The organism is Streptomyces sp. NPDC029139, from assembly GCF_055564335.1.
Genome location: NZ_JBVHWN010000004.1, coordinates 1 through 57671, shown reverse-complemented (window position 1 = coordinate 57671; position 57671 = coordinate 1). Strand labels below are relative to the sequence as shown.

Genomic DNA, 57671 nt, shown 5'->3' with positions numbered 1-57671 from the left:
CGTCTCGCTCGGTGGCCCGCACAAGGGACATCCGGCCACGCGGGCTACCCTGGCTGGCGTGAAGGTCCTCGTCATCGGCGGCGGCGCCCGCGAACACGCCCTGTGCCGCTCTCTCTCCCTCGATCCCGACGTCACCGCTCTGCACTGCGCGCCCGGCAACGCCGGAATCGCGGAGGTCGCCGAGCTGCATCCCGTCGACCAGCTGGACGGCGACGCCGTCGCACGGCTCGCCACCGGCCTGGAGGCCGACCTGGTGGTCGTCGGCCCGGAGGCCCCGCTCGTCGCGGGCGTCGCCGACGCCGTCCGCGCGGCCGGCATCCCCTGCTTCGGCCCGTCCGAGCAGGCGGCGCAGCTGGAGGGCTCCAAGGCGTTCGCCAAGGACGTCATGGCCGGGGCCAGCGTCCCGACCGCCCGCAGCTACGTCTGCACCACCCCCGAGGAGATCGACGAGGCGCTCGACGCCTTCGGCGCTCCGTACGTCGTCAAGGACGACGGTCTGGCGGCCGGCAAGGGCGTCGTGGTCACCTCCGACCTGGAGGAGGCCAGGGCCCACGCGCTCTCATGCGACCGGGTCGTCATCGAGGAGTTCCTGGACGGCCCCGAGGTCTCCCTCTTCGCGATCACCGACGGCACCACCGTCCTCCCGCTCACCCCCGCGCAGGACTTCAAGCGCGCGCTCGACGGCGACGAGGGCCCGAACACCGGCGGCATGGGCGCTTACTCCCCGCTGCCCTGGGCCGACCCCAAGCTGGTCGACGAGGTCATGGACACCGTCCTGCAGCCGACCGTCGACGAGCTGCGCCGCCGTGGCACGCCGTTCCAGGGCCTGCTGTACGCGGGTCTGGCGATCACCAGCCGCGGCGTACGGGTCATCGAGTTCAACGCCCGCTTCGGCGACCCGGAGACCCAGGTCGTCCTGGCCCGCCTGAGGACTCCGCTGGCGGGCGTCCTGCTGAACGCGGCCAACGGCACCCTCGACAACGAGCCGCCGCTGAACTGGCGCGAGGACGCGGCCGTCACCGTCGTCATCGCCTCGCACAACTACCCCGGCACCCCGCGCACGGGCGACCCGATCCACGGCCTCGGCGAGGTCGCGGAGCAGGATGCCCCGCACGCGTACGTCCTGCACGCCGGGACGAAGCGGGACGGCGACGCGGTCGTGAGCGCCGGCGGCCGCGTGCTATCGGTCACGGCGACCGGCGAGGACCTGGCGCAGGCCCGTGAGCGGGCGTACGCGGCGGTCGGCCGGATCCGGCTGGACGGCTCGCAGCACCGAACGGACATCGCTCGCAAGGCCGCCGGGGAGTGACCCCTCCGCGTGCCGGGGGAGTGAACCCCTCGGCACGCCCGACCGTCATCACCTTTACCCAAAGCCATTCCATCGAGTGACGACTGGGCCATCCGGATGACGCCCGCCGCACCCCCAACTAGGGTGCGGCGCAGGCGTTCCGGCACTTGGCCCACCGGCATTGCGATGTCAGTGGCGGGTGCCACAGTGGGGGAGTGACCAACACCGCCACGGGCAGTCCCGACGAGGACAGGAGGGGGTGATGTACGGCGTGTCCGGTACCGGTTCCGTTGTCGGCGAGGAGATGGGTGCGCGCGCCGCGCGCTCCAGGGCCCTCGCGGTCCTCCGGGTCCGCGGCAGGGCGCTGGCCGTCGCGCTGCTCCCGGCCGCCGCGGCCGTGATCCTGTACGCGGGAGGGGTCACCGGCCATTTCACTGGGCCCGGCTGGGACGCCGCCCGCTGGGTGACCACGGTGTTCGCGCTGGTCGTCCTGCTCGCCACGGCGGCCGTCGCGCTGGTGATCGCCCGCTCCCGGCCCGCCGTCACCCCGACCGTGGAGCTCGCCGAGACCGCGGCCCCCGATCTCTACCGGATGGTTCGGGACCTGGCCGACCGGCTCGGCGTCCCCGCGCCCTCCGCGATAGCCCTGACGCCGGACTGCGACAGCTGGCTCGAGGACCGTACGCATCCGGCCCACGGCCCCGGGCGGACGACCGGGCTCCGGCGCTCCACCGACGCGCCCGTCCTGGTCATTGGTTCGCCCTTCCTGTGGTGGATGCGCGTCGGTGAGCTCCGGGCGGTCCTCGCCCCGGTCGTCGCCGGTACGGCTCCGGCCGCGCACCCCGACATAGCCGCGGCCCGACGCTTCGTCCAGGGACTCGACGCCGCCGTCGCCGCGCCCCGCCGCAGCGGGCTCGACCCGGTCAGCAGGCTCGGCGCCCACGGCGTCGGGCGCGTCGCCCGGGTCCTGCTGCGCCTGTGCCGCGGACACGCCGCCGAGATGGAACGGGGCGTCGCCGTGGCCGGCTCGGAGCGTGCCCAGGCGGTGGACTACGGCGTCCGGATCGTCGCCCAGGAGCAGGTGGGTCTCGCCTACGCGGGCTGGGACCGGCTCCTCACACGGGTCGCGCTGCCCGCCTGGCGGATGGGCCGCTGGCCCGCGCGCCTGGACGTGGGCGTGGTCTCCGCCCTCACCGAACTGTCCCGCCGGGACCGCCTCGCCGAGGGCTTCACCTCCCGGCTCGGTGAGCGCCCGGCCTGTGATCTGCTCGAAGAGCCCGGGGCCGTCGACGAGGCCGCCTCCCTGCTGGCCGCCCGCCTCTTCCACGGCGGCCCGGCGGAGTCCGGCCCCGACTGGTCCCCGGTGGACTGGGATCAGTACCCGGAAGAGGTCGTCGACCGTAAGTGGCGCGCCGACGCGGCCCGTCTCCACCAGGTCCTCGACGAGCTGGGTGTGCTCCCCGCGGGTGCGGGGACCGGTTCGGCGGTCGCCGACGGCCCGACCCTGACCCGGGTGATGTCCCACCTCTCGGCCCCGACGAGGGACGCGTCGACCACTCCCGACCGGCCGGAGCCCCCGACGGAGCCCGCGCCCACCGACGGCCTTCACGCCGCCGAACCCGCCACCGATCTCGAGCCGACGGAGCCGGAGCCGACGGAGCCCCAGCTCACCAAGCCCCAGCCCACCGAGCCGGAGCCGACGGAGCCCGACCCCGCCGAACCTCAGGCCACCACCGCCGACGACCTGGACGCCGCCGAACCTCAGGCCACCACCGCCGACGACCTGGACGCCGCCGAACCTCAGGCCACCACCGCCGACGACCTGGACGCCGCCGAGCCCACCGCCCGCAACCCGGCCGCCGACGCGCTCGCCGCCGTCCTCACCGCCCATGTCGCCCGCGAGGAGGCGGCCAGGCCCGCCGCCCCCGCACCGGCGCCGCACACCGCCGCCCCGGGCGCGGACACGCTCCCGCTCTTCCCGCTCCAGCCGCCGCGGACCGGACGGGACCTGCTGGCCGACCATGTGACGGCGATGGTCTGCTGTGCCGCCGTCGACACCGCCGGCGCCGCCCCCGGACTCGACTGGCTCGACGGGCCCGCGCTCCTCGTCGGCGGCGAGCGGAACACCGATCTCACAGCCCGGGTCCTCGCCCTCGTCGAGGAGGGCGACGCCGAGCCCCTCCGGTCCTGGCTCACCGAGACGGGCGTGCGCCCCGAGAAGCCCGTCCGTCTCGTGTAGAACGCCGGCACCGGAAGCCCGGCTTCCGTTCACGTCAATTCGCGACGAACGGTGACGGAGTGCGTGCGTTATGTGATGTGCTGGGGACCGGCACTGACAGCAGCACATGACAGCTCATGAACGGCAGACGACGCGCGGGGGAGTCGAGGGAGGGGTGCGGCATGGGGGCGGAGCAGATCAGGCGGTGGGAATCGGGGGCGCTCGCCCACGCCGTCTCGGACCCCTTCGGCCAAGGGCCACTGCCCTGGCTGCGCGGTTCGGAGAACTACTTCGACGACACGGGGCAGGTCGTTCCCTGGTACGCCGACGAGACGCTGGCCCGGGGTGGCGGCGGCGGCCCCCGTACCGCCGACGACGTCCGCAGCCAGATCAAGGGCTTTGCCTCCAACGGGGCCGTCGCTCCCGGTGAGGCGATCGACTTCCACATCACGGTGGACCCACCGCAGCAGTTCTCGGTCGACATCTACCGGATCGGGCACTACGCGGGCGACGGCGCCGCCAAGATCACCACCAGCCCGCGCCTCTCCGGCATCGTCCAGCCCGCTCCGCTCACCGCCGACCGGACCGTCTCCTGCCACCACTGGTGGCAGTCCTGGCGGCTGCAGGTCCCGTCGCTCTGGTCGATCGGCGCGTACGTCGCCGTGCTCACCACTGCCGACGGCTACCGCTCGCACATCCCCTTCACCGTCCGCGACAACCACCCCGCCGACCTCCTCCTCGTCCTGCCGGACGTGACCTGGCAGGCGTACAACCTCTACCCGGAGGACGGCCGCACCGGCGCGAGCCTCTACCACGCCTGGGACGAGGAGGGCCGGCTCCTCGGCGAGGAGGACGCGGCCATCACCGTCTCCTTCGACCGCCCCTACGCGGGTGCCGGCCTGCCGCTGCACGTCGGCCACGCGTACGACTTCATCCGCTGGGCCGAGCGGTACGGCTACGACCTGGCCTACGCCGAGACGCGCGATCTGCACGCCGGCCGTGTGGACCCGACGCGCTACCGCGGTCTGGTCTTCCCGGGCCACGACGAGTACTGGTCCGTCCCCATGCGCCGGACCGTCGAACTCGCCCGCGAGCAGGGCACGTCCCTGGTCTTCCTCTCCGCCAACACCCTGTACTGGCAGGTCGAGCTCGGGCCCTCCCCGTCCGGGGTCCCCGACCGTCTCCTCACCTGCCGCAAGCGCCGCGGTCCCGGCCGCCCCGCCCTCTGGCGCGAGATCGACCGCCCCGAGCAGCAACTGCTGGGCATCCAGTACGCGGGCCGGGTCCCCGAGCCACACCCCCTGGTCGTACGGAACGCGGAGCACTGGCTCTGGGAGGCGACCGGGGCCGGGGACGGGGACGAGATCCCCGGTCTGGTCGCGGGGGAGGCCGACCGCTACTTCCCGCGCACCGCGCTCCCCGAGCACGAGGGCCGCATCCTGCTCGCCCACTCGCCCTACCAGGACAGCGACGGCGCACTGCGCCACCAGGAGACCTCCCTCTACCGGGCGCCGTCCGGGGCCTGGGTCTTCGCCTCCGGAACCTTCGCCTGGTCACCCGCCCTGGACCGGCCGGGCCACGTCGATCCGAGGATCCAGCGCGCCACCGCGAATCTCCTCGACCGGATCTGTAAGAGGGACTGACCAGGACGTCCGAGGGGCCGCTCGCCGAGCGGCTCGCACGGTGCGAGAGAATCGGACCGCTCCTGGATCAACCTACGCGGAGGAACCGTGTCCGGATTCGTAGAAAAGCCCGAGCCTGTTCAGGTCCCGGGCCTGACCCACCTCCACACGGGCAAGGTGCGTGAGCTCTACCAGAACGAGGCGGGCGAGCTCGTGATGGTGGCCAGCGACCGCATGTCCGCGTACGACTGGGTGCTGCCGACCGAGATCCCCGACAAGGGGCGGGTCCTCACCAAGCTCTCCCTGTGGTGGTTCGACCGGCTCAGTGACCTGGTCCCCAACCATGTGATCTCCACCGACGTCCCGGCCGGCGCCCCCGCCGACTGGGAGGGCCGCACCCTCGTCTGCAAGTCACTGAAGATGGTGCCGGTCGAGTGCGTGGCCCGCGGCTATCTGACCGGCTCCGGTCTGGCCGAGTACAACGCGTCCCGTACCGTCTGCGGCCTCGCGCTCCCCGAGGGGCTCACCGACGGCTCCGAGCTGCCCGCGCCGATCTTCACGCCCGCCACCAAGGCCGCGGTCGGCGACCACGACGAGAACGTGAGCTACGAGCAGGTCGCCCGCCAGGTCGGCGCCGAGACCGCCGCCATGCTGCGCCAGACGACCCTCGCCGTCTACAGCCGGGCCCGGGACATCGCCCGCGAGCGCGGGATCATCCTGGCCGACACGAAGTTCGAGTTCGGCTTCGAGTCCACGGAGAGCGGCGACGCCCTCTACATCGCCGACGAGGTGCTGACCCCGGACTCCTCCCGCTTCTGGCCGGCCGCGAGCTGGGAGCCGGGCCGCGCGCAGCCCTCGTACGACAAGCAGTTCGTGCGTGACTGGCTGACCTCGCCGGCCTCCGGCTGGGACCGCACGAGCGAACAGCCCCCGCCGGCGCTTCCGCAGGAGATCGTGGACGCGACCCGCGCCAAGTACATCGAGGCGTACGAGCTGCTGACCGGCCACGCCTGGGCGTGACGCCGGGACCCGGAACACGAAGAAGCCCCCGGTCGGAGCGACCGGGGGCTTCTTCCATGGAGCGGACGACGAGATTCGAACTCGCGACCCTCACCTTGGCAAGGTGATGCTCTACCAACTGAGCCACGTCCGCGTGCGCCGTAGCGCGGAGCCAACTATACCCAACCTTTCTCCCGCGCGAGACGCACCGCGGTGTGACGGTTCTCGGCACCGAGCTTCGCGGCGGCCGAGGAGAGGTAGTTCCGGACCGTTCCCTGGGACAGCGAGGCCCGCTCGGCGATCTCCGCGACGGGCGCACCGTCGGCCGCGAGTTCCAGGACCTCGGCCTCGCGCGCGGTGAGCGGGGAGTTTCCGGCGGCGATCGCGTCGGCCGCCAACTCCGGGTCCACGTAACGGTTTCCGGCGTGGACGGAACGGATGAGCTCGGCCAGCCGCTGGGCGCTGACGGTCTTGGGCACGAAGCCCCGCACCCCGGCCGCGAGGGCCCGCTTGAGGTGCCCGGGGCGGCCGTGACTGGTCACGATCATGGTCCTGCAGTCGGGGAGTTCGTCCCGCAGGGCTGTGGCGACCCTCACACCGTCGAGGCCGGGCATCTGCAGATCGAGGACGGCGACATCGGGCCGGTGGGCGCGGGCCATGGCGAGCGCCTCGGGACCGGTGGCGGCCTGGGCGACGACGGCGAGGTCGTCCTCCAGGGCCAGGAGCGCGGCGAGGGCGCCCCGGATCAGGTGCTCGTCGTCGGCGAGCAGGACGCGGACGGTCACAGCACGCCTCCCCCGACCGGTACGCGGACGCGCGCAGTCACCAGGAAGGTGCCGCCGTCGCCCGGTCCCGCCTCCAGGGTTCCGTCCACCGCCGACAGCCGTTCGCGCAGGCCCGCGAGGCCGGAGCCGCCGACCCGGGGGCCGGGAACGTCCCGTACGCCGTCGTTCTCCACGGTCAGCAGCACCGCACCGTCCTTCTTCCGCAGTGAGATCACGCAGCGCGAGGCGTCCCCGTGCCGCAGTACGTTCGTCGTGGTCTCCCGGACGACCCAGCCGAGCGCCGACTGCACCTCAGCGGGCAGGTCGACGTCCGCCGAGTCCATGGCGCAGGTGATTCCGGCCGCGCTCAGCACGCCGCGCGCGCCCTCCAGCTCGACCCGCAGATCCGCCTCCCGGTAGCCGCGCACCACGTCGCGGACCTCCCGCTGGGACTCCTGCGCGATCCGCTGCACCTCGATCATCTGGTCGACGGCCTCCGGGCGTTCGCGCCGGGCGAGCTGGACGGCCAGTTCGCTCTTGAGCGCGATGACCGCCAGGTTGCGGCCCATGACGTCGTGGAGGTCGCGCCCGAAGCGCAGCCGCTCCTCGGCGACGGCGAGGCGGGCCTTCAGGTCCTTTGACCGCTCCAGCTCCCAGACCGTCTTCATCAGCCAGGCGGAGAACCCGCATGCGCCCACGAGCCCGCCGCCGCCGAGCAGGATGCCCACCGCGTACCCGAGGGCCTCGCCCGTCCCGACGCCCATCGCCGCGACGGCGGTGCCGGTCGCGAGGGCGGCGAGCGGTGCGGCGTACAGCATGTGCCGCACCCGGTTCAGGCACATGACCAGGCTGCCGAGGGTGAAGGTGATCGTGCCGGTGACGACGCCGGCGGCGACCGCTCCGTCGGCGAGGACGCCGGTGGCCCGCAGGGCGACGACGGTGAGCGCGCCGACGGTGGTGAGGGAGATCAGCACCGCGGCGAGCCGGACCGGCCGCTCGCGCCGGTCGAGGACCCAGTCGAGGGCGCGGGAGGAGAGGACGCCGTTCAGGACGGCATGGGTGCAGACGAAGAGGGCGAGGGCGGCCACCAGCGGCAGACCGACCGGGCTGCCGCCGTGCTGCCCGATGGGCAGGCCGCCGATGGAGGCGATCTCGACCAGCACGAAGAAGTGGAAGGTCCACCGGGTGTACAGCTCGATCTTGCCCGCCGTGCTGCGGCGGGCCCACCACCCCGTCAGCCTGGACATCCGCCCGGGCCCCCTCTCTAGCGCCGCGGTTCCCAGCGGAACCACCGACGGACAGCAAACACGGTGATCACGCCCCAGGCCAGCGTGTTGAGCACGGCGGTCAGCAGGTCCTTCGTGTCGCCGACCCCGAGCCAGCCGGCGCGGACGAGTTCCATGACCCCGCTGAGCGGAAGCAGCCGGCAGAGGTCGGCGACGAGGTCCGGCAGGAGGTCGCTGGGGATCATCAGTCCCGAGCCCATGGCGGAGACGAGGAAGAACGGGAGGGTGGTGAGGCCCGCGCTCTCGACGTTGCGGGTGATGGCCGTGGTGGCGGCGGCCAGCCCGGCGAGCAGGACGACGGCGGCGAGCAGTCCGAGCACGAGCAGGTCGGGCCGGCGCGGCGCGGGTACGTCGAGGGCGACGGCGCCGCCGACGGTCAGCACGGCGCACTGGACCAGGGCGATGGCCCCGGAGGGGAGCGCGGCGCCGGCCAGGATCTCCAGGTCCCTCGCCTCGCCGGTACGGAGCCGCTTGAGGACCAGTTCCTCGCGCCGGGCCACGAGTGCCGACACCAGCCCCATGTAGACCACGAGGACGAGGACCATGCCGGTCCCGCCGATGAGGGTGGCACCCGCCATGCCCAGGGGCAGCTCGTCCGGGCCCATCTGCGCGAGCGAGGACCGCAGCACGAAGATCATCAGCAGCGGCATCAGGAGGGCGATGAAGAGGTTGTTCTTGTTCCGCCCGAGGAGGGTGAGTTCGGCCCGCCCCAGCGAGCCCATCCGGCGTGCGGTCGCGTTCATCGGGCGGTCTCCAGCGTGTCGTCGGTACGGGGGTCGTCGGCACGGAGGTCGTCGGTACGGGAGGCGATCTCCAGGAACGCCTCCTCGAGGGAGGCCGAGCGGGCGTCGAGCCCTTCCAGCCGTACGCCGGCCTCGGCGGCCCAGGTGAGCAGTTCGCCGAGCGCGTCCTGGAGTTCGTGCGTACGGACCTCCACGCGCCGCCCGTCCGCAGCGGCCTTCAGCCCGAGCGGTAGCCGGCCGGGCGTGACGCCCTCGGGGAGGACGAAGCGGATGCGGGCGGGCCGGGCGGCGGTGACCTCGGCGGGCGTGCCCGAGAGCACGATCCGGCCCCGGTTCATGATGGCGAGCCGGTCGGCCAGGGACTCGGCCTCCTCCAGGTAGTGCGTGGTGAGGACGACGGTCGTACCGCCGTCCCGCAGGGCCCGCACCAGCGCCCAGGTGTCGCGCCGGCCCTCGGCGTCGAGTCCGGTGGTCGGCTCGTCCAGGAAGAGGACCTCGGGGCGGCCGAGGAGCGCGAGCGCGAGATCGAGGCGGCGCCGCTCGCCGCCGGAGAGCTGCTTGATCCGCACCCCGGCGCGGGAGCCGAGGCCGACCTGGTCCAGCGCCTCGGCGGTCGGCCGCGCGCCGCTGGTGCAGCCCGCCCACATGCGGACGGTCTCGGCGACGGTCAGGTCCGAGGGGAAGCCGCCCTCCTGAAGCATCACGCCGATCCGGGGCCGGACGACGGCCCGTTCCCGGTACGGGTCGTGGCCGAGGACCCGGACGCTGCCGCCGCTCGGCGCGGTGAGGCCCTCCAGGAGCTCGACGGTGGAGGTCTTGCCGGCCCCGTTGGTGCCGAGCAGGGCGAAGATCTCGCCCCGCGGGACGGCGAAGGAGATCCCGTTGACGGCTTCGAAGCCGCCGGAGTACGTCCGGCGCAGGCCCTCGGCCTCGATCACGTTGGTCATGGCTTCAGCTTCCCGGCGGACGGAGCCGGTCGGCAGTGCGCGCTGTCATCGCTGCTCATGACAAATGTCAGAACGGCCCCGGCCGGGCCGGGGGACACACGACAAAGGCCCCGGTTCCGTAGAACCGGGGCCTTCATTCTCTGAGCGGACGACGAGATTCGAACTCGCGACCCTCACCTTGGCAAGGTGATGCTCTACCAACTGAGCCACGTCCGCATTGCTCCCGACCGACTCTCATCGGGCGGTGCGAGCACCACTGTACCTGATCCTTCGGAGCGATCGGTAATGCGATGCAGAGCGGGTGACAGGAATTGCACACTGCGCCTTCCCCCTGGAAGGGGGATGTTCTACTACTGAACTACACCCGCACGCTGCGTGAGGTCCGGCCCTGCGGCCTCGCCCCTCGGCGTGATCCAGACTCTAGCGGATCAGCGGGGGTGCAGTGCAACTCGACTTCTGGCGGCGGGTCGGCCCGCCGGCTCAACTGGCCTCGCGGAAGGCTTCGTAGACCCGCTTGGGGATGCGTCCGCGGGCGGGCACGTCCATCTTGTGGGACTGCGCCCAGGCGCGGACCGCCGCCGGGTCGGGTTCCAGCGCGGTGTGCTTGTACGAAGCCACGGAGGCGGGCGACCCTCCCGCGCGGGCGGCCGCGGCCCGGCCCGTCAGCTTCCGGCCGGCCGCGAGGTAAGGAGCCAGGGCCTTGCGCAGTTTCTTTGCATTGGCGGGATTCAGGTCGATCTCGTACGTCTTCCCGTCCAGGCCGAACGCCACCGTTTCCGCCGCTTCTCCGCCGTCGATGTCGTCGGAGAGAGTGACCACCACACGCTGAGCCACGGATATCGGTCCTTTCCTGCGGTCCGCCGTGTCGTCTGGGCGCGAGTAACGCCTCTGACGTGGGGCGACACCGGCTTTACGGCTGTCCCGGGGCAATGCTTCTTTCCTGTGTATTCCTTTGTACAGCGAGGGGCGTCGCATTGTGAAGCCCAGCCAATTGCATCAGCGTGTCCCACCGCAATGGGCGGCGCAATATTTCACTTGAATTTTTCGTGAGGGTCTTTGGTGCCCTTTGTAGGGTCCTCCAGACTTCTACCCGCGTAGAATTTGGAGGCAGGTACGCTGAGGGAACCGCCCACGCAACACACCACCGGGAGTGCCAGTGGCACGCGTCGTAGTCGACGTCATGCTCAAGCCGGAGATCCTCGACCCCCAGGGGCAGGCGGTGCAGCGTGCACTGCCCCGCCTGGGATTCGCCGGAATCGCCGATGTCCGCCAGGGAAAGCGCTTCGAGCTGGAGGTGGAGGGACCGGTCGACGAGGCCGCCCTCGCCCGCATCCGTGAGATGGCCGAAACCTTCCTTGCCAACACCGTGATCGAAGACTTCACCGTGAAGGTGGAGTCGTGACCGCACGCATCGGCGTCGTCACGTTCCCCGGAACGCTCGACGACCAGGACGCGCTGCGCGCCGCCCGCCTCGCGGGGGCCGAGCCCGTCCCGCTCTGGCACCGCGACAAGGACCTGAAGCAGGTCGACGCCGTGGTCCTGGCCGGCGGCTTCTCCTACGGCGACTACCTGCGGGCCGGAGCCATCTCCCGCTTCTCGCCGGTGATGGAGACGATCATCGAGCAGGCGAAGGCGGGCATGCCCGTCCTCGGTATCTGCAACGGCTTCCAGATCCTCACCGAGGCCCATCTGCTGCCGGGCGCGATGCTGCGCAACAACCACCTGCACTTCATCTGCCGCGACCAGAAGCTGCGGGTGGAGAACGCCGGCACCGCGTGGACCGTGGACTACGAGCAGGGCCAGGAGATCCAGGTCCCGCTCAAGAACATGGACGGCCGGTACGTCGCCGACGAGCGCGTGCTCGACGAGCTGGAGGCCGAGGGCCGGGTCGCGTTCCGCTACCTGGACATGAACCCCAACGGCTCGCTCCGTGACATCGCGGGCATCACCAACGCCGCCGGCAACGTCGTCGGCCTGATGCCGCACCCCGAGCACGCCGTCGAGCCGCTGGTCGGTACGGGTCGTACCGACGGCCTCGGATTCTTCACCTCGATCCTGAAGAAGCTGGTCACCGCATGACTCTCGACACCGTCAAGCACGCGGGTGAGACGCCCGACAGCGAGCAGCCGTGGAAGGAGCTCGGCCTCAAGGAGGACGAGTACGCCCGCATCCGCGAGATCCTCGGCCGCCGTCCCACCGGCGCCGAGCTCGCCATGTACTCCGTCATGTGGTCCGAGCACTGCTCGTACAAGAGCAGCAAGGTCCACCTGAAGCAGTTCGGCGAGAAGACCCCCGAGAACGACGCCATGCTCGTCGGCATCGGCGAGAACGCGGGCGTCGTCGACGTCGGCCAGGGGTACGCGGTCACCTTCAAGGTCGAGTCGCACAACCACCCGTCGTACATCGAGCCCTACCAGGGCGCGGCCACCGGCGTCGGCGGCATCGTCCGCGACATCCTCGCCATGGGCGCCCGCCCCGTCGCGGTCGTCGACCCGCTGCGCTTCGGCGCGGCCGACCATCCCGACACCAGGCGCGTGCTCCCCGGTGTCGTCGCCGGCATCGGCGGCTACGGCAACTGCCTCGGCCTGCCGAACATCGGCGGCGAGGTCGTCTTCGACGAGTGCTACCAGGGCAACCCGCTGGTCAACGCCGGCTGCATCGGCGTGATGAAGCACGAGGACATCCACCTCGCCAAGGCCTCCGGCCCCGGCAACAAGGTGATCCTCTACGGCGCCCGTACCGGCGGCGACGGCATCGGCGGCGTCTCGGTCCTCGCGTCCGAGACCTTCGACGACACCAAGCCGACGAAGCGCCCCGCGGTCCAGGTCGGCGACCCCTTCCAGGAGAAGCTCCTCATCGAGTGCACCCTGGAGATCTTCAAGGAGAAGCTGGTCGCGGGCATCCAGGACCTGGGTGGCGCCGGACTCTCCTGCGCGACGAGCGAACTCGCGAGCGCCGGTTCCGGCGGCATGCGCGTCGAGCTCGACCGGGTCCACCTGCGTGACGCGACGCTCTCGCCCGAGGAGATCCTCATGAGCGAGTCGCAGGAGCGCATGTGCGCGATCGTGGAGCCCGAGCACGTCGACCGCTTCCTGGAGATCTGCGAGAAGTGGGACGTCATCGCCACCGTCATCGGTGAGGTGACCGACGGCGAGCGCCTGGAGATCTTCTGGCACGGCGAGCAGATCGTCGACGTACCGCCGCGCACGGTCGCGCACGAGGGCCCGGTCTACCACCGGCCCTACGCCCGCCCCGAGTGGCAGGACGCGCTCCAGGCCGACGACGCGAACAAGCTGCCCCGGCCGCAGACCGGCGAGGAGCTGAAGGACCAGGTCCTGAAGCTGGTCTCCTCCCCGAACCAGGCGTCGAAGTCCTGGATCACGGACCAGTACGACCGGTTCGTGCAGGGCAACACGGTCCTCGCGCAGCCCGAGGACGCGGGCATGGTCCGGATCGACGCGGAGACCAACCTCGGCGTCGCGATGGCGACCGACGGCAACGGACGCTACGCGAAGCTCGACCCGTACACGGGCGCGCAGCTCGCGCTGGCGGAGGCGTACCGCAATGTCGCCGCCTCCGGTGCCAAGCCGCTGGCGATCTCGGACTGCCTGAACTTCGGTTCGCCCGAGGACCCGGCCGTGATGTGGCAGTTCGCCGAGGCCACCCGTGGTCTCGCGGACGGCTGCCTCCAGCTCGGCACGCCGGTCACCGGCGGCAACGTGTCGCTGTACAACCAGACCGGTGAGGTCGCCATCCACCCGACGCCGGTGGTGGCCGTGCTCGGTGTGATCGACGACGTCAACCGCCGTACGCCGATCGCCTTCGCGGAAGAGGGCCAGCTCCTCTACCTGCTCGGCGACACGCGTGAGGAGTTCGGCGGCTCGGCCTGGTCCGAGGTCATCCACCGGCACCTCGGCGGCATGCCGCCGGCCGTGGACCTCGACCGGGAGAAGCTGCTCGGCGAGATCCTGATCTCCGCCTCCCGCGACGGCATGATCGACGCGGCGCACGACCTGTCGGACGGGGGTCTGGTCCAGGCGGTCGTCGAGTCCTGCCTGCGCGGCGGGACGGGCGCGCGCCTGATCGTCCCGGACGGTCTGGACGCCTTCACCTTCCTCTTCAGCGAGTCGGCCGGCCGTGCGGTCGTCGCCGTCCCGCGCAGCGAGGAACTCCGCTTCACCGACATGTGCGGCGCGCGGGGGCTTCCCGCGACCCGGATCGGTGTCGTGGACGGCCAGGAGATCGATGTGCAGGGCCAGTTCAGCATCGCGCTGAGCGAGCTGCGCACGGCGCACGAGGCGACGATCCCGGGTCTGCTGGCCTGATCCGAGGCGGTACGTGAGGCGGCCCCCGGTCCTCGGACCGGGGGCCGTCCCGTTCTCAGTCGGCCTGCCCCCAGAAGGCGTCCGACTCGTCGATGTCCGCGACGCACTCGTCCACGTCGGTCATCTTGCCGCCGACGATGGTGAAGAACAGCCCGCCTTCCATCTCGATGCCACGGTTCCCGCGGTCGGCGTGCCACTTGTGCACCGCCATGACATGGCCGCGGCCGTCCGGGTACACGCCCTTCAGCTCGACCCGGAAGGTGCCACCGGTGAGTTCCATGAGCTTGCCGTAGTGGGCGAGGACGTTGTCCGCGCCCTTGAAGTGCCCGGACATCTGACTGGACCCCGGTGAGTGATGGGTGGCGTCCGAGGTCATCAGCGACCGCATGGTCTCCATGTCTCCTTGGGAGAACGCTTCGTAGCCCCGGCGGACCAAGGCGCTGTCAGGGTGTTCGGCCATGGCTGTCCGACCCCTCTCCTACGGATAGGTGTACTGGAAGCCCTCCCCCTCCAGTCTCCGACTACCCTCGCCCCCATGCCACCGGCCAAGAAGCGCACCCGCAGCTACGACTCCGCCAAGATCCGGGCCGCTGTGCTCACCCAGTTCGGGCACGTGCGGGAGGCGGTGGCGGCGCTCGGTCCGGAGCAGCTCGACGGGCCGACCCGGCTGGGCGAGTGGACCGTACGGGATCTGGCGGGGCACATCACGATGGTGCTCGGCTCGGTCGTGCGCAAGCTCTCGGAGCCGGAGCCGCCGAGGCTCGAACTCGCTCTGCCCGACTGGCCCGCGGCGACCGCCACCGCCGCCGCGACGATCGACGAGGACACCCGGGCGATCGACACGGGCGACCTGCCCGGCCTGTACGCACGGACGGCGGAGCGTTTCGAGGAGCGGATCGCCGGCGTGCCGGACGAGCGCCTCGTGCCGACGCGCTTCGGCGTGATGCGCCTCGGCGACCACCTGGTCACCCGCACCGTCGAGCTGATCGTCCACACCGACGACCTGAACGCGGCGACCGGTCTGGACGTCCCGTACGACCGGCAGGCCCTGGCCGCCTGCACCCGTCTGCTCGCCGACGCGCTCGCCGTGAAGGCCCCGGGCGGGGCGGTGGAGGTGCGGGTCCCGCCCTTCGCGGTCGTCCAGTGCGTGGAGGGCCCCCGGCACACCCGGGGCACCCCGCCCAACGTCGTCGAGACGGACCCGCTGACCTGGATCCGGCTGGCGACCGGCCGGACGCGGTGGGCGCGGGAGCTGGAGGCGGCCCGGGTCCGCGCGAGCGGCGAGCGGGCGGACCTCGCCGCCCTGCTCCCGGTCATGGGCTGACGGCCGGCCGCCGCGTCGGTCGGCGGCCGACCGGGGGGCGAAGGGGGCGAACGGAACCGTCCGTCCCGCCCGTCCGTCCCATCGTCATGCAGACGCCGCGCATCACCGCAGCCACCGCAGCCGTGGCCTCGCTCCTGGTCCTCGCCGCCTGTGGCACCGAGAAGTCCGGGTCGGATCCCGGCGCGGGCACGCTCGCCCCGGACGTGCCGGTCACCGGTGTCCACTGGTCCGTGGACAGCCTGACCGTCGACGGCAGGAAGACCCCGGCCCCCGCCGGCACCTATGTCGAGATCGACAAGTCCGGCAAGGCCAAGGGCAACTCCGGGTGCAACCACTTCGGAGGCACCGTCGCCGTCGAGGGCGACACCCTCGAGGTCGCGCTCGGGGAGTCCACCGAGATGGCGTGCGACGCCATGGACTTCGAGACGGCCTTCCACAAGGCGTTCACCGGGAAGCTCAAGGCCAAGCTCGCCGGGGACGCGCTCACGCTCACCGCCCCCGGCGGCGCGACGGTCCTCACCCTGTCGAGCGTTCCGCCCGCCGCCCTGAACGGCACCACCTGGAAGGTGGACTCCCTCCTCGCCGGCGACACCACCGCCTCCCTGCCGAAGGGCACGGAGGGCAAGGCGCACTTCGTCATGGACAAGGACGGCAAGGTCAGGGGCAGCCTAGGCTGCAACAGGTTCTCCACCACGGCGGAGATCTCGGGCCGGACGGTGACCTTCGGCCAGATCACCACCACCCGCATGATGTGCTCCGGCCCGGAGATGGACCTGGAGACGCAGCTGTACGAGGTCTTCGGCGGCTCGGCGACGTACGAGCTGCGCCACCGCACCCTGTCGCTGGTGAACGCCGAGGGCAAAGGCTTCTCCGCGACCGCGAAGGCACCGGCAGAGAAGGCCCCGGCCCCCCAGTAGTCCCGGCCCGCCGCCACGATGGCACCGCCCTCGGCCCCTGACGTCCGCTAGCTCCCGTAGGGGAGCAGACCGGCGTCCGTACGCTCCCACGCCGTGCGCAACTCGGCGAGCAGCTCCTTCTCGTACGGAGCCCGGTCGGCCTGCTCGCGGACGTCCTGCGAGAGGTGGAAGAGCTGGTCACGGCCGCCCTTGCCCCGGTAGTACTTCCAGTCGCCGCGGCGCAGCGCCCGCTCGCCCCGTACCCGCCAGAACAGGTCCCGCTCGCCGACCTCCTCGCCCCGCAGCAGGTGCCCGGCCAGACTGGTGCCGTCGAGCGGGTACGCCGGGTGGGGGCGGGCGCCGGCGAGCTCGAGCGGGGTCGCCGTCCAGTCGGGGGTGAAGACGGGCAGGTGGCTGACCTGGCCGCCGTCGATCCGGGCGGGCCGGCGCAGGATGGACGGCACTCGGATGCCGCCCTCCGGGAGGGAGCCCGCGCGTGCACCTGCCTACGGGGTTCCGTCACCTGGGACGGTCTCCCGGAGGCCGGCTTCATGAGGGCTCCGTCACACCTGAGGTCCCCGATTCCCTCCCTACCCACCGGTAGGTCGCCGATCGGCCCGGAGTTCCCGGGCTCCGGAACCCGCCTGGCCCTTGGGATCGGACGCCTCGCCGCCTCCGCGGCGGGGCCTCGTGGATCAGCTCGTACGATCACACCATCCGAGGACCCTGTCAGTTTCCTCAATTCGGACCAGTGGTCGACCTCCCCTACACTCGGAGACGTGCCACGTGGTGACGGTCGACTCAATCACGATCTGCTTCCCGGCGAGAAGGGCCCCCAGGACGCTTGCGGCGTCTTCGGTGTCTGGGCTCCGGGTGAAGAGGTCGCAAAGCTCACGTACTTCGGGCTCTACGCCCTCCAGCATCGGGGCCAGGAATCCGCGGGAATCGCGGTCAGCAACGGCTCCCAGATCCTCGTCTTCAAGGACATGGGCCTTGTGTCCCAGGTCTTCGACGAGACCTCTCTCGGTTCCCTCCAAGGTCATATCGCGGTCGGTCACGCCCGCTACTCGACCACCGGTGCCTCCGTGTGGGAGAACGCGCAGCCGACGTTCCGGGCGACCGCCCACGGCTCCATCGCGCTCGGCCACAACGGCAACCTGGTGAACACGGCGCAGCTCGCCGAGATGGTCGCCGACCTGCCGAAGCAGGAAGGCCGGACCACTCGCGTGGCGGCCACCAACGACACCGACCTCCTGACGGCGCTTCTCGCGGCCCAGGTCGACGAGGACGGCAAGCCGCTCACCATCGAGCAGGGCGCCGCGAAGATCCTCCCCGAGGTCCGGGGGGCGTTCTCCCTCGTCTTCATGGACGAGCACACGCTCTACGCGGCCCGCGACCCGCAGGGCATCCGCCCGCTGGTCCTCGGCCGTCTCGAGCGCGGCTGGGTCGTCGCCTCCGAGTCCGCCGCCCTCGACATCTGCGGCGCCAGCTTCGTCCGCGAGGTCGAGCCGGGCGAGATGATCGCGATCGACGAGAACGGCATCCGCACCTCGCGATTCGCGGAAGCGAAGCCCAAGGGCTGTGTCTTCGAGTACGTGTACCTGGCCCGCCCGGACACGGACATCGCCGGCCGCAACGTCTACCTCTCCCGTGTGGAGATGGGCCGTCGCCTCGCCAAGGAGGCCCCGGTCGAGGCGGACCTCGTCATAGCGACGCCGGAGTCCGGCACCCCGGCCGCGATCGGCTACGCCGAGGCGAGCGGCATCCCCTTCGGCGCGGGCCTGGTGAAGAACGCGTACGTAGGACGCACCTTCATCCAGCCCTCCCAGACCATCCGCCAGCTGGGCATCCGGCTGAAGTTGAACCCCCTGAAGGAAGTCATCAAGGGGAAGAAGCTCGTGGTCGTCGACGACTCGATCGTCCGCGGCAACACCCAGCGCGCCCTCGTCCGGATGCTCCGCGAGGCGGGCGCCGCCGAGGTCCACATCCGGATCTCCTCCCCGCCGGTGAAGTGGCCCTGCTTCTTCGGCATCGACTTCGCCACCCGCGCGGAGCTGATCGCCAACGGCATGACGGTCGACGAGATCGGCAAGTCGCTCGGCGCGGACTCGCTCTCGTACATCTCGATCGACGGGATGATCGAGGCCACCACGATCCAGAAGCCGAACCTCTGCCGGGCCTGCTTCGACGGTGAGTACCCGATGGAACTCCCCGACCCCGAGCTGCTCGGCAAGCAGCTGCTGGAGACCGAGCTGGCCGCCGGCCCCGCCGCCACCGCGGCCGCCGACGCCCTGCGCCGCCCGTAAGACCCCGCTGCACACACCGCAGTACGACACGAAAGCTCTGAACCCATGTCTCAGAACCCCAGTGCCGAAGGCGGCGCCAGCTACGCGAGCGCGGGCGTCGACATCGAAGCGGGCGACCGCGCAGTCGAGCTCATGAAGAAGTGGGTGAAGAAGACCCAGCGCGCGGAGGTCGCGGGCCTCGGCGGCCTCGGCGGCTTCGCCGGTCTCTTCGACGCCTCCGCCTTCAAGCGCTACGAGCGTCCCCTGCTCGCCTCCGCCACGGACGGTGTGGGCACGAAGGTCGACATCGCCCGCCAGATGGGCGTGTACGACACCATCGGCCACGACCTGGTCGCGATGGTCATGGACGACATCGTCGTCTGCGGCGCCGAGCCGCTCTTCATGACCGACTACATCTGTGTCGGCAAGGTCCACCCCGAGCGGGTCGCCTCGATCGTCAAGGGCATCGCCGAGGGCTGCGTCCTGGCCGGCTGCGCCCTGGTCGGCGGCGAGACCGCCGAGCACCCCGGCCTGCTGGGCCCCGACGACTTCGATGTCGCCGGCGCCGGTACGGGCGTGGTGGAGGCGGACCGTCTGCTCGGCCCGGATCGCATCCGTACGGGTGACGCCGTGATCGCGATGGAGTCCTCCGGCCTTCACTCCAACGGGTACTCGCTCGTCCGGCACGTGGTCTTCGACCGCGCCGGCATGACCCTCGACCAGCGTGTCGAGGAGCTCGGCCGGACCCTGGGCGAGGAGCTCCTCGAGCCCACCAAGATCTACTCGCTGGACTGCCTGGCGCTCACCCGGACCGCCGAGGTGCACGCGTTCAGCCACATCACCGGTGGCGGCCTCGCCGCCAACCTGGCCCGAGTGATCCCGGACGGGCTGCACGCCACGGTCGACCGGTCGACCTGGACCCCGGGCGCGATCTTCGACCTGGTCGGCAAGGCCGGACGGGTCGAGCGGCTGGAGCTGGAGAAGACCCTGAACATGGGCGTCGGCATGATGGCCGTCGTGCCGGCCGAGTCCGTGGACGTCGCCCTGGCGACCCTGCGGGACCGGGGCGTCGAGTCCTGGGTCGCCGGCGAGATCACCGAGCGCGGCGAGCACACGACCGGCGCGGAGCTGGTCGGCGACTACGCGGTCTGATCCGACACGGTGGGCGGGCTCCGGCCCGCCCACCGTGTCGCGCGGTGCCCGAGCACGCACAGAAACCCGGTCCGGGTACCCCGGACCGGGTTCAGCGCTGAGTATGCGTCTTGTTAAGAGGTCAAGCGCGACGCCGGGACGACGCGCCAGGACCGGACTCGTCGTCCTCGTCCTCGTCGTCCGTGTTGTAGAGATCCGCGTACTGCGCGTACGGGTCGTCTTCCTCGTCGTCGTCCTCGAACGGCTCGCCATTCGGCGGCTGACTCGAAGTCGAAGCGCCCAGCTCGCTGGCCAGACGCGACAGGTCAGTCCCGCCGCTGCTGTACTTCAGCTGGCGGGCGACCTTCGTCTGCTTGGCCTTTGCCCGGCCGCGCCCCATGGCTCGACCCCCTCGGTGACGGGGCTCGACGGCCCCAGAGTCTTGACACGCGTTCATGGTTCGGAACGGGCTCTCGGTGGAGAGACCGGTCCGTAGGGCTTCAACGGTACCTGCTTCCGTGGCCATACGGTACGCCGCACGCATCACATGCCCCGGTACAGAACCATAGAGGAGCCCCGTCCTCGCTGGTCAATCGCGATTTTAACCTCTTCTTGAGGGCCGACCCGCCGACCGGGGTGAGTCATCTCTCGATTGGGGTGAACCTACAAAGTCCACCCCAGGGGAGCGCCCGGCGGGCCGGCCCCGCGGGAATCAGCCTCGGCGCGCCTCGGCCATCCGCTGCTCGGCGATCCGGTCGGCGGCGGCCGCCGGCGGGATGCCGTCCGACTTCGCACGAGCGAAGATCTCGAGCGTCGTGTCGAAGATCTTCGTGGCCTTCGCCTTGCACCGGTCGAAGTCGAAGCCGTGCAGCTCGTCGGCGACCTGGATCACGCCGCCGGCGTTGACCACGTAGTCGGGCGCGTAGAGGATCCCGCGGTCCGCGAGGTCCTTCTCCACACCGGGGTGCGCGAGCTGGTTGTTGGCCGCGCCGCAGACGATCTTCGCGGTGAGGGCCGGCACGGTGTCGTCGTCGAGGGCGCCGCCGAGCGCGCACGGGGCGTAGATGTCCAGGCCCTCCACGCGGATCAGGGCGTCGGTGTCGGCGACGACCGTGACCTGCGGGAACCGGTCCGTGATCCGCCGCACCGACTCCTCGCGCACATCGGTGATGTACACCTGCGCGCCGTCCGACAGGAGGTGCTCGACGAGGTAGTGGCCGACCTTGCCGACACCCGCGACACCGACCTTGCGGTCGCGCAGCGTGGGGTCGCCCCAGAGGGTCTGCGCGGAGGCGCGCATGCCCTGGAAGACGCCGAAGGCGGTGAGGACCGACGAGTCGCCGGCGCCGCCGTTCTCCGGGGAGCGGCCGGTGGTCCACCGGTTGGTGCGGGCCACGACGTCCATGTCGGCGACGTACGTGCCGACGTCGCAGGCCGTGACGTAGCGGCCGCCGAGGGAGGCCACCATGCGCCCGTAGGCGAGCAGCAGTTCCTCCGTCTTGATCTTGTCGGGGTCGCCGATGATCACGGCCTTGCCGCCGCCGTGGTCGAGGCCGGCCATGGCGTTCTTGTACGACATGCCCCGGGAGAGGTTCAGCGCGTCGGCGACGGCCTCGGCCTCGGAGGCGTACGGGTAGAACCGGGTGCCGCCGAGGGCGGGGCCCAGGGCGGTGGAGTGGAGGGCGATGACGGCCTTGAGGCCGGAGGCACGGTCCTGGCACAGCACGACTTGCTCGTGGCCACCCTGCTCCGAGTGGAACAGGGTGTGTAGCACGTCAGCAGGAACGACAGGAACGCCGGTCACATCGGTCACGGTGGTGACTCCCAAGTACGAAGCGGCGGTTATACCGGTCCCCCCTGCGGGTGGTGGCGGGACCGGTTCGGCAAGAGAGTAAGTCCTACGCGTGCGTAGATCCGCAGCAGTGCGCAGGATCACCCCCTCCCGGAGTACGCGCGTGGAAGGATTTGCGACATGTCGGTCGCCTCTTCGGTCCTCGTCCCGTACGCCTCCTATCTGCGGGTCTACGAGCCGCTGGGGGCCTTCCCCGAGCCGGAACGGGGGCACTGGGAGCGGTACGCGCGCCGGAAGGACATCCCGAGCGCCCAGGACGAGCTGCGCCGCTCGCTGGCGGACCTGCTGCCGACGCCGCCGGTCCCGGTGCCGGTCCACGAGAGCGGCGACGCCTTCGTGGCCCGCCTGGACGGGGTGGTCGTGGTCTGCCCGTGGCGGACCCGCCTGCGGGGCTGGCTGGCCCTGGAGGAGCTGGGGCGGGCTGGGGAGACCTGGCCGGAGCGGGCGCTGCCGGGTCCCGTGCTCGACGTGATGCTGCCGCCGGTGGTGCGGGCCCAGGTGGCGGCGGACCACGAGCGCTGGCGGGAGCGGAACCCGGACGCGCGCCCGTGGATCCGGTCGGCGGTCTGGCAGGTGCCGGTGCGCTGGTTCACCCTCTTCGCGGACGAGGAGAGGGAGTACGTCCCCGGGGGCGAGGGGGCTCCGCCGGTGTTCCGGTACCGGACGCCGATGGTGCAGGCGCGCCGGCGGCTGGCCCGGGCACTGCGGGCGCTGCGGGAGTCGATCGACGAGGGACCGCTGACCGAGGGTCTGGTCGAGGTGGGCCGGTGGCTGGAGGAGTTCCATCCGAGGGCGCTGGTGGAGCTGGACTACGGGGGTCTGGTGCACGCGCTGTCGCCGGAGCGGCTTGCCGGGGACCGGTCGGCGGCGGACGTGGCCGAGGGGATCGCGGCGCTGCGGGACGGCGACGGGGAGGGTGCGAGCGAGGCGTACGGCCGGCTCGCGGAGCGGTGGCGGGAGATCCGGAACCTGCAGTTCGCCAATTGATCATCGACAGGACGCCCCCCGCCGATGAAAATGATCATCGAGCGCCGCGAGGCTCGGCGGGTCCTTGGGGGGACGTCGGTGAGTCCGCGGGGGGACGTAGGTCCCGATCCGGGCCTTTGGCTCAAGCGTGACGGACAGCACTTACCGCGCTCTTGCGTCCATCACCCATCCTCGTGCCAAAATAGGACAAGGAGTCCGGGGAGGGTTCCTTCCGTCCATCTATGGGCGGAACGCTCAGCATTGCACTCTATGGGGGGTCTGAGGACTCCTGATCGCTCTGTGACTGATCGTCACAGTGGCGTGACTGTCCGTTATGGCATGGTCCATCGACTTCCGCCGCTGATGAACACCTGCGAGGGCAATTCCATCGGTTTGGCCGACGTGGCTGGACGGATGGTGTAGTTGTAGTGCCGAGGACAAGCCGTTCGTCCTATAACCGACTCGGCTCGCGTCCGCCATTTCGGGCAACGCGGGTCAAGGTGCAGAATTTAGAGGAAAGAACCGAGAAGGTTCGGTTCTCCCGAGGAGGCCGCTCATGACCGCTCGCACCCCTGATGCCGAGCCGCTGCTGACCCCCGCCGAGGTTGCCACGATGTTCCGTGTGGACCCGAAGACGGTGACCCGTTGGGCGAAGGCAGGAAAGCTCACGTCCATCCGCACGCTGGGTGGACACCGCCGGTACCGCGAGGCTGAGGTCCGCGCACTGCTGGCGGGCATTCCGCAGCAGCGCAGCGAGGCCTGAGGTACGCGCAACACCCCGCTCCACCGGGCATTTCCGGGTCCCCCAACCTGGATCGCCCACCCCAAGCTCTGCCGACGGGCGCCTGCCCCAACAGGCTCTTCGTCATCGATCGCGCTGGACTCCGCCGGGTCCAGCGCGATCTTTTTTGTGTCCGGCCGCCCGCCCCGCAGGGCGGTGCAATTGCACATATTAAATGGGGAGCATGTAGGGAGGGGTTAAGTACGCCACTCTGAAAAACCCGTTCGGTGACTCCCGTCACACTGGCCATCTCTTGCCAAGGACCAGCCTGCCACTCCTGGGACGGACCCCAACCCGCCGTTGGTCACGGGTCGCTGGGCCTTTCGTCCTCCAGGCGCTCCAGCTCGATGGCGAGCGCCAGGAGGCGGTGACAGACGGAACAGCGCCGGGTGAGGTGCCCGTAGCGGCTCGCGGCCGCCAGATGGGCGCGCAGCAGGGCGCGTATCTCGTGTCTCGACTCACGTGCTGCGGATGCCGCGGCCATGCGCGACCACCTCCTGTGGGCCCCCGGGTCCCCTGATGCCTGGGTACCTGGGGCCGGCGGGCGGCGTCAATACACGGGAACGCAACGAAGAAGGCCCGCACCGATCGGTGCGGGCCTTCTGAGAGCGATCCTGACGGGACTTGAACCCGCGACCTCCACCTTGACAGGGTGGCGAGCTAACCAACTGCTCCACAGGACCATGCTCGCAGCCCTGCGTGGGGCTGCAAAGAAGACTGTACAGCAGGTCAGAGGGTCAGGTCGAACCGGCGCAAGGCGACGCCCCGCGGGAGGTCCCCGCTACGGCGCCGCGGCGTCGATCGCCTTCACGATCCGCTTGTCCGAGACGGGGTACGCCGTGCCCAGAGCGTGCGCGAAATAGCTGACCCGGAGCTCCTCGATCATCCAGCGGATCTCGGTGACCTCCGTCGGCACCGGGTGGCCCTTGGGGAGCTGTTCGAGCAGCCAGGCGTACTCGTCCTGCATCTCGTGGACCTTCTCCATGCGCGTGGTGTCCCGCTGGACACCCGTCGGCATCTGCTGCAGCCGCCGGTCCACCGCCACCAGGTAGCGCATCAGGTCGGGCAGGCGCCGCAGCCCGGTCTTCGTGACGAAGCCGGCCGGCACCAGCCACGCCAGCTGCGCGCGGACGTCCGCCAGATTGTTGATCAGGGCCAGGCTGTTGGTGGCCTTCAGGCGCCGCTCACACGCCTGCCAGGCCGCCAGGATCTGCTGGACCTGGCCCACGGTCCGTACGGTCGTGTCGACGAGGTCCGCGCGGACCTTGTCGTACAGCTTCCGGAACGACTCCTCGTCCCAGGCCGGACCGCCGTGATCGGCGATCAGCTTGTCCGCCGCCGCGGTCGCGCAGTCGTCGAAGAGCGCCTGGATCGAGCCGTGCGGATTACGGGACAGGGCCAGCTTCTGCTGGTTGGTCAGCTTGTCCGAGGCGAACTTCGCCGGGTTCACCGGGATGTTCAGCAGGATCAGCTTCCGCGTTCCCCGCCACATCGCCTGCGCCTGCTCGGCCTCCGTGTCGAAGAGGCGTACGGCCACGCTGTCGCCCTCGTCGACGAGCGCCGGGTACGCCTTGACCGGCTGGCCGGCCCGCCGGGTCTCGAAGACCTTCGTCAGCGTGCCGATCGTCCACTCCGTGAGCCCTGTGCGCTCCAGCGACTGCCCGGAGCCGTCCGGGCCCGTCGTGGCCGCCGCGGCGGCCTTGGAGAGGGCCTGGCGGGCCTTGGGGCGCAGCGAGAGCTTCAGCGCCTCCAGGTCCTTGTCCTCGGCGAGCTTGCGGCGCCGCTCGTCGACGATCCGGAAGGTGATCTTCAGGTGCTCGGGGATGCGGGAGAGGTCGAAGTCGTCCGGGGAGACCGGGACCCCGCCCATCCGGTGCAGCTCACGCGCGAGCGTGACCGGCAGCGGCTCCTGCCGGGGAACGGCCGAATCCAGGAAGCGGGTCGCGAAGTTGGGGGCGGGCACGTAGTTGCGGCGGATCGGCTTGGGCAGCGACCGGATCAACTCCGTGACGACCTCCTCCCGCAGGCCCGGGATCTGCCAGTCGAAGCCCTCGTCCGTGACCTGGTTGAGGACCTGGAGCGGGATGTGGACGGTCACGCCGTCGGCGTCCGCGCCCGGCTCGAACTGGTACGTCACCCGGAACTTCAGCGGCCCCTGCCGCCAGGAGTCCGGATAGTCGTCCTTCGTGACCCCGGCGGCCTTCTCGTTGATGAGCATCTCGCGCTCGAAATCGAGGAACTCCGGTTCCTCACGGCGCTTGTGCTTCCACCAGGAGTCGAAGTGGGCGCCCGAGACGACGTGTTCGGGCACCCGCTTGTCGTAGAAGTCGAAGAGCGTCTCGTCGTCGACGAGGATGTCCCGGCGCCGGGCGCGGTGCTCCAGCTCCTCTACCTCGGTGAGGAGTTTGCGGTTGTCGGCGAAGAACTTGTGGTGCGTGCGCCAGTCGCCCTCGACGAGCGCGTTGCGGATGAACAGGTCGCGCGAGGCCTCGGGGTCGATCCGGCCGTAGTTCACCTTGCGGTCGGTCACGATCGGGACGCCGTACAGCGTCACCTTCTCGATCGCCATGACCGCCGCCTGGTCCTTCTCCCAGTGCGGCTCGCTGTACGTCTTCTTGATCAGGTGCTGCGCGAGCGGCTCGATCCACTCTGGCTCGATCTTCGCGTTGACCCGGGCCCACAGGCGCGAGGTCTCCACCAGCTCGGCGGACATGATGAAGCGCGGGGGCTTCTTGAAGAGCGCGGAGCCGGGGAAGATCGCGAACTTCGCGCTGCGGGCGCCCAGGTACTCGTTCTTCGCGCCCTCCTTCACGTCCTTCATGCCGATGTGGCTGAGGAGTCCGGCGAGGAGCGAGGTGTGCACGGACTGCTCGGGCGCGTCCTCCTCGTTGAGGTGGATGCCCATCTGCTTGGCGACCGTGCGCAGCTGCGCGTAGATGTCCTGCCACTCGCGGATCCGCAGGAAGTTGAGGTACTCCTGCTTGCACATCCGGCGGAAGGAGCTGGAACCGCGCTCCTTCTGCTGCTCACGGATGTACCGCCAGAGATTGAGGTACGCGAGGAAGTCGCTGGTCTCGTCCTTGAAGCGGGCGTGCTGCTGGTCGGCCTGGGCCTGCTTCTCGGCGGGGCGCTCGCGCGGGTCCTGGATGGAGAGCGCGGCCGCGATCACCATGACCTCGCGGACACAGCCGTTCTTGTCGGCCTCCAGGACCATGCGGGCCAGGCGGGGGTCGACGGGCAGCTGGGAGAGCTTGCGGCCCAGCGGGGTGAGCTGCTGACCCTTCTTCCCGTCCTGGGGGGCCTTCGCACTCGGCTCGATCGCGCCGAGCTCCTGGAGGAGCTGCACGCCGTCGCGGATGTTGCGGTGGTCCGGCGGGTCGATGAAGGGGAACTTCTCGATCTCGCCCAGGCCGGCCGCGGTCATCTGCAGGATGACGGAGGCCAGGTTCGTACGGAGGATCTCGGCGTCCGTGAACTCCGGTCGCGTGAGGAAGTCGTCCTCGGAGTAGAGCCGGATGCAGATGCCGTCGGACGTACGGCCGCAGCGGCCCTTGCGCTGGTTGGCGCTGGCCTGGCTGACCGGCTCGATCGGCAGCCGCTGGACCTTGGTGCGGTGGGAGTAGCGCGAGATGCGGGCGGTGCCCGGATCGATCACGTACTTGATGCCGGGGACGGTCAGGGAGGTCTCGGCCACGTTCGTGGCGAGGACGATCCGGCGGCCGCTGTGCGCCTGGAAGACGCGGTGCTGCTCGGCATGGCTCAGGCGCGCGTAGAGGGGCAGGACCTCGGTGTTGCGGAGCTGCTTCTTGATCAGCGCGTCGGCGGTGTCGCGGATCTCGCGCTCGCCGGAGAGGAAGACGAGGATGTCGCCCGGTCCCTCGGACTGGAGCTCGTCGACGGCGTCGCAGATCGCGGTGATCTGGTCCCGGTCGGACTCTTCGCTGTCCTCTTCGAGGAGGGGACGGTAGCGGACCTCGACCGGGTACGTCCGGCCGGAGACCTCGACGATCGGCGCGTCGCCGAAGTGGCGGGAGAAGCGCTCGGGGTCGATGGTCGCGGAGGTGATCACGACCTTGAGGTCGGGGCGCTTGGGCAGCAGCTGGGCCAGATACCCGAGCAGGAAGTCGATGTTGAGGGACCGCTCGTGGGCCTCGTCGATGATGATCGTGTCGTAGGCCCGCAGCTCGCGGTCCGTCTGGATCTCGGCCAGCAGGATGCCGTCCGTCATCAGCTTCACGAAGGTCGCGTCCGGGTTCACCTGGTCGGTGAAGCGGACCTTCCAGCCGACCGCCTCGCCCAGCGGGGTCTTCAGCTCGTCGGCGACCCGCTCGGCGACCGTGCGGGCGGCGATCCGGCGCGGCTGCGTGTGGCCGATCATGCCCCGGACGCCCCGGCCGAGCTCCAGACAGATCTTGGGGATCTGCGTGGTCTTTCCGGAGCCCGTCTCACCGGCGACGATCACGACCTGGTGGTCACGTATCGCCTCCAGGATCACGTCCTTCTTCTGCGAGACGGGCAGCTGCTCGGGGTACGTGATCGCGGGCACGCGTGCGGCGCGCCCGTCGACGCGCTCCTTGGCCTTGCCGGCCTCGGCGGCGATCTCGTCCAGGACGGCCTCACGGGCCTCGGGCTTGCGGATGCGGCGGGCGCCCTCGAGGCGGCGGCCGAGCCGGTGGGCGTCCCGCAGCGAGACCTCGGCCAGGACGGACTGGAGGGCGGCGAAGGAAGTAGACATACGGAATCCAGGATCGCACCCCGGGCCGAGAACGGGCGAACCGATTTCCCTGAGGTGCGACCCGTAATATTTCGGGCACGTCGAGCCGAGAGGTGTCCGCCCATGTCCCGCACCGTCCGCGCCCTCGCGGTGCTCGCCGCGCTGGCGGGTGTGGTGCTCGGGTTCCTGGCGTGCGGCGCGAGCCCGGCGACGGCGGCGTCGTCCCCCCTCGTCGTGGCCGGCGCGGCGCCGGGCTGCGGTCAGGGGCACCCCGGGGACGAGGGAGCGGCGGGCCCCGTCGTACCGCCCCGGCCGAACGGTTTCGCTGCGCTGCTGCCGGCCCTGGCGGGCGAGCGAGCCGCCGGTGGGGACGGGTGCGCGGACGCCGGCGTGACGGACCCGGCGCCCGGCCCGGAGCCGCCGGAGCTCGTACCGCCGTCCCCTGTCGAGCTGTCGATCCTGCGCGTGTAGCGGGCCGAGCGCCGTCGCCGTCCGACCCCTCTTCCTCCACGTCCAGGAGCGTTTCCGCATGTCCAAGTCCAAGCCGATCATGATCGTCTCCGGGGTGGCCCTCGCCGCCGCGCTGCTCGGAGTCGTCTCGTACACCGCGACCAAGCCCGCGTCCGGATCCTCCGGCGCGTCGTCCGTCGCGGAGGTCTCCGCCGACCCGTCCGCCGGTGTCTACCCCGAGCTGGAGGCGTACGCCCGCCGTGACCCCTCGGACAAGCTCGCCCTGGGGCGGGCCGACGCGCCCGTCGTGCTGATCGAGTACGCCGACTTCAAGTGCGGTTACTGCGGGAAGTTCGCCCGCGACACCGAGCCCGAACTGGTGGAGAAGTACGTCCGTGACGGCACCCTGCGCATCGAGTGGCGGAACTTCCCGATCTTCGGGGAGGAGTCGGAGGCCGTGGCCAGGGCGTCGTGGGCGGCGGGGCAGCAGGGCCGCTTCTGGGAGTTCCACAAGGCGGCGTACGCCGAGGGCGCGAAGGACGAGGGCTTCGGCAAGGAGCGTCTGACCGCGCTCGCCGAGGAGGCGGGCGTTCCCGACCTCGGGCGGTTCGCGAAGGACACGGAGGGCGCGGCGGCCCGGGCGGCGGTGAGCAAGGACCAGGAGCAGGGGTACTCGCTGGGGGCGACCTCGACGCCGTCCTTCCTGGTCAACGGCCGGCCGATCGCCGGCGCGCAGCCGATGGAGACCTTCACGGAGGCGATCGAGGCGGCGGCGAAGGCGGCGAAGGCGTCCGGAGCCGGGTCGTCCGGGGCGGCCGGGTCGGGGAAGGACGGCCGATGACCTCCGACATCGGCTATCTGGCGGCCCTTCTCGGCGGCCTCCTCGCCCTGCTCAGCCCGTGCAGCGCCCTGCTCCTTCCGGCCTTCTTCGCGTACTCGATCGACTCGACGAGCCGGCTCCTGGCCCGTACCGGAATCTTCTACGCCGGTCTGGCCACCACCCTCGTCCCGCTCGGCGCGGCCGGGTCGTACGCCGGGCGGTTGTTCTACGGGCACCGGGATCTGCTCGTGACCCTCGGCGGCTGGGTGATCATCGTGCTCGGGGTGCTCCAGATCCTCGGGATGGGCTTCGCCTCCCGCCGTATCGCCGAGGTCAGCGGCCGGATCCGCCCGACGACGGCGGTCTCCGTGTTCGCCCTCGGTCTCGTCTACGGCCTCGCCGGCTTCTGCGCGGGCCCGATCCTCGGCAGCGTCCTGACGGTGGCGGCGCTGAGCGGAAGTCCGGCGTACGGCGGGCTGCTCCTCGCGGTGTACGCGCTGGGGATGGCGGTGCCGCTCTTCCTGCTGGCGCTGCTCTGGGAGCGGTACGAGCTGGGCCGGCGCCGCTGGCTGCGTGGCCGGACGCTCCGGGCCGGCCGCTTCGAGCTGCACACGACCTCGCTGCTGTCCGGGCTCTTCTTCGTCCTGCTGGGAACGCTCTTCCTGGTCTTCGACGGCACGACGGCCCTGCCCGGGCTCCTGTCGGTGGACGGTTCGTTCGCGGTGGAGGAGCGGGTGGCCTCGGTGAGCCGGTCGGTGCCCGACTGGGCGCTGCTGGTGGTGGTGGTCGCCGTGGTGTCGGTGGTGCTCGCGGTACGGGGGTGGCGGGGCCGCCGCCGTACGGCCTGAGGGCGGCGAGGGCGCCCGGTTCCGCCGACCGGGTGCCCCACGCCGCTTGAGCGCGGGGGTCCCAGGGGCTTTTCCGTACGGAACGAAAAAGGCCCCGTCCGAGGGACGGGGCCTTTTCTCTGTGGCTGGGGCCGGGGTCGAACCGGCGACCTATCGCTTTTCAGGCGATCGCTCGTACCAACTGAGCTACCCAGCCACGAGATCATTTCTGACCTCAGCGATCCTGACGGGACTTGAACCCGCGACCTCCACCTTGACAGGGTGGCGAGCTAACCAACTGCTCCACAGGACCTTGCGATGTGCGAACACTAGTCTCGCACAGATGTTGCGTGCCCCCAACGGGATTCGAACCCGTGCTACCGCCTTGAAAGGGCGGCGTCCTGGGCCACTAGACGATGAGGGCTAGAGGCTCACCTGCGCGCTTCTCAGCGCGTCGGGGACGTGAGAAGCATATGGGATGGCGGCCGCTATCGCCAAAACGGTTTCACCTGGGGGGACAATGGCCGGGTGCTGGAGATGACGCGCGAGGAGTTCGAGGAGCTTGTCGCCGAGGCCCTGGACCGGATCCCGCCGGAGCTGACGCGGCTGATGGACAACGTCGCGGTGTTCGTCGAGGACGAGCCGCCGCCGGACGACCCCGAGCTGCTCGGGTTGTACGAAGGGACTCCGCTGACCGACCGGGGCGAGTGGTACGCGGGGGTGCTGCCGGACCGGATCACGATCTACCGGGGGCCGACCCTGCGGATGTGCGAGTCGCGCGAGGACGTGGTCGCCGAGACGGAGATCACCGTCGTGCACGAGATCGCGCACCACTTCGGCATCGACGACGAACGGCTGCACGCGCTGGGTTACGGCTGACGGCTGACGGACGGGGGGCTGACGGACGGGGGGCGGTCGCCGGGCGCGACGGGAGGGCGCGAGAGCGTGAGGGGGCCGGGAAGACCGGGCGGTCCGGCGCGAGGACCGGGCGGGCCGGCGGGCTCGGGCCGGCCGTGGGCGTGTCCCTCGTGGGGCAAAGGGAGTTGGGCAGCGAAACGCTTTCCCTTCCCGGCTTCCCCGCCCCTTGTGTCCTGGAGGTGCCCTCCGTGCGCCCTTTGCCCACCCGTGTGAGAGCCGCTGCCGCCGCCGCGCTCGCGGTCGCCGCCTGTGCCGGCCTGAGCGGCTGTATGAGTGTGAGTGACGAGGGTGCGAAGCCGGCGCCCAGCAAGTCCGCGGGGAAGCGGGGCGTGGCGGCCGAGTCGGACGGTGGGGTCGGGGCGTCGGGCCGGCACGGCGGGAGCGCCGGGGGCTCGGCCGGGAGGGGCGGGCCGGACGCGGACGCCGCCGGCTCGGCCTCGCCGGTGCCGAGCGGGTCCGCGTCGCCCTCCGGGAAGCCTCCGGCGGACGCGCCCCCGGGCCCGGGGAGCCGTCCCAAGCCCGACCAGGAGCCCGGTGGGGCGGGCGGGGCGGGTGGTCCCAGTGCGCCGGGCGGGGAGGTCACCCCGCCGGTGGATCCGCCGGAGCCGACGCCCACGCCGACCCCGGAGCCGACCCCGACCCCGGAGCCCACCGCCGAGCCCACGGACAAGCCGACCGACCCGCCGACCTCGACGCCGGGAGCGGACACCCATATGGGTGCCATGAAGGCGGCGGACCGGCCGGGCGGGCAGGCGGAGCCGGAGGCATCACCGCAGGTGGGGCCTGCGTGAGGGACCCCGGTTTGCCATAGGTGGGGGAGGGTGCGTATGGTGGTAGATCGTTTGATCCCATTGCCCGGCGCCGACACAGAAGAGCGCCGCGTGGCGCGTACTCTCCCTAGCCGTGGCTGGACCGCATTGAGGCGGTCGATTTGCGAATTTCACGGAGTTGACGGGCGCGTGCCGAGACTCCGGAAGGTTTCGCATTTCGCATGTCCATTTTCAGTTCTGACCACGCCGTCATGCCCGAGAACGACGAGATCGTCGAGGCCGTAGAGGCCACCGAGACCGTCGCCACCGAGGCTTCCGACGTGACCGAGGCCGCTCAGGCCACCGAGGCCGAGTCCTCCGAGCCCACCATCACCTTCGCCGACCTGGGCCTGCCCGAGGGCGTCGTGCGCAAGCTCGCGCAGAACGGCGTGACCACCCCCTTCCCGATCCAGGCGGCGACCATCCCGGACGCCCTGGCCGGCAAGGACATCCTCGGCCGCGGCCGTACCGGCTCCGGCAAGACCCTCTCCTTCGGTCTGCCGACCCTGGCGCAGCTCGCCGGCGGCCACACCGAGAAGAAGAAGCCCCGCGCGGTCATCCTCACCCCGACCCGTGAGCTCGCGATGCAGGTCGCGGACGCCCTCCAGCCGTACGGCGACGTGCTCGGCCTGAAGATCAAGGTCGTCTGCGGCGGTACGTCCATGGGCAACCAGATCTACGCCCTCGAGCGCGGCGTCGACATCCTCGTCGCCACCCCGGGCCGTCTGCGCGACATCATCAACCGCGGCGCCTGCTCCCTGGAGAACGTCCAGGTCGCGGTCCTCGACGAGGCCGACCAGATGTCCGACCTGGGCTTCCTGCCCGAGGTCACCGAGCTGTTCGACCAGATCCCGGTCGGCGGACAGCGCATGCTCTTCTCCGCGACCATGGAGAACGAGATCGGCACGCTGGTCAAGCGCTACCTGAACAACCCCGTCACGCACGAGGTCGACAGCGCGCAGGGCAACGTCACGACCATGACCCACCACGTCCTCGTCGTGAAGCCGAAGGACAAGGCGCCGGTCACGGCCGCGATCGCCGCCCGCAAGGGCCGCACGATCATCTTCGTACGGACGCAGCTGGGCGCCGACCGGATCGCCGAGCAGCTCGTCGAGGCGGGCGTGAAGGCGGACGCGCTGCACGGCGGCATGACGCAGGGTGCCCGTACCCGCGTCCTCGCCGACTTCAAGGACGGTTACGTCAACGCGCTGGTCGCCACCGACGTCGCCGCCCGCGGCATCCACGTCGACGGCATCGACCTGGTCCTGAACGTGGACCCGGCCGGTGACCACAAGGACTACCTGCACCGCTCGGGCCGTACGGCTCGCGCCGGCCGCTCGGGTGTCGTGGTCTCCCTGGCCCTCCCGCACCAGCGCCGCCAGATCTTCCGTCTGATGGAGGACGCGGGCGTCGACGCCTCGCGTCACATCGTGGGCGGCGCGGGCGCGTTCGACCCGGAGGTCGCCGAGATCACCGGTGCGCGTTCGCTCACCGAGGTCCAGGCGGACTCCGCGAACAACGCCGCCAAGCAGGCCGAGCGCGAGGTCGCCGACCTCACCAAGCAGCTGGAGCGTCTGACGCGCCGCGCCGTCGAGCTCCGCGAGGAGGCCGACCGTCTGGTCGCCCGTTCCGCGCGCGAGCGGGGCGAGGACCCGGAGGCCGCCGTCGCCGAGGTGACGGAGGCCGCCGAGGCCGAGGTCGCCGCCGCCGTGGTGGCGTCCGAGCCGGTGGCCCAGGAGCGTCGCGAGGAGCGCACGCCGGCGTTCCGCGACGAGCGGGGCAACTACGAGCGTCGTGACCGTGGTGGCGACCGCGGTGGTGACCGTGGTGGCTTCCGCCGTGACGACCGCGGTGGGGACCGTGGCGGCTTCCGCCGCGACGACCGCCGTGACGACCGCGGTGGCCGTTCCTTCGAGCGCCGTGACAACGACCGTCCGTCCGGTGGCTTCCGTCGCGACGACCGCCCCTCGGGTGGGTTCCGTCGGGACAACGACCGTCCGTCCGGTGGCTTCCGCCGTGACGACCGCCCGTCGGGCGGCTTCAACCGTGACGACCGCGGTGGCCGTTCCTTCGAGCGCCGTGACAACGACCGTCCGTCCGGTGGCTTCCGTCGCGACGACCGCCCCTCGGGTGGCTTCCGTCGGGACAACGACCGTCCGTCCGGCGGCTTCCGCCGTGACGACCGCCCCTCGGGTGGCTTCAACCGCGACGACCGCCCGACCGGCGGCCACCGTGGCAGCGACCGCCCCTCGGGTGGCTTCAACCGCGACGACCGCCCGACCGGCGGCCACCGTGGCAGCGACCGCCCGTTCAACCGCGACCGTCGCGACGACCGCCCCGCGGGCGGCTTCCGCGCCGGCGGCGGCGACCGCCCGTACGGCCGTCGTGACGACCACCGTGGCGGCGACCACCGCGGCACCGGCTCGACGGGCGGCTCCTTCGGTCGCCGCGACGACAAGCCGCGCTGGAAGCGCAACGGCTGACACCGTGTGACCTGACGCGAAAGGGCCCGTACGACACAGGAGTGTCGTACGGGCCCTTCGTTCGGACGGGGCCGTGTCGGATACCCGATCGGTTCCGGGGATCTATGCGGCTATGCTCGGGGGTGACCTGCCGAGGGCCGTTAGCTCAATTGGCAGAGCAGCGGACTTTTAATCCGTTGGTTGTGGGTTCGAGTCCCACACGGCCTACCTCCACCGAAGCGCCTCACCCGGTCCCACCGGGGCGGGGCGCTTCGTCTTCGCTCGAGAAGCCTCCGAGCGAGTCCCGGGTCTGGCTACGCTCGCCGGGTGAGCTTCAACAACCTGGCGCGGAAGGTCCGCGACGTGACGCTTCCTCACGGTCACCGCGTGGCGCAGCTCCGCTGTTGCGTGCAGTTGTACCGGCCGATCGGCTTCCACGCGACGCTGAGCCTCCTCGAAGCGAAGGCCGGCCCCTTCAGCAGGGACGAGGGTGCCCTGCTGCGCGCGTTGGGTGTGCTGGAGGGGAGCAGGGCCGCCTGGCACGCGGAACTCCGGGCGTACGACGTGGCGCGCGGGCTCGCGAAGACGCGGGGGGCACGCCGACCGCGTCGGGTCGAGCGGAATCCGTATCGGGAGATGCGGTGGTGGGGAGCTCCCCAGGAGGGAGCGCTGCATGCTCTGTCGTTCCTGCTCGACCGTCGACGGATCCCGCAGGCCGTCGGCGACCCGGTTGCCGCAGACCTGCATCGTTGTGTCGTCGCCTGCCTCGCATCCGGTGGGCGACTGGCGCCGGAGGAGCGCCGCCTGCTGGCGGAGTGCGTCAGCGGGCTCGGGAAGCGACGGAACCCTGCCGCCTGGGAGAGCGACAGGATGGGCTATTTCCGTACCCTCGATCTGCTCCGGGCCGCCCGTCACGTGGAGATCGCGGCGGTCGGCTGCGAGAGCGATGTGTGAGCGGAGGCCCCGGGGGTGACGCGGGCGGACCCGGAGGGGGCACCACGGCGGCGCTCAGCCCTGGGTGCCGTCGTCGCGTGACTGGGTGATCCGCCAGAGGCGCCGGGGGAGTTCGCCCTCCTCGAAGGCGTGGATCTCATGGAGGATCCAGCCCTCGGCCAGGGCCTCGACGAGGGAGCGCGAGAAGAAGTGGACGGCGAAGCCGCCGTGCTCGTGGATGTCGTCGCCGCGGGCGGTGCCGGTGCCGTAATGCGCGTCGCCGGTGTGGCGGACCGTGTAGACGAAGACGCCGCCCGGCCGCAGGACCCGCCGGACCTCGCGTACCAGCGTGTGGATCTCCGGGGTGGACAGCGCCATGCACATCAGCATGTGGGCGAACACGGCGTCGACGGACGTGTCCGGGGCCTCCAGCGGCTCCCGGACGTCCTGGACGGCGGTGGTGACCCGGTCCGCCACCCCCTGCGCGTGCGCCGCCTCCCGCAGCCGGGCGAGTCCCGCCGTGCTGAAGTCGGTGGCCCGGACCGTGAAGCCTCGGCGGGCGAAGTGGAGCGTGTCACGGCCGTGGCCGGCGCCGAGTTCCAGTACGTCGCGGGCGCCGCGCCGGCGGAAGACCTCGGCCGCGTGGACGGCGGCGGCCGAGGGCTCCTCCCCGTACATCTCAGGATGCGCGGTGTACGTCTTCTGCCAGTGGCGGCGCTGCTCCTCCGCCGGCTCCCCGTCGGCCCCGTCGTCCCGCGTGGTCATGGGCCGACGATACTGCCGGGCGCGCCGCCCCCGCCTCACACGTTCGGATCAGCCGCCCGGCCGGCCCGAGGGTCTCCAGCACCACGACCAGCGCGCGTCCTCGGCCTCTTTCCGGTGCCGCACCCGTCCGGTGCGTGAGATCCCGTTCCGCCCCCTCCGAACGCCCGGATATCCCCGGCCGATCGGCCCCCGCGCCGGGAAATGCCCCTTCAGCGTCGTGATCTTCGACCGTAGATTTTCATGCATGACGACAACCGCGCAGGTCAACGCCGTACTTCGTACCCCGCCCGCCACCCCGTCCGCCGCGGCCGCCTACTTCTCGGCCGGACTCGCCTTCCACGCCGACGTCTCCGATGTCGCGAGCGCCCTCGCCGCCGACGGCGACCCCGGCTTCGTGGTCCTCGACTCGCGTTCCACCGCGTCCTGGGACCAGGGCCACGTCCCCGGCGCGATCCACCTGCCGACCGCGCTCATCGCCGAGCAGGCCGAGCAGCTGCTCGACAGGTCCGTGCCCGTGGTCACGTACTGCTGGGGCCCCGGCTGCAACGGCGCCACGCGCGCCGCGCTCGCCCTGGCCCTGCTGGGATACCAGGTGAAGGAGATGCTCGGCGGCTTCGAGTACTGGGTGCGCGAGGGCTTCCCGTACGAGACCTGGGAAGGCCCCGCGCGGAAGGAGGCGGACCCGCTGACGGCCCCCGTCGATGCCGAGGACTGCGGGTGCTGAGCCGGCCGTGAGCCCGGTGCCGGGAAAACCGATTAGGGGATCGGCGGCCCATGCCGTAAGGTCATATTCACCGACGCGGGGTGGAGCAGCTCGGTAGCTCGCTGGGCTCATAACCCAGAGGTCGCAGGTTCAAATCCTGTCCCCGCTACTCAGTAGCAACGAAGGCCCGGATCCAGTCACTGGATCCGGGCCTTCGTCGTACCGCCCGCCCCCCGGTGCCGTGGCCGCATTGCCGGAAAAACTCCGCTTGACCTTTACGCGACGTCAAGATTTAGCGTTTTCCCCATGGAGTGGTCGATCCAGGAGATCGCCAAGAAGGCGGGCACCACCAGCCGCACCCTCCGGCACTACGGAGAGCGCGGACTGCTGGAGCCCAGCCGGATCGGCGCCAACGGTTACCGGTACTACGACCAGGCGGCGCTCGTGCGGCTGCAGCGCATTCTGCTGCTGCGCGAGCTCGGGCTCTCCCTGCCCGCCATCGCCGAGGTCCTGAAAGGACAGCGGGACACATCCGCCGCCCTGCACACCCATCTCCTCCTGCTGGAGCAGGAGCGGGAGCGGATCGGCCGGCAGATCGAGGCCGTGCGGACCACTCTCCACAAGACGGAGAACGGAGAGGAACTCATGGCGGAAGAAGTGTTCGACGGATTCGATCACACGCGGTACGAGGAGGAGGTCACCGCTCGCTGGGGCCGCGAGGCGTACGAGCGGGGCGACCGCTGGTGGCGCTCGCTCGGCGCCGAGCAGAAGCAGGCCTTCAAGGACGAGCAGGCCGGCATCGCCCGCGACTTCGGACAGGCGGCACGCGACGGCCTCGCCGCCGACAGCGAGGAGGTCCAGGCGATCGCGCGGCGCCACGTCGCGTGGCTGTCGACCACGACCACGCCGTCGAAGGAGTACGTGATCGGCCTGGGCCGGATGTACGTGGACGACCCGCGCTTCGGCAAGCACTACGACGAGCACGGCGAGGGTTCCGCCCTCCTCGTCCGGGACGCGCTGAAGGTGTACGCGGAGCGGAACATGTAGGTGCGTCCCGACGCCCGGGCTCGTACGGCCCGTACGGCCCGTACGAAGCCGAACGAAGGCCGGGCGGCGCGCGGGTCACCCACTCGGCCGAGCGGGGGTCGCCGCGCGGCGCGGCTCCCGCCACCCTGGGAAGGGCGCGGTACCGTCCGTCGCCGTGTACGGACCGGGCAGGAGAGCACAGGTGGGGCAGGGGCAGGGGCAGCTGGAGGTCGGTGGCCAGGGGAACGGGCGTGCCCGGCGGCGCGGCGAGAGGGCCCGCCGGTTCATCCGCGCCCTTCCCCCGCTCATCATCCTCGGTGGCGTCGCCTTCGACCTCTCCACCCCGCCCGCGTACACGGCGGCCCCGATGTTCTCGGCCGCGCCGCTGATCGCCGCCCCGTTCTTCTCGATGCTGACGACGCTGCTCACCGGCATCGCCGCGATCCTCGCCAGTGTCGGGCTGCACCTCTACAACGGCACCGCGTCCGATGTCCCGTCCCTCACCGAGACGTTCACCGTCGTCACCGTGGCCGCTCTCGCCCTGCTCGTGAACCGGGTGGTCCGGCGCAGCGGCGAGCGGCTCGCCTCCGCCCGCGTGATCGCGGAGACCGCCCAGAAGGCGGTCCTTCCGACACCGGCCGAGCGGATCGGCGGACTGCAGGTGGCGGCACGTTATGAGGCCGCTCAGGCGGACGCGTTCATCGGCGGCGACCTGTTCGCCGTGCAGGACACGCCGCACGGGGTACGGCTCGTGGTCGGTGACGTACGGGGGAAGGGGCTCGACGCGGTCGAGGCCGTCGCCGTCGTCATCGGCGCCTTCCGGGAGGCGGCGGAGCAGGAGGCGTCGCTGGAGGGCGTCGCGCAGCGACTGGAGCGGGCTCTGGCCCGTGAGGGGACCCGCCGTGACGGCCTGGACGCCTTCGAGGGGTTCACCACCGCCGTCCTGGCCGAGATCCCGCGCGGGGACGGCCTCGTACGGGTGGTGAACCGTGGTCATCCCGAGCCGCTGCTGCTGTACGCGGACGGGGGCGTGACCTTGCTGGAGCCGACCGAACCGGCGCTGCCGCTGGGCATGGGCGAGTTGGCCGCCTGGCCGGACCGGGCCGACGAGTCCGCGTACCCGCCGGGCGCGACGCTGCTCCTCTACACCGACGGGCTCTCCGAGGCGCGCAACGCCTCCGGGGATTTCTACGATCCCGCCGAGCGGCTCTCCGGGCGGATCTTCCCGGGGCCCGAGGAACTCCTGGACGCGCTCGTCGACGACGTCCGCCGGTACACGGGCGGGGGCGCGACGGACGACATGGCGCTGCTCGCGGTGAGCCGTCCGGCGGTGGGGCAGCCGGAGCGGCGGCGCACGATGCCGGTGGTGCCGTGACCATGCGTAGTGGTGGCGTACCGCTCCGATAACAATTGATGTGACGTCAGTTTGCCGGAGTTCGACGGGTGTTCGCTGATGCGGGAGCAAAACGGTCGGTACCGGCTCAATCCTCTGAACGATCACCCGGAACAGCTTGGAATCCGGCCCTCGTGTCTATTAACGTTCGATAACGCAGCGCGGTCGTTCCAGCCGTCGCAAGAGACGGCACCGCGCGCACGCGCCGAATCCTGAAAAGGAACCGGGGAACCACCACTTGGGGTGAATCGGGCACTTTCGCACCTGTGCGACCGTGCCGGTAGGAGACCTTCCTGCTCCGAACCCGTCAGCTAACCCGGTAGGCGGTAAGGAAGGAAAGGAGTGCGCCTCCGTGGCGTCCAACACCCCTGCCCCCGAAGACACTTTTGACGGGTTCCAAGCGTTCGGCGCGCCGGGTACCGCCGGTTCCGACGACGACGCGGCGACCTGGGGGGAGTGGAACCCCACCGAGGAGTCACTCCGTCAGCAGTCCCGCTCCGGTGGCCGCCACCGGGTCGTGAAGCAGCGATCGGGCTTCGCCCGCTCGTCCACGGTCCTCGGCGTCGGTGTCATCGCGGCGGTCGGCGCGGGTGGCATGGCCACCGCCCAGGACAAGCCCGCGGTCTCCATATCCCTTCCCGACCTGAACCTCCCGGACGCCTCCGAACTGCCGGGCGTCGGCGAGCTCCTCTCCGACGGGGACGCGCAGGAGACGGGGTCCGGGACGAACAACCCGCAGCCGCTCACCGCCTCCCTCAGCGTCGCGGCCGACGCGAACGACGCGGCCACGAAGACCGACGCCGGTTCCGCGTCCGCGGCCACCGCCGATGCCGGCGAGGCGCTGCGCGCCCGCATCCTCCAGCAGGCCGAGCAGCAGCAGGCGTCGGCCGACGCCGCGGCGAAGGCCGAGGCGGAGAGGCTGGCGGTCGAGAAGGCCGCGGCCGAGGCGGCGGTGAAGGCCGATGCCGCGGAGAAGGCGGCGGCCGAGGCGAAGCGGAAGGCCGAGGAGGAAGCGGCGGCCAAGGCCGAGGCGGAGCGCCTGGCCAAGCTCGCCGCGAGCTACGCCCTGCCGACCTCCTCGTACACCCTCACCTCCACGTACGGCCAGTCCGGCTCCATGTGGTCCTCCGGCTACCACACCGGCCTCGACTTCGCGGCGCCCACCGGCACCCCGGTCAAGGCGGTGCACGGCGGCACCATCACGTCGGCGGGCTGGTCCGGCTCCTACGGCTACCGGATCGTCCTGGAGCTGGAGGACGGTTCGGAGGTCTGGTACGCGCACCTGTCCTCGATGACGGTGAACGTGGGCCAGTCCGTGGGCACCGGCGAGACGATCGGTCGCGTCGGCGCGACCGGCAACGTGACCGGCCCGCACCTGCACCTGGAGGTCCACACCGCGGGTGGCGACGGCATCGACCCGGCGGCCTGGCTGCGGGACAAGGGCCTGTCGGTCTGAGTCGCTGACGGTCTGACGACGCCCCGGGACGCTTCGCGCTCCGGGGCGTTCCGCGTTCTGGGGCGTTCCGCGTTCCGGGCGGTCGGGCCGCCTGGCGTGCGTCTCAACTGCGGTACGGGTTGTAGCCGCCGTAGTCCAGGTACTGCGGCGGAGCCCAGACCCGGCCGGTCGCCCGCGCCGCGTACGTCAGCGCCGGCGAGGCGACCGCCTTGCGCTGCCAGAGGTGGTGGAGCAGCTCCTGCTCTCGGGCCGTGAAGTCCGGGCCCGCGGCGCCGCGCTCGGCGCGGTGGCGCAGAAAGGCGAGGGTCGTCGCGAAGGCCTCGTACTCCCCGACCGCGGTGGCCGCCGGCGGGCCGTACGTCCGGCGGGCGAAGTCGCGGGCGAGGGAACGGGCTCGCATCGACGACAGCGCGAGGGGCTCGGCCGGGGAGAGCCATCCGGCCGCCGCGTACGCCGGGAGCTGCCCGGATATGGTGCGCAGCTCCCGCTGCCTGCTCGATATCGCCAGCCAGGTCAGCAGACCGAAGGCGGGCACCATGAACATGCCGTACACAACGAAGAAGCCGAACGGTCCGAGGACCGACGCCGAGCTGTTCCACAGCGCGTGCACGCCCATCGCCAGGACGAGGCCGGTCACCGGCAGCAGGACGCGCCGCACGCGCTGACGCCGGGTGGCGAGCGCGGCGAAGCCGAACCCGAGGCCGGTGAGCACGGTGAAGAGCGGATGCGCGAACGGCGACATCACGATCCGTACGAAGAAGGTCCCGGCGGTCACCGAGCCGAGGCCGGACGCGCCGATCTCCTGGTCCTCTCCGAAGGCCCGGCCCAGGTAGAGGATGTTCTCGGTGAAGGCGAAGCCGGTGGCGGTGAGGCCGGCGATCACGACCCCGTCGACGAGACCGGTGAACTCGCGGCGGCGCAGCAGGAAGATCAGCAGCACGGCGGCCGCCTTGGCGCTCTCCTCCACCACCGGCGCCACGACCGTGGCGCCGAGAGTGTCGGCGGAGGCCGGGTCGGCGGTGGCGGTCGCTATCCAGCGGACGGCGAAGGAGTTCGCCAGGATCGCGACGAGCGCGGCGGCGAAGGCACCCCAGCAGAACGCGAAGATCAGGTTCCGCCAGGGGCCGGGCTCGACGCGGTCGAGCCAGCGGAAGGCGGCGACGAGCAGGGGGACGGGCAGGACGGCCAGGCCCAGGCCGACGAGGAAACCCTCGGTGCCGGTCTGCTCCCGCACCATCGCGAGGATCACCAGCGCGCAGATCGCGAGCAGCGTGCCCACGGCGACGACCCGGACCACCTTGCTGCGCCAGAAGGCGCGACGGGGCCGGTAGCGCCACTGGGCGCGGTCCGGCACGGCCGCGAAGTCCGGCTCCTCGGTGTCCCGGGCCGGGACGGGAACGTGGTTCGACACGTGAGCGACCCTAACGAGGTGGACTGACACCCCGCGAGGGAGTTCCGCTCCCGCGTTCTAATTCCTGGCGAAGAGCAGGTCGTGCACGACATGGCCCTTGGTCAGGCCCTGACCCTCGAAGCGGGTGAGGGGACGGTAGGCGGGGCGGGGCGCGTAGCCGCCGTCGGCCCGGGTGTTCTCGAAGTCGGGGTGGGCGGAGAGGACCTCGAGCATCTGCTCGGCGTACTCCTCCCAGTCGGTCGCGCAGTGCAGGACGGCGCCGGGCTTCATCCGGGTCGCGAGCAGGGTGAGGAACTCGGGCTGGATGAGGCGCCGCTTGTGGTGGCGCTTCTTGGGCCAGGGGTCCGGGAAGTACACGCGGCAACCGTCGAGGGCGTCGGGGCCGAGCATCTCGCGGAGCAGGATGATCGCGTCGCCGTTGGCGACGCGGATGTTCTCCAGGCCGTTGCGGTCGGCGAGACCGAGGAGATTGCCCTGGCCGGGGGTGTGGACGTCCACGGCGAGGATGCCGGTGCCGGGGTCGGCGGCGGCCATCTGGGCCGTGGCCTCGCCCATGCCGAAGCCGATCTCCAGGACGACGGGCAGACCGCCGAACATCTCCTTCAGATCGAGGACCCGCTTGCCGTCGATGTCCAGGCCCCAGTCCGGCCACCGCTTGAGCAGCGCCTCGGCCTGACCCGCGGTGACGCGGCTGCGACGGGGCTGGAAGCTGCGGATGCGCCGCTCGTGGTGCGAGCCGGCGGGGTCGGGCAGGGGCCCTTCGCCCGCGGCGAACCTCTGGCTGCCCCGCTGGAAGACGACGGGCGCGGCGGAGGGCTCGGCGACGGGCTGCGTGGCGGTTTCTCGGGACTCAGACACAATGCGCCAATTCTACGGGGCCCGGAACCGGTGCCGACGGCTGCTCCCATGCCTGCCTGACGCGGCCGGGGAGCGGCAGGACCATCCTCGGGAGCGGACCCCGGCCGGGGGAGATCAAGGATCACGGCGGGGGAGACCAATGACCACGGCGGGAGAGATCAAGGGCCACGGTGGGGAAGCGCGAGGACCACGGTGGGAGGGAGCGAGGGCCACGGCCGGTCAGAGGAGCGCCAGGGCCCTGGACGCGACCTCTCTCCCGATCGGGAGGGACGCCGTCGCCGCCGGGCTGGGCGCGTTCAGGACATGGACCGTCCTCGGGGCCTCCCGGATCAGGAAGTCGTCCAGGAGCGTGCCGTCCCGGAGCACCGCCTGTGCCCGCACTCCGGCCGGAGCCCGCCGCAGATCCGTTTCCTCCACCATCGGAAGCAGCCTGCGCACCGCCTCCGTGAAGGCCCGCTTCGACAGCGACCGGCGCAGCTCACCCGCTCCGTACCGCCAGTGCTCCCGGGCGATCTGCCAGGAGCCCGGCCAGGCGAGCGTCCCCGCCAGGTCGCCCGGCCGCACGACCGACCAGCCGTATCCCTCCCGGGCCAGCGCCGGCACCGCGTTCGGCCCCACGTGCACGCCGCCGTCGACGCCCCGCGTGAGATGGACCCCGAGGAAGGGGAAGGCCGGGTCCGGAACCGGGTACACCAGACCACGGACCAGCGAGGGGTCCGCCAGCTCGTAGTACTCCCCACGGAAGGGGATGATCCGCATCCCCGGCTCGTCGCCGGCCATCCGGGCCACCCGGTCGCAGTGCAGCCCCGCGCAGTTCACCAGGACCCTGCCGCGCACCACCGTCCCGGCCGCCGTGCGGACGGCCACGCCCCAGGGCCGCCGGTCGACGGCGGTGACCTCGGAGCCGTACAGGACGCGCGCCCCGGAGGACTCGGCGAGCTGCGCCGCCACCGCTCCGTAGTCGCAGATGCCGGTGGTGCCGACATGGATCGCCGCGAGGCCCCGCACCCGCGGCTCGTACGCGCTGATCTGCGCCGGCCCGAGCTCGCGCACCGGAATGCCGTTCTCCCGGCCGCGCTGCACGAGCGCGTGCAGCCGGGGCAGCTCGTCGCGCCCCGTCGCGACGATGAGCTTGCCGGTGACCTCGTACGGCAGGCCGTACTCCGCGCAGAACTTGACCATCTCGGCCGCGCCCGCGACCGCGAACCGTGCCTTCAGGGATCCCGGGCGGTAGTAGATCCCGCTGTGGATCACCCCGCTGTTCCGTCCGGTCTGGTGGCGGGCCGGGCCGTGCTCCTTCTCCAGGACCGTGACACGGGTGCCGGGCGCGGCGCGGGTCAGGGCGTACGCCGTCGACAGACCGACGATTCCGCCGCCGATCACGAGCACGTCACAGTCGAGCACCTGCGCCACCTCCCACCCCGATAGTGCACTGGCCCACTGACAATGCCGTTAAACCCGGTGGGACACGCGTCACGTCGGAGAGGCGCGAAGATCACGCCGGGGCCATCAGCAGCGGACGTGCCCGCTCCCGCAGCTCCATGACCCTCGGCTCGTCACCGTACGGCTCCAGCCGGTGCAGCAGGTCCCGTACGTACTCCGTGGTCCGGGCGGACGAGATCCGGCCCGCCACCTCCACCGCGCGCGTGCCCGCCGCGCAGGCCGCGTCCAGATTGCCCGATTCGAGCTCGGCGACCGCCGAGACGACGAGCCGCAGCCCGTGCGAGCGGACGAACTCCTCCGTCGGCCGGGAGAGCGCCTGCTCGGTGAAGCGGCGCACCTGGCGCGGCGCCTTCAGGTCCCGGTAGCACTCGGCGGCGTCCGCGCAGAACCGGTCGTACGAGTAGAAGCCCAGCCAGGTGGGGTCGGCGTCGCCCTCCCGCGAGCGCTCCAGCCAGCCCTCCGCCGCCTTCAGCGCGGCCGCCGCCGCCATTCCGTCGTTGGCCTTGGCGTGGGCGCGGGCCTCCACGAGCCGGAAGAAGGACATGGTGCGGGCGGTGGCGAGCCCGCGGTTGCGCTCCAGGGCGGCCTGGGCGAGGTCCACGCCCTCGTCGGCGAAGCCCCGGTAGGTGGCCTGGAGGGACATCGAGGCGAGGACGTACCCGCCGAGCGGGACGTCGGCGGCGGCGCGCGCCAGGCGCAGCGCCTGGATGTAGTAGCGCTGGGCCGCCTCCTGCTGGCCGGTGTCGAAGGCCATCCAGCCGGCCAGCCGGGTCAGCTCCGCCGTCGCCCCGAACAGGGCGCGGCCGACCTCGTCCGAGTACGAGCCGAGCAGCAGCGGGGCGGCGTCGACGCGTAAGCACTCCGGGACCATCGAGGAGCGCCAGTCGCCGCCCCCGTACTTGGAGTCCCAGCGGCGGGCGTCCTCGGCGGCCTCGCGGAGCTTGGCGACATCGCTGTGCCCCACGCGCGCGTGGGGCCCGGTCTCGGGGCCTTCGGGCGCCGGCCCGCCGGCGGGGTCCGGCAGCCGCTCCACGGAGGAGTCGGCGGGCGTTATCAGCCATCGGGAGGCGGGGGTCGCGTAGGCGCTGACCGCGAAGGATCCAGCCAGCGACTGCCAGATCCCGCCGCCGCCCGCCCGCCGGCCCGCGAGGTCCAGCCGGTACAGCTCCGTCGCCGAGCGGACCGCCTCCCCGACGTCGCGCGGGAAGGCGAGACCCACCTCCGGCGCCGGGTCGGCGTCGGCGAGGCCGATCTCGTGCAGCGGCACCGGCCGGCCGAGCTTCTGGCCGATCGCGGCGGCGATCAGATGCGGCGCGGCGCCCTGCGGCACCATGCCCTTCGACACCCACCGGGCCACCGACGTCTTGTCGTAGCGAAGCGTCAGCCCCCGCTGCGCACCGAGGTCGTTGACGCGCCGGGCGAGGCCGGCGTTGCTGATTCCCGCGAGGGCGAGAACCGTGCCGAGCTTTTCGTTCGGCCCGCGTTGCTCCCTGGACATGACGCCACCCCTCGACACCCAAGACGGCCGCCACGACGCCGGGCATAGGCGTGCGGCATTCGTAAACACAGCGTAGTTCGCCGCATCCCTACCGTTAAGGGGCGGAGTTCCGTATGGCGGGATTGTTGTGTGAACAGACGGATGGGGGCCGGATGGCGTAGTGCCGTCGGCGCGGGGAGCCCCGGGTGGCGCTTGTGGGGCGCCGCCCGGCGCGTGCTCCGGTGGTGTGGCCGTGCGCCCGGCCGTGCGCTCTCGCCCGGTCGGCGGGGGAGCGCTTCCATGAGTGCTGCGTGGGTCGGCCCACCGGCTGTGGACCGGTGGGCTGGGGGACACCGTCGCCCCATTCCCCGCGGGCGGCGGACGGCTCCGGGAGGCGAACAGCGCCTCCCGGACTGCCGGACGGTTTCTGCACCGCCGAGAATGGCCGAATGCCGACGGTGGGCGAACCGGCCACAACTGTCCCATGCCAGGGGCGCATTCGCCTTTGCGCGCGCGACCCCGGACCCCCTCCTGTGCGCCGTTGTCGTGGCAGCATGTTCCTCCACTGAACCGACGTGGAGGCGCCGATGCGATGGCTGGTGGGCTGGAGCAGTGTCGCCGCGACCTTCGGCCCGACGGGTACGGCCGGAGCCGTGGGGGGCACGGCGTCCGAGGGGCGCACGATCCAGCCGGTGGGCGCACAACTCCTCTGGGCCGACCCCGATCCGCTGTGGGCGGTCGGCGACTGGCGCCCGGACGAGGTGCGGCTGATCGATGTCGACGCGCACACCCGCCTCGCGGTACTGGGATGTTGCGCCGCGAGCGACGAGGAGCTGAGGGTCGGCCTGCTCACCGCGCGCGGGGGCGCGCTGCGCCACCTCACCGCCTGGCCCGGCAGCTACACCGCCGTCGTACGGGTCGGCGGCCGGATCACCGTCACGGGTGATCTGGCGGGCGCGCGGCCGGTGTTCCACACCCCGTGGGCGAAGGGCACCGCGTACGCGACGGCCGCCCTCCCCCTCGCGGACCTCATCGAGGCCCAGCTCGACATCGGGCACCTGGCCGCACTGCTCGCCTGCCCCGAGACACCGGAGGCGCTGCGCGACTCCACCCCGTACGAAGGGGTGAAGCGGGTGCCGCCCGGGCACGCGCTGATCCTGCGCGAGGGTTCGCGTGAGATCACCGGCTACGAGCCGGTGGCCTCCCTCGCGGTGGCCGCCGCCGAGATCGAGCCGCGCCGGGCGGTGGAGGGCGTACGGGACGCACTGGTCGACGCCGTACGGGCCCGGCTCACCGCCCCCCGGCACGCGCCGGAGGCTCCCCTGCCGGACCCCGGTCCTGTCCCCGGCATGGGGCCCGCCGAGCGGCGGGCCGCCCGGGGCGGCGGCCCCGCGCCCGGGATCGGCGCGGACCTCTCCGGGGGCAGCGCGTCCGGGACGCTCGCCCTGCTGGCCGCCGGTCTGCCCGGCGTCCCGGGCACGATCCTCGGCCATGGCACGGGCGCCGGGGAGCGGCTGCTGGCCGTCACCTTCAACGACCTGGCGACCGGCGGCTCCCCCAGCCGGGAGGACGAGCTGGAGCGCGCACGGGCGATCGCCGCGAACCCGCGGCTGCACCATGTGGTCGTGGCGGCGGGCGAGGAGGCGCTGCCCTACGCGGAGCTGGACGGCCCGCTGACCGACGAACCGGGCCCCTCCCTCGTCGTGGCCGGCCGGCACCGTCGGCGCCTCGCGGGCGGCAGCGCCGACCACTTCACGGGCCTGGGGGCCCGCCAGGTCCTGGACGCCCACCCCGCGCGCCTCGCCGACCTGTTGCTGGACCGGCGCCGCAGATCGCTGGTGCGTCCGGTGACGGCGCTCGCCAAGGCCACGGGCCCGTCGGCGGGTTCGCTGCTCGTGCCGCTGACGGTCTACCGGGCGGCGCGCCGGCTCGCCCGTACCCCCTACCGGTCCGGTCTGGAGGCGGCCGCGGCCGGCCTGCTGGAGGCGAACCGTCCGGGTCCCGGGGCATTCGGCCCCCTGGAGGCGTCCCTCTCCGCCCTGACCTGGTCGCGTCCCGGCCCGGCTGCGCGCTGGCTCACGGGCGAGGCGTTGGCCGAAGTATCGGTTCGCCTGACCCGGGCGGCGACGCTGCCCACGTCGGTGCAGCGACCGGGAGAGGCACGCGCGCGTGCGGCGCTCGCCCGGGCGGCGGCGGACCACCGGGTGCTCGAACAGGCGGCGGAGATCCGCAGCCAGCGTCTCCACGCCCCGTTCCTCGACAACCAGGTGGTACGGGCCTGCCGCGCCCTTCCCGAATCGCTGCGGGTCCAGCCCGGCGCCCGGGCGGCCGTCCTGCGCACGGTTCTCGCGGGGGCGGGCGTCCATGACCTCCCGCCGGGCTGGGGCACGCCGAACCCCGCCGTCCCGGCCTCGGCCGTCCGCGCGGGCCTGCGCGCCGCGCTCCCCGACCTCATGGAACTCTTCGCCGCCCCGCTCCTCGCCGACGCGGGCCTGATCGAGGCGCGGGTGGTCCGCAAGGCCCTGCGGGCGGCCTCCGAGGGCGAGCCGGTCCCCCTGGACGGCCTCGCCGACCTGGTCTCCACCGAACTCTGGCTGCACCGCCTGCTCGCCCGCCGCGGCACCTGCTGGACGGGCACCGCGGCGCCCCCGCGGCAGCGTGCGGTGGTGGGACCGCTGGTGCCGTCGACGAGGTCCTTGACGGCCTGAGGTTCCGGGCGCGGAAGGCGACTCGTACGGCGCGGGTCCCTCCACAGGCCGGGGACGAGTCGGCAGCTTCCGCACCGGGGGCGCGGCCTGGCGGGCTTGTGGCGGCCTGGAGGGCTTGCTGCGGTCCTGGCGGAAGTCGTACGCGACGGGCGGCCGCCGCCCGCTCAGACGCAGCTGATCCGGGACCGGGCCCAGTCCGCGACCGCCACCATGCCGAACGGTGTGTGTTCCTCCACCACCAGACGGAGCGTCCTGCGGCCGGCGAGCCCGACGTGGACCGGGATCGCCGGGTCACCGGGCCGGACCACGTCGGAGCGCCAGAGCCGTTCCCCGTCCGCGTGGACGGAGAAGCGGACGCCGCCGACGCCGAAGGGCGCGCTCAGGTCGTCGATGCCGACGACCGCGTCATAACTGGTGCACCGGCGGTTGAGGTCGATGGTGAGGGAGGACGGCGCGTGCACGCTCACACCGTGCGCGTACCGCGTGCCGCCGATCGACAGGTCCTCGCGCTGCCACATCCAGCTGCCGGCGCCGAGCCGTACCTCCGGCTCGGTGCCGTCGCCGGCGATGCCGTAGTCCAGTCGGTTGAGCTGGTAGACGGCGGGCGGGGCCGGCGGCGGGGGCTGGGGAGCGGGCGGCTTCGGTCTGGGCTTCGCGGGGGCCGGCTTCGGAGGGGTCGGCTTCGGGGGCGGCTCGGGGCTGGGCTCGGGAGGGGTCGGCTTCGGCGGCGGGGTCGGCTCCGGGGCGTGCACGGGGACGACCGGCGGCGGAGTGGGCCTGGGCGCCGGCTTGGGCGGCGGGGGCGGCTCCGACGGTACGAGGGGGGCGACGGCCGGCGGCGACGGTGCGGGCTTCGCGACCGGCTGCGGGTCGCCCGACAGCGCCCACACCAGACCGGCGGTCGCCGCGACGGCCACGGCCGCCGCGATACCGGCCTTGGCGGGGGCGCCGAGCCCCTCGGCCACGACGGCGGAGGACGCCCCGGCCGTGGTCGACGAACCGGCTCCCGCGGCTGCGGCGGCCGCTCCGGCACCGGCCGCGCCCGCCGCTCCGCCGGCCACGACACCCGCGGCCTTGAGCGAGAACCCGGCGGCGAACCAGCCGATGACGGCGATCGGCAGCAGCGCGGGGATCCCGGCGTTGACATGCGCCAGTTCGCCGGCCGCGAGCCGGCACTTGGCGCACTCCTCCAGGTGCTTGCGCAGCCCGCGTTCGGCCCGCATCCGCAGCCCGCCGCGCGCGTAGGCACCGAGCCGGTCGGCGTAGCGGGCGCAGTCCCCGCCGGACGTGAGGGACTGGCTGACATGGGCCTGGAGATAGGCCTGCTTGAGGCCCTCGCGGGCCCTGCCGGCGAGGACGGCGGTGGCGTTGGCGGTCAGGCCGAACAGCGGCGCGACCTCGCTCGGCGACTCCTCCTCGACGGTGGTGTGCCAGAGCACGGCCTGCCAGCGTTCGGGCAGCGAGCGGAACGCCTGGAGGGCCAGGGACTGCTCGGCCTCGTGCATGGCCAGGACGTCCGCCCCGAGATCGAGCGTGTCCGTGTCGGAGACCTCGGAACCGCGAGCGGCCTGCGCGGCGAAGACGGCGAAGTCCTCGACCAGATGCTCCCGCTTCTGCGTCCGCGTCCAGTTCGCGGCCACCCGCCGGACCGTCGTCAGGAGGTAGGCGCGCACGGCCTGCTCGGGCCCGGCGCCGCCCCGCACCGCCTGGAGCGTCCGGGCGAACACCTCCGCCGTCAGGTCGTCGGCGGTGTGCGCGTCACGGCAGCAGGTCCGGGCATAGCGCCGTACGGCCTCGGAGTGCCGGCGGAACAGCTCTTCGTACGCGCTGTCGTCGCCGTCCCGCATCAGCTGGACGAGATCGGCGTCGGACGGCGGGAGTTCGAGCGGCGGCGGCAGTACGGTGCCGGGCTCGTCGTCGCTGTCGAGAGCCGCGTACGCCCTGCCCTCACGCTGGTGCGGCACACTCGGGTCGTCGGCTCCCGCCACCGAGCCGGCCCCCGCCATGGAGCCGAACGCCGGCGCGGAACCGGATCCCGGGACCGAACCGGTCGCCGGTACGGAACCGGGCATGGCGGCCGGTGCACCCGCGGGCGCGCCCGAGGAGCCTCCCGGCCCGCCCTGGCTCGGCACCTGCCGGGACGAAAGGCCCCCGGTCTCCGTGGCGCCGCCGCTGCCCAGCGGCTCGTCCCGACCGTCACCGCTCATCGCTGAAGCCCCCGTACGCACGCTCAGACGCGAACACCGGGCCAGACTGCCACAGAGCGGAGGCGCGCCGAACCCGCGCGTCCACTTACCACTCGTCCGGGGCGACTTCCTGTATCCCGGCGTAACCGCTCACCCGTTCGGGGCATGCTCAACGGTCCGCCCGGACCACTCGACGACCCGACCGGCGCGCGCTATCGCGAGCGCAGGCCCTCCAGAAGGATGTCCAGGAGCCGGGTCGAGGCCGCCGCCTGCTGCGCCGCGTCCGGCAGCGCCGGCGCCGCCGTGGCGATGACGAGGAGGACGTCCGCCACGGTCACGTCCGCACGCAGCTCGCCCGCCTCGCGGGCCCGGTCGACCAGACGTCCGACGACCTCCAGGAGCTCCGCCGCTCCGGTGTCGCCCTGCTCGGAGTCGGGCGCCGTGCGCGGTCCGACGACCCGCGGCTCGGCCTGGTCGGCGAAACCCCGCTGGTGCGGCACCCGCGCCCCGTCCCCCGCCGCCTGCGCCGGCAGCAGAAGCTCGTCCGCGTCCACGCCCACCCGCAGGATCTGCGGCGGCAGCAGACGTCCCGCGCCCGACGCCACCGAGGTCCGCAGGAACCGGGAGAGCGCCGACCAGGGCTCGTCCTCCTGTCCGAGGGCCGTACGGGCCTGCTCGGTCAGCCGGGCGGTCTCCTCCTCGGCTATCCGGCGCACCAGGACGTCCTTGCTGGGGAAGCGGCGGTAGACCGTCCCCACGCCGACCCGGGCGCGGCGCGCCACGTCCTCCATCGGAGCGCCGTAGCCGAGCTCGCCGAAGACCTCGCGCGCGGCGCGCAGGACGTGCTCGAGGTTGCGCTGCGCGTCCACGCGCAGCGGTGCCGAGCGGCCGACCTGCGCCGTCGCCCCCATCCGTCCGTTGGCCGAGCCGTCCGTCGCCCCGACGACGGCCTGCCAACGCGCATCCTGCATGTGCATAAGCGTTCCCCCGCTCATGATGTCTCCCCCCGGAGACTCCCCGCCCTGACACGGGATCTCCGGACCGTCCCACGCTCTGGTCCACGCGCTGCGATCCGACACCCCGATGAGGTACGAACATAGTTGAGTCCGGGTCAATTCAGAAGGGGGAGTTCCGTACGGTGCGCCCCCCGATCGGAGCAAGGGCCTGAACTCTCCCGATTCTGACCCCCGGAACCACCCCTCACGCCCGCTCTGACCTGCGTACTCGGCGCTGTACCCACCCCGTGCGCCACCCCGCGCCCCCACGACCCGCCGGTCACACAATGTGCCGGGCCTGTGGACAAACCCCGGACGGCGTTGCGTCATGGGACAGTGACCGAACCTGTGCGCATTCTCGTTGTCGGCGGTGGCTACGTCGGGATGTACACCGCGCTGCGCCTCCAGCGGCAGCTCAAGGCCGAGCTCAGAAGCGGTGCGGTCGAGATCACGGTGGTCACGCCCGACCCGTACATGACGTACCAGCCGTTCCTCCCCGAGGCGGCGGCCGGCTCCATCTCCCCGCGCCATGTCGTCGTCCCGCTCCGCCGCGTCCTCGACAGGTGTCGGATCCTCATCGGAGAGGTCCACGCAGTCGACCACGCGAAGCGGACCGCGACGCTCTCCACCCTCGCCACCGAGGAGGAGGGCACCGGAAGCGTGCAACTGACGTACGACGAACTGGTCATCGCCCCCGGCTCGATCTCCCGCACACTCCCGGTCCCCGGTCTCGCCGACTTCGGCATCGGCTTCAAGACCGTCGAGGAGGCCATCGGGCTGCGCAACCACGTCATCGAGCAGATGGACATCGCCTCCTCCACCCGCGACCCGGGTCTGCGTGACGCCGCCCTCACCTTCGTCTTCGTCGGTGGCGGCTACGCGGGCGTGGAGGCCCTCGCGGAGCTGGAGGACATGGCCCGCTACACCGCGCGGTACTACCACAACATCAAGCCGGAGGACCTGAAGTGGGTCCTGGTCGAGGCGTCGAACCGGATCCTGCCCGAGGTCGGCGAGAAGATGGGCAAGTACGCGATCCGCGAGCTGCGCGGCCGCAACATCGACGTACGTCTGGAGACCCGCCTCGAGTCCTGCGAGGACAGGGTCGCCGTCCTGAGCGACGGCACGCGCCTCCCGACCCGTACGGTCGTCTGGACGGCCGGCGTCAAACCCGCCCCGGTCCTGACCGCCACCGACCTGCCGCTCGACGGCCGCGGCCGGATCACCTGCACGGCACGGCTCACCGTCGACGGCGTGGAACACGCCTGGGCGGCGGGAGACGCGGCGGCCGTCCCCGACATCACGGCGGACGAGCCGGGCGCCCAGTGCGCGCCGAACGCCCAGCACGCCGTGCGCCAGACCAAGGTGCTCGCCGAGAACATCGCCGCCTCCCTGCGCGGACAGCCGCTCAAGGACTACGCCCACTCGTACGCGGGTTCGGTCGCCTCCCTCGGCCTCCACAAGGGCGTGGCACACGTCTACGGCCGCAAACTCAAGGGTTACCCGGCCTGGTTCATGCACCGCGCGTACCACCTCAGCCGTATCCCGACCTTCAACCGGAAGGCCCGCGTCCTGGCCGAGTGGACCCTGTCCGGCCTGTTCAAACGGGAGATCGTCTCGCTCGGCTCGCTGGAACACCCGCGCGCCGAGTTCGAACTCGCCGCCGCGCCCCCGCCCCCGAAGAACGGCCCGAAGAACGGTCCCGAGAACGGCCCGAAGCCGGGCTGACACCGATGTCAGTGCGGTCGGTCACACTGGACGTGTGACCATAGGTGGGCTCACACCTGCACAGAGTGACTCAGCACGGCCAACGACACCCCGAGGCATACGAATCCGTGAACTTCACCCGTTGGAGCGCCCGACTCCCCGGCACGCAGCGCCGCACGGCGGCGCGGGGGACCGAGGGCTCCGTGCCCGCCGCCCGCGGGGAGTACGAGCAGCGGCCTGAGCACCTCCCCGGCGAGGTCCCCGCCTTGGAGGACTTCTCCGTACGCGAGATCATCGGCCGCCTCCCCGGCCTGGTCGCGCTCGTGCACGGCCCCGAGCACCGCATCGCGTACGTCAACGACGCCTACGCCGCCGCGTTCGGCCCCCGCCCCGCCGGGGCGACCGTCGCCGACGCCTGCCCCGAGGTCCACGAGCTCGGTCTGCTGCCGCTGATGGACCAGGTCCTGCGCAGCGGAAAGCCGCGCACGGTCAAGTCCCGCAAGACCCAGGAAGGCGGCTCGTACACGGTCACCTGCCTGCCCGTGGACTCGCCGCGCTTCGAGGGCGGCGCCGTCCTCGTCCACGCGGCCGACGTCACCGACCACGCCGAGGCCGCCGAGCGGCTGCGCGCCAGCGAGCGCCGGCACCGCGAGACCGCCGTCACGCTCCAGCGCTCCCTGCTCCCGCAGGAGCTGGAGCAGCCCGACGACCTGAGGATCGCCGCCACGTACCAGCCCGGCGGCACGGACGCGGCGGTCGGCGGCGACTGGTACGACGTCATCACCCTCGGCGCGGGCCGCACCGCCCTGGTCATCGGCGACGTCATGGGCCGCGGCGTGCGCGCCGCCGCCGTCATGGGCCAGCTCCGCACGGCCGTCCGCGCCTACGCCCGGCTCGACCTCCCCCCGCACGAGGTGCTCCAGCTGCTCGACGGCCTCGCCGCCGAGATCGACGCCAGCCAGATCGCCACCTGCGTGTACGCGGTCCACGACCCCAACGAGGGCAAGCTCGTGTACGCCTCCGCCGGCCACCTCCCGATCCTCGTCAGGGACGAGGACGGCACGGTCCGCCGCGCCGAGGACCCCACCGGGCCCCCGCTCGGCACCGGTGGCTGGCTGCACACCTCCGGCACGATCGCCCTGCCCCCGGCTCCACCGCCGTCCTCTATACGGACGGTCTCGTCGAGCGCCGTCGCGAGGACATCGACGAAGGCGTGGCCGCGCTTGAGCGCGCCCTGTCCGGCGCGCTCGGCACCCCGCAGGTGGTCTGCGACCGGCTGCTGCGCTCGCTCGGCGTCACCGCCGAGCACGACGACGACGTCGCCGTCCTGGTCGTCCAGCACCCGTCCCGCAAGGGACCGGACGCGGAGCTGTTCCACAACGCCGCTCTGGAGCTCCTCGGCGGAGTGGAGGCGGCCCCCCGCGCGCGTGCCTTCGCCTCGGGCGTCCTCTCCAGCTGGCGCTTCCCGGTCGAACTGCGCGACCTCGGCGTCCTCGCCACCAGCGAGCTGGTGGCGAACTCCCTCAAGCACGGCACCCCGCCGATGCGCCTGCGGCTGCGCCGCACCGACCGGCGCCTGATCATCGAGGTCACGGACGGAGACGACCATCTGCCGCGCCGCCGCAGGGCGGAGACGGAGGACGAGGCGGGTCGCGGGATCTCGATCATCGCGACGATCGCCTCGTCCTGGGGAAGCCGCCGTACGCCCGGGGGCGGCAAAGCGGTCTGGTGCGAGTTCGCCCTGCCGGACTAGAGCGTTGTGGCGAAAGGAACGCCGTCCGGCCGCCGGGCCCGGCGGGATTTTCGCCCCACGCCCTAGACGGCGGCGGACTCCTTCTCGGGCTGGTGCCGCGCGACGACGCGTGAGGTCTTCGCGGCGAGCGAGGGCTGGTCCTGCACCGGCGTGAGCTGCCTGCCGAGCCGCAGCGCCAGGAACGTGATCCCGAGCGAGAAGAGCACGAAGGTCACGATGTACGGCCCGTGCAGCGCGGCCCCCATGGGCCCGCCCACGGCCGGCCCGACGGCCAGCGCGAGCTGCTTGACCAGAGCGAACGCCGAGTTGTACTGCCCGACCATCGACTCCGGTGCCAGGTCGGCCACCAGCGGCGCCACGGTCGGCGACAGCATCGCCTCGCCGAGCCCGAAGAGGGCGTACGTGGAGACGAAGGCCGCGGTCGCCATGGTCTGGCTGCCGTGGCCGAGCCCCGCGTACCCGGCGATCACCCACGCGAGGGTCCAGATCAGACCGACGGCCGCGATCACCCGCGTACGGCGACGACGCTCGACGAACCTCAGCACCACGAACTGCGCGACGACGATGACGGCCGTGTTGGCGGCCAGCGCGATCCCGAGCGTCGACGGCTGAATGCCCGCGGCCTCCGTGCCGTACGCCGCGAGACCCGACTCGAACTGCCCGTAGCAGGCGAAGAACAGCACGAAGCCGAGGACGCACAGCTGGACCATGGCCTTGTGCCCGAGCAGGGCTCGCAGCCCGCCGCCCTTGGCGCCGGCCGGACGGGTGCTCTGCAGGGCGGGGGAGCCCGGCATTCGCACGGTCAGCACGATCCCGGCGAGTACGAGGAACATCACCGCCTCGATCGAGAAGAGGAGGAGGAAACTGTCCGGCCGGCTCTCGTCGACGAGCTGGCCACCGATCAGGCCACCCACGCCGAGGCCCAGGTTCTGCAGGAAGAACTGCATGGCGAAGGACCGCGTACGGGTCGACGGGTCCGAGCACCAGACGATCATCGTCGCGAGCGCCGGCTGCATCACGGCGGTACCGGCACCGAGCAGCGCGGCCGATCCGACGGCGGCCGGCACGCTCTGCGACAGCCCCATGCCCAGAGCGCCGAGGGACGCGAGGACGGCGGCGACCAGCAGCACGGGGACGGGACCACGCCGGTCGACGGCGCGTCCGCTGAAGGGCAGGACCACGAGGGCGGCCATGGCGAAGACGGCGAGCACGACGCCCGCCGTGGACGCGCCCAGATCCCGCACCTGAGCGACATACACATAGAGGTACGGAACGGTGAAGCCGAGTCCGAACGCGCTCAGCGCGCCGCCTGCCTGGATCCGGCGCATCGCTGCACCCATCGCCTTGGTCACACTCACCCACTTCAAGAGGAGGGCTTAGCCCTGTAGGACTGAACCCTGAAGACTTCAACACTAAAGTTCGATCCTTAACAGTACACATGGAAGGACTTCAATGCCAACGGCAGCCGTGGGATACTCCCCGCATGTCCGAGACCCCCGAGCCGAGCCTCGACGAACAGATCGCGGCCTATCAGCGCGAGTACCGCGAGCTCGACCCCCAGGTCGAGAAGGTGGTCTCCGCCCTCGGCCGGCTGAACCGACGGATGAACGTGGCGTACGGCCGCCAGCTGGCCGACCTCGGCATCAGCAACGCCGAGTGGGAGGTCCTCAAGACCCTCGTCCTGGCCGGCGCCCCCTATCGCCTGGGTCCCGGAGAGCTGGCCAAGCGCCTCGGTCTCACGCCGGCCGCGATGACGCACCGCATCGACCGCATGGCGGGCGAGGGGCTGGTCACCCGTGACCGCGACGAGAGCAACCGGGTGCGGGTGATCGTGGAGCTGACGGACGAGGGCCGCTCGAAGTGGCTCGAGGCGATGCGCATGGCGACGGGCTTCGAGGAGGAGCTTCTCCAGGACCTGACGAGCGAGGAGCGCGGCGGCCTGGGCGAGATGCTGATCCGCCTGCTCCGCAGGGTCGAGCACGCCCAGCCCGACGCGGGCGGCCGGCTCACGGACCTCGACTGAGAGGCCCTGCACGCGGCACGGCGGAGCGGGGTTGACACGCCCCTGCCGTATCCGTAGTGTTCTCCGAGTTGTCACGGGGCCGGAACGGTTCTGCGACAGCCACTCCCGCCGCTGATGCGGCAACTCAACTCAGCACGATCTCCCACTCGGGACGAATTTCGGCATGCCGAAATTCAATTCGATTGACTCGATTATGAGTCGCCCGGGAAATCCGCTAGAGTTTGAGCGTCGGAACGGCCCAACAGCCGCGAAGACAACTCCCGCTGACTGGGAATCAGGCCCGAAAGGATCTGATAGAGTCGGAAACGCAGGAACGCCGAAACGGGAAACCGAAGAAGCCGGAAAGCACCGAGGAAATCGGATCGGAAAGATCTGATAGAGTCGGAAACGCAAGACCGAAGGGAAAAGCC

General features: G+C 71.7%; 44 protein-coding genes, 9 tRNA genes, 2 pseudogenes and 1 riboswitch. Of the genes and pseudogenes, 29 read left to right on the top strand and 26 right to left on the bottom strand.

Features of this window, described 5'->3' with window-relative positions; all coding sequences use genetic code 11:
* Positions 1-58: 58 nt before the first annotated feature.
* The 4 genes from purD to ACZ4VW_RS11250 all read left to right on the top strand — a co-directional run bounded on the left by purD (position 59) and on the right by ACZ4VW_RS11250 (position 6148).
* Positions 59-1309 carry a phosphoribosylamine--glycine ligase gene (gene purD, locus ACZ4VW_RS11265; RefSeq protein WP_467960919.1) on the top strand — a complete coding sequence of 417 codons (1251 nt, stop codon included), beginning with the start codon at positions 59-61 and terminating at the stop codon, positions 1307-1309.
* Between the two features lie 241 nt (positions 1310-1550).
* Entirely contained in the window at positions 1551-3527 is a 1977-nt protein-coding gene (locus ACZ4VW_RS11260; RefSeq protein WP_467960917.1) for a M48 family metalloprotease, read from the top strand.
* A gap of 161 nt (positions 3528-3688) precedes the next feature.
* Positions 3689-5149, top strand: coding sequence for a N,N-dimethylformamidase beta subunit family domain-containing protein (locus ACZ4VW_RS11255; protein ID WP_467960915.1), 1461 nt, complete (start codon positions 3689-3691; stop codon positions 5147-5149).
* A gap of 87 nt (positions 5150-5236) precedes the next feature.
* Positions 5237-6148, top strand: a complete 912-nt coding sequence (locus ACZ4VW_RS11250; protein WP_467960913.1) for a phosphoribosylaminoimidazolesuccinocarboxamide synthase — start codon at positions 5237-5239, stop codon at positions 6146-6148.
* A 57-nt stretch (positions 6149-6205) separates the two neighbouring features.
* Here ACZ4VW_RS11250 and ACZ4VW_RS11245 read toward each other — a convergent pair.
* The 8 genes from ACZ4VW_RS11245 to ACZ4VW_RS11210 all read right to left on the bottom strand — a co-directional run bounded on the left by ACZ4VW_RS11245 (position 6206) and on the right by ACZ4VW_RS11210 (position 10701).
* Positions 6206-6281: transfer RNA gene (locus ACZ4VW_RS11245), tRNA-Gly, on the bottom strand.
* Between the two features lie 22 nt (positions 6282-6303).
* Positions 6304-6912, bottom strand: coding sequence for a response regulator (locus ACZ4VW_RS11240; RefSeq protein WP_467960911.1), 609 nt, complete (start codon positions 6910-6912; stop codon positions 6304-6306).
* Entirely contained in the window at positions 6909-8138 is a 1230-nt protein-coding gene (locus ACZ4VW_RS11235) for a sensor histidine kinase (RefSeq protein ID WP_467960909.1), read from the bottom strand. Before ACZ4VW_RS11235 ends, ACZ4VW_RS11240 begins: the two co-directional genes overlap by 4 nt.
* A gap of 17 nt (positions 8139-8155) precedes the next feature.
* The gene (locus ACZ4VW_RS11230) at positions 8156-8920 is read right to left on the bottom strand and encodes an ABC transporter permease (RefSeq protein ID WP_467960907.1); all 765 of its coding nucleotides are present in this window, start codon (positions 8918-8920) and stop codon (positions 8156-8158) included.
* On the bottom strand, positions 8917-9867 hold the full coding sequence (locus ACZ4VW_RS11225) for an ABC transporter ATP-binding protein (protein ID WP_467960906.1): 951 nt from the start codon (positions 9865-9867) through the stop codon (positions 8917-8919). The genes ACZ4VW_RS11230 and ACZ4VW_RS11225 overlap by 4 nt, the downstream gene beginning before the upstream one ends.
* A gap of 143 nt (positions 9868-10010) precedes the next feature.
* Positions 10011-10083: transfer RNA gene (locus ACZ4VW_RS11220), tRNA-Gly, on the bottom strand.
* An 80-nt stretch (positions 10084-10163) separates the two neighbouring features.
* A tRNA-Gly gene (locus tag ACZ4VW_RS11215) sits at positions 10164-10235 on the bottom strand.
* 112 nt (positions 10236-10347) lie between these two features.
* Positions 10348-10701, bottom strand: coding sequence for a histone-like nucleoid-structuring protein Lsr2 (locus ACZ4VW_RS11210; protein WP_467960904.1), 354 nt, complete (start codon positions 10699-10701; stop codon positions 10348-10350).
* 322 nt (positions 10702-11023) lie between these two features.
* Here ACZ4VW_RS11210 and purS point away from each other — a divergent pair, with 322 nt between their 5' ends.
* Genes purS through purL form a run of 3 tightly spaced genes read left to right on the top strand, consistent with a single transcriptional unit; the run spans position 11024 to position 14192 of the window.
* Positions 11024-11269, top strand: a complete 246-nt coding sequence (purS, locus tag ACZ4VW_RS11205) for a phosphoribosylformylglycinamidine synthase subunit PurS (protein WP_467960903.1) — start codon at positions 11024-11026, stop codon at positions 11267-11269.
* Complete coding sequence (purQ, locus tag ACZ4VW_RS11200; protein ID WP_467960901.1) at positions 11266-11946, top strand: phosphoribosylformylglycinamidine synthase subunit PurQ; 681 nt, start codon at positions 11266-11268, stop codon at positions 11944-11946. Before purS ends, purQ begins: the two co-directional genes overlap by 4 nt.
* Complete coding sequence (purL, locus tag ACZ4VW_RS11195; RefSeq protein WP_467960900.1) at positions 11943-14192, top strand: phosphoribosylformylglycinamidine synthase subunit PurL; 2250 nt, start codon at positions 11943-11945, stop codon at positions 14190-14192. The genes purQ and purL overlap by 4 nt, the downstream gene beginning before the upstream one ends.
* Positions 14193-14247: 55 nt before the next feature.
* On the opposite strand, the gene ACZ4VW_RS11190 is transcribed toward purL, so the two are convergent.
* Positions 14248-14652, bottom strand: a complete 405-nt coding sequence (locus ACZ4VW_RS11190) for a nuclear transport factor 2 family protein (protein ID WP_467960898.1) — start codon at positions 14650-14652, stop codon at positions 14248-14250.
* A 75-nt stretch (positions 14653-14727) separates the two neighbouring features.
* Between ACZ4VW_RS11190 and ACZ4VW_RS11185 the strand changes: the two genes are divergently transcribed.
* Positions 14728-15516 (top strand): maleylpyruvate isomerase family mycothiol-dependent enzyme, encoded by a 789-nt coding sequence (locus ACZ4VW_RS11185; RefSeq protein WP_467960896.1) that lies wholly within the window; start codon positions 14728-14730, stop codon positions 15514-15516.
* Between the two features lie 86 nt (positions 15517-15602).
* Positions 15603-16433 carry an META domain-containing protein gene (locus ACZ4VW_RS11180; RefSeq protein WP_467960894.1) on the top strand — a complete coding sequence of 277 codons (831 nt, stop codon included), beginning with the start codon at positions 15603-15605 and terminating at the stop codon, positions 16431-16433.
* Positions 16434-16480: 47 nt separating this feature from the next.
* Here ACZ4VW_RS11180 and ACZ4VW_RS11175 read toward each other — a convergent pair.
* Positions 16481-16903 (bottom strand): annotated as a pseudogene (locus ACZ4VW_RS11175) (twin-arginine translocation pathway signal protein); the annotation flags it as partial.
* Positions 16904-17191: 288 nt separating this feature from the next.
* Here ACZ4VW_RS11175 and purF point away from each other — a divergent pair.
* Positions 17192-18718: an amidophosphoribosyltransferase gene (gene purF, locus ACZ4VW_RS11170; RefSeq protein ID WP_467960892.1), complete on the top strand. Its 1527-nt coding sequence runs from the start codon at positions 17192-17194 to the stop codon at positions 18716-18718.
* 45 nt (positions 18719-18763) lie between these two features.
* Positions 18764-19849 (top strand): phosphoribosylformylglycinamidine cyclo-ligase, encoded by a 1086-nt coding sequence (purM, locus tag ACZ4VW_RS11165; protein WP_467960890.1) that lies wholly within the window; start codon positions 18764-18766, stop codon positions 19847-19849.
* 121 nt (positions 19850-19970) lie between these two features.
* Here purM and ACZ4VW_RS11160 read toward each other — a convergent pair whose 3' ends face one another.
* On the bottom strand, positions 19971-20228 hold the full coding sequence (locus ACZ4VW_RS11160) for a DUF3073 domain-containing protein (RefSeq protein ID WP_391139734.1): 258 nt from the start codon (positions 20226-20228) through the stop codon (positions 19971-19973).
* Between the two features lie 312 nt (positions 20229-20540).
* The gene (locus tag ACZ4VW_RS11155) at positions 20541-21641 is read right to left on the bottom strand and encodes a Leu/Phe/Val dehydrogenase (protein WP_467960888.1); all 1101 of its coding nucleotides are present in this window, start codon (positions 21639-21641) and stop codon (positions 20541-20543) included.
* A gap of 159 nt (positions 21642-21800) precedes the next feature.
* Between ACZ4VW_RS11155 and ACZ4VW_RS11150 the strand changes: the two genes are divergently transcribed.
* Complete coding sequence (locus ACZ4VW_RS11150; RefSeq protein WP_467960887.1) at positions 21801-22667, top strand: DUF8083 family protein; 867 nt, start codon at positions 21801-21803, stop codon at positions 22665-22667.
* Between the two features lie 535 nt (positions 22668-23202).
* Complete coding sequence (gene bldC, locus ACZ4VW_RS11145) at positions 23203-23409, top strand: developmental transcriptional regulator BldC (protein ID WP_003949541.1); 207 nt, start codon at positions 23203-23205, stop codon at positions 23407-23409.
* A gap of 322 nt (positions 23410-23731) precedes the next feature.
* Here the strand turns inward: bldC and ACZ4VW_RS11140 are convergent, their stop codons facing one another.
* From ACZ4VW_RS11140 to hrpA, 3 genes are all read right to left on the bottom strand, one after another.
* Positions 23732-23911 carry a DUF6274 family protein gene (locus tag ACZ4VW_RS11140; protein ID WP_467960885.1) on the bottom strand — a complete coding sequence of 60 codons (180 nt, stop codon included), beginning with the start codon at positions 23909-23911 and terminating at the stop codon, positions 23732-23734.
* Positions 23912-24036: 125 nt separating this feature from the next.
* A tRNA-Asp gene (locus ACZ4VW_RS11135) sits at positions 24037-24110 on the bottom strand.
* Between the two features lie 98 nt (positions 24111-24208).
* Entirely contained in the window at positions 24209-28162 is a 3954-nt protein-coding gene (hrpA, locus tag ACZ4VW_RS11130) for an ATP-dependent RNA helicase HrpA (protein WP_467960883.1), read from the bottom strand.
* A 102-nt stretch (positions 28163-28264) separates the two neighbouring features.
* On the opposite strand from hrpA, the gene ACZ4VW_RS11125 reads away from it, so the two are divergent.
* The 3 genes from ACZ4VW_RS11125 to ACZ4VW_RS11115 are packed head-to-tail and all read left to right on the top strand — an operon-like array spanning position 28265 to position 30259.
* Positions 28265-28612 (top strand): hypothetical protein, encoded by a 348-nt coding sequence (locus ACZ4VW_RS11125; RefSeq protein ID WP_467960881.1) that lies wholly within the window; start codon positions 28265-28267, stop codon positions 28610-28612.
* Positions 28613-28670: 58 nt separating this feature from the next.
* Positions 28671-29432: a DsbA family protein gene (locus ACZ4VW_RS11120; RefSeq protein ID WP_467960879.1), complete on the top strand. Its 762-nt coding sequence runs from the start codon at positions 28671-28673 to the stop codon at positions 29430-29432.
* Entirely contained in the window at positions 29429-30259 is an 831-nt protein-coding gene (locus ACZ4VW_RS11115; protein WP_467960877.1) for a cytochrome c biogenesis CcdA family protein, read from the top strand. Before ACZ4VW_RS11120 ends, ACZ4VW_RS11115 begins: the two co-directional genes overlap by 4 nt.
* A gap of 122 nt (positions 30260-30381) precedes the next feature.
* On the opposite strand, the gene ACZ4VW_RS11110 is transcribed toward ACZ4VW_RS11115, so the two are convergent.
* The 3 genes from ACZ4VW_RS11110 to ACZ4VW_RS11100 form a co-directional block, all read right to left on the bottom strand.
* Positions 30382-30455, bottom strand: a tRNA-Phe gene (locus tag ACZ4VW_RS11110).
* A gap of 22 nt (positions 30456-30477) precedes the next feature.
* Positions 30478-30551 (bottom strand) — tRNA-Asp (locus ACZ4VW_RS11105).
* A 38-nt stretch (positions 30552-30589) separates the two neighbouring features.
* A tRNA-Glu gene (locus ACZ4VW_RS11100) sits at positions 30590-30662 on the bottom strand.
* A 104-nt stretch (positions 30663-30766) separates the two neighbouring features.
* Here ACZ4VW_RS11100 and ACZ4VW_RS11095 point away from each other — a divergent pair.
* From ACZ4VW_RS11095 to ACZ4VW_RS11080, 4 genes are all read left to right on the top strand, one after another.
* Positions 30767-31117 carry a metallopeptidase family protein gene (locus tag ACZ4VW_RS11095; RefSeq protein ID WP_467960875.1) on the top strand — a complete coding sequence of 117 codons (351 nt, stop codon included), beginning with the start codon at positions 30767-30769 and terminating at the stop codon, positions 31115-31117.
* 1030 nt (positions 31118-32147) lie between these two features.
* Positions 32148-34448 carry a DEAD/DEAH box helicase gene (locus tag ACZ4VW_RS11090; RefSeq protein ID WP_467960873.1) on the top strand — a complete coding sequence of 767 codons (2301 nt, stop codon included), beginning with the start codon at positions 32148-32150 and terminating at the stop codon, positions 34446-34448.
* 134 nt (positions 34449-34582) lie between these two features.
* Positions 34583-34655 (top strand) — tRNA-Lys (locus ACZ4VW_RS11085).
* 99 nt (positions 34656-34754) lie between these two features.
* A complete protein-coding gene (locus ACZ4VW_RS11080; RefSeq protein WP_467960871.1) occupies positions 34755-35381 on the top strand; it encodes a hypothetical protein in 627 nt (208 codons plus the stop codon).
* Positions 35382-35435: 54 nt separating this feature from the next.
* On the opposite strand, the gene ACZ4VW_RS11075 is transcribed toward ACZ4VW_RS11080, so the two are convergent.
* On the bottom strand, positions 35436-36125 hold the full coding sequence (locus ACZ4VW_RS11075) for a class I SAM-dependent methyltransferase (protein WP_467960869.1): 690 nt from the start codon (positions 36123-36125) through the stop codon (positions 35436-35438).
* Positions 36126-36369: 244 nt separating this feature from the next.
* On the opposite strand from ACZ4VW_RS11075, the gene ACZ4VW_RS11070 reads away from it, so the two are divergent.
* The 5 genes from ACZ4VW_RS11070 (at position 36370) to ACZ4VW_RS11050 (ending at position 40703) form a co-directional block, all read left to right on the top strand.
* Positions 36370-36849 (top strand): rhodanese-like domain-containing protein, encoded by a 480-nt coding sequence (locus ACZ4VW_RS11070; RefSeq protein WP_467960867.1) that lies wholly within the window; start codon positions 36370-36372, stop codon positions 36847-36849.
* 74 nt (positions 36850-36923) lie between these two features.
* A tRNA-Met gene (locus tag ACZ4VW_RS11065) sits at positions 36924-36997 on the top strand.
* 137 nt (positions 36998-37134) lie between these two features.
* A complete protein-coding gene (locus ACZ4VW_RS11060; protein WP_467960865.1) occupies positions 37135-37875 on the top strand; it encodes a MerR family transcriptional regulator in 741 nt (246 codons plus the stop codon).
* 181 nt (positions 37876-38056) lie between these two features.
* Entirely contained in the window at positions 38057-39229 is a 1173-nt protein-coding gene (locus tag ACZ4VW_RS11055; protein WP_467960863.1) for a PP2C family protein-serine/threonine phosphatase, read from the top strand.
* Between the two features lie 211 nt (positions 39230-39440).
* Positions 39441-39588, top strand: a riboswitch (cyclic di-AMP (ydaO/yuaA leader).
* An 11-nt stretch (positions 39589-39599) separates the two neighbouring features.
* Entirely contained in the window at positions 39600-40703 is a 1104-nt protein-coding gene (locus ACZ4VW_RS11050; protein ID WP_467960861.1) for a M23 family metallopeptidase, read from the top strand.
* A gap of 103 nt (positions 40704-40806) precedes the next feature.
* Here ACZ4VW_RS11050 and ACZ4VW_RS11045 read toward each other — a convergent pair whose 3' ends face one another.
* The 4 genes from ACZ4VW_RS11045 to ACZ4VW_RS11030 form a co-directional block, all read right to left on the bottom strand.
* Positions 40807-42114 (bottom strand): PrsW family intramembrane metalloprotease, encoded by a 1308-nt coding sequence (locus tag ACZ4VW_RS11045; protein WP_467960859.1) that lies wholly within the window; start codon positions 42112-42114, stop codon positions 40807-40809.
* Positions 42115-42171: 57 nt separating this feature from the next.
* Complete coding sequence (gene trmB, locus ACZ4VW_RS11040; RefSeq protein WP_467960857.1) at positions 42172-42972, bottom strand: tRNA (guanosine(46)-N7)-methyltransferase TrmB; 801 nt, start codon at positions 42970-42972, stop codon at positions 42172-42174.
* 219 nt (positions 42973-43191) lie between these two features.
* Positions 43192-44376: an L-2-hydroxyglutarate oxidase gene (gene lhgO, locus ACZ4VW_RS11035; protein ID WP_467960855.1), complete on the bottom strand. Its 1185-nt coding sequence runs from the start codon at positions 44374-44376 to the stop codon at positions 43192-43194.
* A 91-nt stretch (positions 44377-44467) separates the two neighbouring features.
* Positions 44468-45913: an MFS transporter gene (locus ACZ4VW_RS11030; RefSeq protein ID WP_467960853.1), complete on the bottom strand. Its 1446-nt coding sequence runs from the start codon at positions 45911-45913 to the stop codon at positions 44468-44470.
* Between the two features lie 566 nt (positions 45914-46479).
* Here ACZ4VW_RS11030 and ACZ4VW_RS11025 point away from each other — a divergent pair.
* Positions 46480-48600, top strand: coding sequence for an asparagine synthase-related protein (locus ACZ4VW_RS11025; protein ID WP_467960851.1), 2121 nt, complete (start codon positions 46480-46482; stop codon positions 48598-48600).
* A 164-nt stretch (positions 48601-48764) separates the two neighbouring features.
* Here ACZ4VW_RS11025 and ACZ4VW_RS11020 read toward each other — a convergent pair whose 3' ends face one another.
* Positions 48765-50807, bottom strand: coding sequence for a sigma-70 family RNA polymerase sigma factor (locus tag ACZ4VW_RS11020; RefSeq protein ID WP_467960849.1), 2043 nt, complete (start codon positions 50805-50807; stop codon positions 48765-48767).
* 191 nt (positions 50808-50998) lie between these two features.
* A complete protein-coding gene (locus ACZ4VW_RS11015) occupies positions 50999-51763 on the bottom strand; it encodes a TetR/AcrR family transcriptional regulator (protein ID WP_467960847.1) in 765 nt (254 codons plus the stop codon).
* A gap of 354 nt (positions 51764-52117) precedes the next feature.
* Between ACZ4VW_RS11015 and ACZ4VW_RS11010 the strand changes: the two genes are divergently transcribed.
* Together ACZ4VW_RS11010 and ACZ4VW_RS11005 are read left to right on the top strand one after the other, a co-directional pair.
* Complete coding sequence (locus tag ACZ4VW_RS11010; RefSeq protein ID WP_467960845.1) at positions 52118-53506, top strand: NAD(P)/FAD-dependent oxidoreductase; 1389 nt, start codon at positions 52118-52120, stop codon at positions 53504-53506.
* Between the two features lie 107 nt (positions 53507-53613).
* A pseudogene (locus ACZ4VW_RS11005) lies at positions 53614-55238 on the top strand (ATP-binding SpoIIE family protein phosphatase).
* Positions 55239-55300: 62 nt separating this feature from the next.
* Here the strand turns inward: ACZ4VW_RS11005 and ACZ4VW_RS11000 are convergent.
* A complete protein-coding gene (locus ACZ4VW_RS11000) occupies positions 55301-56578 on the bottom strand; it encodes an MFS transporter (RefSeq protein ID WP_467961840.1) in 1278 nt (425 codons plus the stop codon).
* Between the two features lie 143 nt (positions 56579-56721).
* Between ACZ4VW_RS11000 and ACZ4VW_RS10995 the strand changes: the two genes are divergently transcribed.
* Positions 56722-57261, top strand: a complete 540-nt coding sequence (locus ACZ4VW_RS10995) for a MarR family winged helix-turn-helix transcriptional regulator (RefSeq protein ID WP_467960843.1) — start codon at positions 56722-56724, stop codon at positions 57259-57261.
* Positions 57262-57671: the final 410 nt, after the last annotated feature.

Bases quoted from the DNA above. Each gene is read 5' to 3' on its own strand.
- ACZ4VW_RS11190 (WP_467960898.1), bottom strand. From the start codon at position 14,652: ATGGCCGAACACCCTGACAGCGCCTTGGTCCGCCGGGGCTACGAAGCG.
- ACZ4VW_RS11030 (WP_467960853.1), bottom strand. From the start codon at position 45,913: ATGTCCAGGGAGCAACGCGGGCCGAACGAAAAGCTCGGCACGGTTCTC.
- ACZ4VW_RS11090 (WP_467960873.1), top strand. From the start codon at position 32,148: ATGTCCATTTTCAGTTCTGACCACGCCGTCATGCCCGAGAACGACGAG.
- ACZ4VW_RS10995 (WP_467960843.1), top strand. From the start codon at position 56,722: ATGTCCGAGACCCCCGAGCCGAGCCTCGACGAACAGATCGCGGCCTAT.
- ACZ4VW_RS11020 (WP_467960849.1), bottom strand. From the start codon at position 50,807: ATGAGCGGTGACGGTCGGGACGAGCCGCTGGGCAGCGGCGGCGCCACG.
- purL (WP_467960900.1), top strand. From the start codon at position 11,943: ATGACTCTCGACACCGTCAAGCACGCGGGTGAGACGCCCGACAGCGAG.
- ACZ4VW_RS11140 (WP_467960885.1), bottom strand. From the start codon at position 23,911: ATGGCCGCGGCATCCGCAGCACGTGAGTCGAGACACGAGATACGCGCC.
- ACZ4VW_RS11185 (WP_467960896.1), top strand. From the start codon at position 14,728: ATGCCACCGGCCAAGAAGCGCACCCGCAGCTACGACTCCGCCAAGATC.
- ACZ4VW_RS11125 (WP_467960881.1), top strand. From the start codon at position 28,265: ATGTCCCGCACCGTCCGCGCCCTCGCGGTGCTCGCCGCGCTGGCGGGT.
- ACZ4VW_RS11150 (WP_467960887.1), top strand. From the start codon at position 21,801: ATGTCGGTCGCCTCTTCGGTCCTCGTCCCGTACGCCTCCTATCTGCGG.
- ACZ4VW_RS11230 (WP_467960907.1), bottom strand. From the start codon at position 8,920: ATGAACGCGACCGCACGCCGGATGGGCTCGCTGGGGCGGGCCGAACTC.
- ACZ4VW_RS11000 (WP_467961840.1), bottom strand. From the start codon at position 56,578: ATGGGTGCAGCGATGCGCCGGATCCAGGCAGGCGGCGCGCTGAGCGCG.
- ACZ4VW_RS11255 (WP_467960915.1), top strand. From the start codon at position 3,689: ATGGGGGCGGAGCAGATCAGGCGGTGGGAATCGGGGGCGCTCGCCCAC.
- purM (WP_467960890.1), top strand. From the start codon at position 18,764: ATGTCTCAGAACCCCAGTGCCGAAGGCGGCGCCAGCTACGCGAGCGCG.
- ACZ4VW_RS11060 (WP_467960865.1), top strand. From the start codon at position 37,135: ATGGAGTGGTCGATCCAGGAGATCGCCAAGAAGGCGGGCACCACCAGC.
- bldC (WP_003949541.1), top strand. From the start codon at position 23,203: ATGACCGCTCGCACCCCTGATGCCGAGCCGCTGCTGACCCCCGCCGAG.
- hrpA (WP_467960883.1), bottom strand. From the start codon at position 28,162: ATGTCTACTTCCTTCGCCGCCCTCCAGTCCGTCCTGGCCGAGGTCTCG.
- ACZ4VW_RS11015 (WP_467960847.1), bottom strand. From the start codon at position 51,763: ATGCACATGCAGGATGCGCGTTGGCAGGCCGTCGTCGGGGCGACGGAC.
- ACZ4VW_RS11235 (WP_467960909.1), bottom strand. From the start codon at position 8,138: ATGTCCAGGCTGACGGGGTGGTGGGCCCGCCGCAGCACGGCGGGCAAG.
- ACZ4VW_RS11260 (WP_467960917.1), top strand. From the start codon at position 1,551: ATGTACGGCGTGTCCGGTACCGGTTCCGTTGTCGGCGAGGAGATGGGT.
- ACZ4VW_RS11180 (WP_467960894.1), top strand. From the start codon at position 15,603: ATGCAGACGCCGCGCATCACCGCAGCCACCGCAGCCGTGGCCTCGCTC.
- ACZ4VW_RS11160 (WP_391139734.1), bottom strand. From the start codon at position 20,228: ATGGGGCGCGGCCGGGCAAAGGCCAAGCAGACGAAGGTCGCCCGCCAG.
- ACZ4VW_RS11070 (WP_467960867.1), top strand. From the start codon at position 36,370: ATGACGACAACCGCGCAGGTCAACGCCGTACTTCGTACCCCGCCCGCC.
- ACZ4VW_RS11025 (WP_467960851.1), top strand. From the start codon at position 46,480: ATGCGATGGCTGGTGGGCTGGAGCAGTGTCGCCGCGACCTTCGGCCCG.
- ACZ4VW_RS11075 (WP_467960869.1), bottom strand. From the start codon at position 36,125: ATGACCACGCGGGACGACGGGGCCGACGGGGAGCCGGCGGAGGAGCAG.
- ACZ4VW_RS11115 (WP_467960877.1), top strand. From the start codon at position 29,429: ATGACCTCCGACATCGGCTATCTGGCGGCCCTTCTCGGCGGCCTCCTC.
- ACZ4VW_RS11225 (WP_467960906.1), bottom strand. From the start codon at position 9,867: ATGACCAACGTGATCGAGGCCGAGGGCCTGCGCCGGACGTACTCCGGC.
- ACZ4VW_RS11120 (WP_467960879.1), top strand. From the start codon at position 28,671: ATGTCCAAGTCCAAGCCGATCATGATCGTCTCCGGGGTGGCCCTCGCC.